Origin of the sequence: Micromonospora ferruginea (assembly GCF_013694245.2) — a bacterium.
GTDB lineage: Bacteria > Actinomycetota > Actinomycetes > Mycobacteriales > Micromonosporaceae > Micromonospora > Micromonospora robiginosa.
Genome location: NZ_CP059322.2, coordinates 4,408,379 through 4,466,049, shown reverse-complemented (window position 1 = coordinate 4,466,049; position 57,671 = coordinate 4,408,379). Strand labels below are relative to the sequence as shown.

Annotated in this window: 47 protein-coding genes, 1 tRNA gene and 1 other RNA gene (2 of these 49 running past the window's edge); 35 read left to right on the top strand and 14 right to left on the bottom strand. The window is 73.3% G+C overall.

The genetic code is table 11. The features are described 5' to 3' along the window. The 3 genes in view from H1D33_RS19360 to H1D33_RS19350 are tightly spaced (each overlapping or abutting the next) and all read right to left on the bottom strand, a layout consistent with a single transcriptional unit that may run on beyond the window. A protein-coding gene (locus H1D33_RS19360; RefSeq protein ID WP_246412003.1) for a DUF4129 domain-containing protein crosses the window boundary here: on the bottom strand, positions 1 to 41 show its 5' end (the start). The gene continues 202 nt to the left of window position 1, outside the view; the window shows 41 of its 243 coding nt (coding positions 1-41); it begins with the start codon at positions 39 to 41; its stop codon lies beyond the left edge, outside the window. Then, positions 38 to 424 carry a hypothetical protein gene (locus H1D33_RS19355; RefSeq protein WP_307755217.1) on the bottom strand — a complete coding sequence of 129 codons (387 nt, stop codon included), beginning with the start codon at positions 422 to 424 and terminating at the stop codon, positions 38 to 40. Before H1D33_RS19355 ends, H1D33_RS19360 begins: the two co-directional genes overlap by 4 nt. After that, a complete protein-coding gene (locus tag H1D33_RS19350) occupies positions 421 to 1,263 on the bottom strand; it encodes a hypothetical protein (RefSeq protein WP_181571808.1) in 843 nt (280 codons plus the stop codon). The genes H1D33_RS19355 and H1D33_RS19350 overlap by 4 nt, the downstream gene beginning before the upstream one ends. Before the next feature lie 210 nt (positions 1,264 to 1,473). Here H1D33_RS19350 and mtrA point away from each other — a divergent pair, with 210 nt between their 5' ends. The 5 genes from mtrA (at position 1,474) to hpf (ending at position 7,338) form a co-directional block, all read left to right on the top strand. Beyond that, positions 1,474 to 2,163 carry an MtrAB system response regulator MtrA gene (gene mtrA, locus H1D33_RS19345; RefSeq protein ID WP_091060316.1) on the top strand — a complete coding sequence of 230 codons (690 nt, stop codon included), beginning with the start codon at positions 1,474 to 1,476 and terminating at the stop codon, positions 2,161 to 2,163. 16 nt (positions 2,164 to 2,179) lie between these two features. Beyond that, on the top strand, positions 2,180 to 3,928 hold the full coding sequence (gene mtrB, locus H1D33_RS19340) for an MtrAB system histidine kinase MtrB (RefSeq protein WP_414685426.1): 1,749 nt from the start codon (positions 2,180 to 2,182) through the stop codon (positions 3,926 to 3,928). Next, entirely contained in the window at positions 3,925 to 5,733 is a 1,809-nt protein-coding gene (locus tag H1D33_RS19335; RefSeq protein WP_246412005.1) for an LpqB family beta-propeller domain-containing protein, read from the top strand. Before mtrB ends, H1D33_RS19335 begins: the two co-directional genes overlap by 4 nt. Before the next feature lie 7 nt (positions 5,734 to 5,740). After that, positions 5,741 to 6,442: a ComF family protein gene (locus tag H1D33_RS19330; RefSeq protein WP_181571810.1), complete on the top strand. Its 702-nt coding sequence runs from the start codon at positions 5,741 to 5,743 to the stop codon at positions 6,440 to 6,442. A 251-nt stretch (positions 6,443 to 6,693) separates the two neighbouring features. Continuing rightward, positions 6,694 to 7,338, top strand: coding sequence for a ribosome hibernation-promoting factor, HPF/YfiA family (hpf, locus tag H1D33_RS19325; protein ID WP_181571811.1), 645 nt, complete (start codon positions 6,694 to 6,696; stop codon positions 7,336 to 7,338). A 48-nt stretch (positions 7,339 to 7,386) separates the two neighbouring features. Here the strand turns inward: hpf and H1D33_RS19320 are convergent, their stop codons facing one another. Next, on the bottom strand, positions 7,387 to 8,493 hold the full coding sequence (locus H1D33_RS19320) for a GNAT family N-acetyltransferase (RefSeq protein WP_181571812.1): 1,107 nt from the start codon (positions 8,491 to 8,493) through the stop codon (positions 7,387 to 7,389). Continuing rightward, positions 8,490 to 9,647 (bottom strand): GNAT family N-acetyltransferase, encoded by a 1,158-nt coding sequence (locus H1D33_RS19315; protein ID WP_181571813.1) that lies wholly within the window; start codon positions 9,645 to 9,647, stop codon positions 8,490 to 8,492. The genes H1D33_RS19320 and H1D33_RS19315 overlap by 4 nt, the downstream gene beginning before the upstream one ends. Positions 9,648 to 9,816: 169 nt before the next feature. Between H1D33_RS19315 and secA the strand changes: the two genes are divergently transcribed. After that, positions 9,817 to 12,717: a preprotein translocase subunit SecA gene (secA, locus tag H1D33_RS19310; RefSeq protein ID WP_181571814.1), complete on the top strand. Its 2,901-nt coding sequence runs from the start codon at positions 9,817 to 9,819 to the stop codon at positions 12,715 to 12,717. Between the two features lie 698 nt (positions 12,718 to 13,415). Here the strand turns inward: secA and H1D33_RS30335 are convergent. After that, positions 13,416 to 14,258 carry an Rv3235 family protein gene (locus H1D33_RS30335; RefSeq protein WP_414685425.1) on the bottom strand — a complete coding sequence of 281 codons (843 nt, stop codon included), beginning with the start codon at positions 14,256 to 14,258 and terminating at the stop codon, positions 13,416 to 13,418. A 102-nt stretch (positions 14,259 to 14,360) separates the two neighbouring features. Then, positions 14,361 to 14,588: a helix-turn-helix domain-containing protein gene (locus H1D33_RS19300; protein ID WP_099162455.1), complete on the bottom strand. Its 228-nt coding sequence runs from the start codon at positions 14,586 to 14,588 to the stop codon at positions 14,361 to 14,363. 197 nt (positions 14,589 to 14,785) lie between these two features. Here H1D33_RS19300 and H1D33_RS19295 point away from each other — a divergent pair, with 197 nt between their 5' ends. After that, positions 14,786 to 15,295 carry a DUF6912 family protein gene (locus H1D33_RS19295; RefSeq protein WP_181571815.1) on the top strand — a complete coding sequence of 170 codons (510 nt, stop codon included), beginning with the start codon at positions 14,786 to 14,788 and terminating at the stop codon, positions 15,293 to 15,295. 11 nt (positions 15,296 to 15,306) lie between these two features. On the opposite strand, the gene H1D33_RS19290 is transcribed toward H1D33_RS19295, so the two are convergent. After that, positions 15,307 to 16,314, bottom strand: coding sequence for a hypothetical protein (locus H1D33_RS19290; RefSeq protein WP_181571816.1), 1,008 nt, complete (start codon positions 16,312 to 16,314; stop codon positions 15,307 to 15,309). A gap of 368 nt (positions 16,315 to 16,682) precedes the next feature. On the opposite strand from H1D33_RS19290, the gene pruA reads away from it, so the two are divergent. The 9 genes from pruA to H1D33_RS19245 all read left to right on the top strand — a co-directional run bounded on the left by pruA (position 16,683) and on the right by H1D33_RS19245 (position 24,745). Next, a complete protein-coding gene (gene pruA / locus H1D33_RS19285) occupies positions 16,683 to 18,311 on the top strand; it encodes an L-glutamate gamma-semialdehyde dehydrogenase (protein ID WP_181571817.1) in 1,629 nt (542 codons plus the stop codon). Between the two features lie 134 nt (positions 18,312 to 18,445). Continuing rightward, positions 18,446 to 18,961 (top strand): PadR family transcriptional regulator, encoded by a 516-nt coding sequence (locus H1D33_RS19280; protein WP_181571818.1) that lies wholly within the window; start codon positions 18,446 to 18,448, stop codon positions 18,959 to 18,961. 45 nt (positions 18,962 to 19,006) lie between these two features. Then, complete coding sequence (gene prfB / locus H1D33_RS19275) at positions 19,007 to 20,128, top strand: peptide chain release factor 2 (RefSeq protein WP_091060274.1); 1,122 nt, start codon at positions 19,007 to 19,009, stop codon at positions 20,126 to 20,128. Positions 20,129 to 20,246: 118 nt separating this feature from the next. Further along, entirely contained in the window at positions 20,247 to 20,927 is a 681-nt protein-coding gene (ftsE, locus tag H1D33_RS19270) for a cell division ATP-binding protein FtsE (protein ID WP_013284225.1), read from the top strand. A 66-nt stretch (positions 20,928 to 20,993) separates the two neighbouring features. Further along, the gene (ftsX, locus tag H1D33_RS19265; RefSeq protein WP_181571819.1) at positions 20,994 to 21,869 is read left to right on the top strand and encodes a permease-like cell division protein FtsX; all 876 of its coding nucleotides are present in this window, start codon (positions 20,994 to 20,996) and stop codon (positions 21,867 to 21,869) included. A 130-nt stretch (positions 21,870 to 21,999) separates the two neighbouring features. Further along, complete coding sequence (gene smpB, locus H1D33_RS19260) at positions 22,000 to 22,479, top strand: SsrA-binding protein SmpB (RefSeq protein ID WP_181571820.1); 480 nt, start codon at positions 22,000 to 22,002, stop codon at positions 22,477 to 22,479. Between the two features lie 105 nt (positions 22,480 to 22,584). After that, positions 22,585 to 22,960: a transfer-messenger RNA gene (ssrA, locus tag H1D33_RS19255) on the top strand. A 201-nt stretch (positions 22,961 to 23,161) separates the two neighbouring features. Then, complete coding sequence (locus H1D33_RS19250) at positions 23,162 to 23,560, top strand: hypothetical protein (RefSeq protein ID WP_181571821.1); 399 nt, start codon at positions 23,162 to 23,164, stop codon at positions 23,558 to 23,560. A gap of 228 nt (positions 23,561 to 23,788) precedes the next feature. Continuing rightward, positions 23,789 to 24,745, top strand: coding sequence for a hypothetical protein (locus tag H1D33_RS19245; RefSeq protein ID WP_181571822.1), 957 nt, complete (start codon positions 23,789 to 23,791; stop codon positions 24,743 to 24,745). A gap of 1 nt (position 24,746) precedes the next feature. On the opposite strand, the gene mdlC is transcribed toward H1D33_RS19245, so the two are convergent. Further along, entirely contained in the window at positions 24,747 to 26,342 is a 1,596-nt protein-coding gene (gene mdlC, locus H1D33_RS19240) for a benzoylformate decarboxylase (RefSeq protein ID WP_181571823.1), read from the bottom strand. 49 nt (positions 26,343 to 26,391) lie between these two features. Next, the gene (locus H1D33_RS19235) at positions 26,392 to 27,192 is read right to left on the bottom strand and encodes an S-methyl-5'-thioadenosine phosphorylase (protein ID WP_181571824.1); all 801 of its coding nucleotides are present in this window, start codon (positions 27,190 to 27,192) and stop codon (positions 26,392 to 26,394) included. A 149-nt stretch (positions 27,193 to 27,341) separates the two neighbouring features. On the opposite strand from H1D33_RS19235, the gene H1D33_RS19230 reads away from it, so the two are divergent. Further along, entirely contained in the window at positions 27,342 to 27,932 is a 591-nt protein-coding gene (locus tag H1D33_RS19230; protein ID WP_181572669.1) for a YqgE/AlgH family protein, read from the top strand. Between the two features lie 89 nt (positions 27,933 to 28,021). Further along, a tRNA-Ala gene (locus tag H1D33_RS19225) sits at positions 28,022 to 28,094 on the top strand. A gap of 145 nt (positions 28,095 to 28,239) precedes the next feature. On the opposite strand, the gene H1D33_RS19220 is transcribed toward H1D33_RS19225, so the two are convergent. Then, complete coding sequence (locus tag H1D33_RS19220; protein ID WP_181571825.1) at positions 28,240 to 29,565, bottom strand: glycoside hydrolase family 18 protein; 1,326 nt, start codon at positions 29,563 to 29,565, stop codon at positions 28,240 to 28,242. A gap of 205 nt (positions 29,566 to 29,770) precedes the next feature. On the opposite strand from H1D33_RS19220, the gene H1D33_RS19215 reads away from it, so the two are divergent. From H1D33_RS19215 to H1D33_RS19205, 3 genes are all read left to right on the top strand, one after another. Beyond that, the gene (locus tag H1D33_RS19215) at positions 29,771 to 32,554 is read left to right on the top strand and encodes an AfsR/SARP family transcriptional regulator (protein WP_246412183.1); all 2,784 of its coding nucleotides are present in this window, start codon (positions 29,771 to 29,773) and stop codon (positions 32,552 to 32,554) included. Between the two features lie 88 nt (positions 32,555 to 32,642). Next, complete coding sequence (locus tag H1D33_RS19210) at positions 32,643 to 33,365, top strand: hypothetical protein (protein ID WP_181571827.1); 723 nt, start codon at positions 32,643 to 32,645, stop codon at positions 33,363 to 33,365. A gap of 49 nt (positions 33,366 to 33,414) precedes the next feature. Then, a complete protein-coding gene (locus H1D33_RS19205; protein WP_181571828.1) occupies positions 33,415 to 34,302 on the top strand; it encodes a hypothetical protein in 888 nt (295 codons plus the stop codon). A gap of 64 nt (positions 34,303 to 34,366) precedes the next feature. Here H1D33_RS19205 and H1D33_RS19200 read toward each other — a convergent pair whose 3' ends face one another. Further along, positions 34,367 to 34,855 carry an anthrone oxygenase family protein gene (locus tag H1D33_RS19200; RefSeq protein WP_181571829.1) on the bottom strand — a complete coding sequence of 163 codons (489 nt, stop codon included), beginning with the start codon at positions 34,853 to 34,855 and terminating at the stop codon, positions 34,367 to 34,369. A 71-nt stretch (positions 34,856 to 34,926) separates the two neighbouring features. On the opposite strand from H1D33_RS19200, the gene H1D33_RS19195 reads away from it, so the two are divergent. From H1D33_RS19195 to H1D33_RS19185, 3 genes are all read left to right on the top strand, one after another. Beyond that, a complete protein-coding gene (locus H1D33_RS19195; RefSeq protein WP_181571830.1) occupies positions 34,927 to 35,871 on the top strand; it encodes an AraC family transcriptional regulator in 945 nt (314 codons plus the stop codon). Next, positions 35,868 to 36,206, top strand: a complete 339-nt coding sequence (locus tag H1D33_RS19190) for a VOC family protein (RefSeq protein ID WP_181571831.1) — start codon at positions 35,868 to 35,870, stop codon at positions 36,204 to 36,206. The genes H1D33_RS19195 and H1D33_RS19190 overlap by 4 nt, the downstream gene beginning before the upstream one ends. A gap of 136 nt (positions 36,207 to 36,342) precedes the next feature. After that, positions 36,343 to 38,862: a SpoIIE family protein phosphatase gene (locus H1D33_RS19185; protein ID WP_181571832.1), complete on the top strand. Its 2,520-nt coding sequence runs from the start codon at positions 36,343 to 36,345 to the stop codon at positions 38,860 to 38,862. A gap of 56 nt (positions 38,863 to 38,918) precedes the next feature. Here H1D33_RS19185 and H1D33_RS19180 read toward each other — a convergent pair whose 3' ends face one another. After that, positions 38,919 to 41,105, bottom strand: coding sequence for a DUF4153 domain-containing protein (locus H1D33_RS19180; RefSeq protein ID WP_181571833.1), 2,187 nt, complete (start codon positions 41,103 to 41,105; stop codon positions 38,919 to 38,921). Between the two features lie 163 nt (positions 41,106 to 41,268). On the opposite strand from H1D33_RS19180, the gene H1D33_RS19175 reads away from it, so the two are divergent. From H1D33_RS19175 to H1D33_RS19145, 7 genes are all read left to right on the top strand, one after another. Then, the gene (locus tag H1D33_RS19175) at positions 41,269 to 42,177 is read left to right on the top strand and encodes a lytic polysaccharide monooxygenase auxiliary activity family 9 protein (RefSeq protein WP_181571834.1); all 909 of its coding nucleotides are present in this window, start codon (positions 41,269 to 41,271) and stop codon (positions 42,175 to 42,177) included. A 99-nt stretch (positions 42,178 to 42,276) separates the two neighbouring features. Beyond that, positions 42,277 to 43,578 carry a glycoside hydrolase family 71/99 protein gene (locus H1D33_RS19170; protein WP_181571835.1) on the top strand — a complete coding sequence of 434 codons (1,302 nt, stop codon included), beginning with the start codon at positions 42,277 to 42,279 and terminating at the stop codon, positions 43,576 to 43,578. Between the two features lie 481 nt (positions 43,579 to 44,059). After that, entirely contained in the window at positions 44,060 to 46,462 is a 2,403-nt protein-coding gene (locus H1D33_RS19165; RefSeq protein WP_181571836.1) for a glycosyltransferase, read from the top strand. Further along, the gene (locus H1D33_RS19160) at positions 46,459 to 48,102 is read left to right on the top strand and encodes a glycosyltransferase family 39 protein (RefSeq protein ID WP_181571837.1); all 1,644 of its coding nucleotides are present in this window, start codon (positions 46,459 to 46,461) and stop codon (positions 48,100 to 48,102) included. The genes H1D33_RS19165 and H1D33_RS19160 overlap by 4 nt, the downstream gene beginning before the upstream one ends. Beyond that, complete coding sequence (locus tag H1D33_RS19155) at positions 48,099 to 49,460, top strand: alkaline phosphatase family protein (RefSeq protein WP_181571838.1); 1,362 nt, start codon at positions 48,099 to 48,101, stop codon at positions 49,458 to 49,460. The genes H1D33_RS19160 and H1D33_RS19155 overlap by 4 nt, the downstream gene beginning before the upstream one ends. Continuing rightward, positions 49,457 to 51,640 (top strand): glycoside hydrolase family 71/99 protein, encoded by a 2,184-nt coding sequence (locus H1D33_RS19150; RefSeq protein ID WP_181571839.1) that lies wholly within the window; start codon positions 49,457 to 49,459, stop codon positions 51,638 to 51,640. Before H1D33_RS19155 ends, H1D33_RS19150 begins: the two co-directional genes overlap by 4 nt. 54 nt (positions 51,641 to 51,694) lie before the next feature. Next, entirely contained in the window at positions 51,695 to 53,284 is a 1,590-nt protein-coding gene (locus H1D33_RS19145; RefSeq protein ID WP_181571840.1) for a CBM96 family carbohydrate-binding protein, read from the top strand. A gap of 12 nt (positions 53,285 to 53,296) precedes the next feature. Here the strand turns inward: H1D33_RS19145 and mgrA are convergent, their stop codons facing one another. Further along, positions 53,297 to 54,295: an L-glyceraldehyde 3-phosphate reductase gene (gene mgrA, locus H1D33_RS19140; protein ID WP_181571841.1), complete on the bottom strand. Its 999-nt coding sequence runs from the start codon at positions 54,293 to 54,295 to the stop codon at positions 53,297 to 53,299. Positions 54,296 to 54,360: 65 nt separating this feature from the next. Here mgrA and H1D33_RS19135 point away from each other — a divergent pair, with 65 nt between their 5' ends. The 4 genes in view from H1D33_RS19135 to H1D33_RS19120 are tightly spaced (at most 60 nt apart) and all read left to right on the top strand, a layout consistent with a single transcriptional unit that may run on beyond the window. Continuing rightward, positions 54,361 to 55,329, top strand: a complete 969-nt coding sequence (locus tag H1D33_RS19135) for an aldo/keto reductase (protein WP_181571842.1) — start codon at positions 54,361 to 54,363, stop codon at positions 55,327 to 55,329. A 7-nt stretch (positions 55,330 to 55,336) separates the two neighbouring features. Beyond that, complete coding sequence (locus H1D33_RS19130; protein ID WP_181571843.1) at positions 55,337 to 55,834, top strand: hemerythrin domain-containing protein; 498 nt, start codon at positions 55,337 to 55,339, stop codon at positions 55,832 to 55,834. A 60-nt stretch (positions 55,835 to 55,894) separates the two neighbouring features. Next, complete coding sequence (locus tag H1D33_RS19125) at positions 55,895 to 57,145, top strand: sensor histidine kinase (RefSeq protein WP_181571844.1); 1,251 nt, start codon at positions 55,895 to 55,897, stop codon at positions 57,143 to 57,145. Further along, positions 57,142 to 57,671: the 5' portion of a response regulator gene (locus H1D33_RS19120; RefSeq protein WP_181571845.1), read on the top strand. Its footprint extends 121 nt past the window's final position; only the first 530 of its 651 coding nucleotides appear in the window; the start codon lies at positions 57,142 to 57,144; the stop codon falls past the right edge of the window. The genes H1D33_RS19125 and H1D33_RS19120 overlap by 4 nt, the downstream gene beginning before the upstream one ends.

The following is a 57,671-nucleotide window of genomic DNA, read 5'->3' as shown; positions in this document are numbered from 1 at the left end:
CGCGGTTCCACCAACTGCCGCGTTACCAGGAGCCGAATCATGTCGCGCAGCCGTTCCCGGACCGCCTCGGCGTACCGGCCCTCGGCGGCCAGCCGGTCGGCCGCGGCGGGGTCGTCGGCCGGCGGGGGCGGCGCCTGCCGGGGGCCGGGACACGCGCCGCCGGCAGGTCCGGCCGACGCCGGCGGGCGGGCCGGCGCAGGCGCGGTCGCCGGAACCGGGGCAGCCGGAACCGGGGCAGCCGGGGGCGGCGGAACCGGGGCAGCCGCAGCCGCGCGAACCGGGGCAGCCGGCGGGGCACCCAGGCCGGGAACGAATACCAGGCCAGTGCGGTGAGCAGCACTGCGGCCAGCAGGAGCAGCACCACCAGCGGCAGGGGCACCACGTCGCCGAGCGCGGCGACCCGCTCGGTCCACCACCGGCTCACCGGCGGGCCGCCAGCAGCACGGGCTCCGGTACGCCGGCCGGCGCGCGGGAGAGCCGGATGTCCAACCCCTCGGTGCGGATCCGGGTCTCCAGGTGCAGCACCGCGTCCAGGCAGGCCAGCGCCGGGTAGGCGAGCGTGTTCACGGCCGCCTGGGCGGCGACGGCCACCGGCAGCGCCCAGGCCGACACGTCGAACAGGCCCAGCAGCCCGAGGCCCCAGGGGACGCCCAACCCGATGCCGAGCCGGACCAGCCACCACCCCAGGTAACCGAGCAGCCGGACGGCGGCGGCGCGTCCGCCGACCCGGCCGGCCAGCCGGACCGCCCGCACCGGGACCCGGTGTGCCGGCACCCCGTCGAGCACCAGCACCGGCACCACCAGGCCGAGCAGCCCGTACGCCACGAACCAGGCGGGCCCGGCCAGCCCGGCGACGCCGACGGCCAGGCCGACCAGGACCGCGACGAGCAGCGTCGCGCCCGGACGGGCCTCGTGCCGCAGCTCCGACGGCGCGAGCCGGCGGCCGAGCAGCGCCGCCGCGCCGCCACGCGCGGCCGGGTTGCCCAGCAGCGCGATGATCATGGCTTCGGTGGCCGCGCCGACCGCGAGCAGCAGCCAGTACCGGTCGAGCCCCGGCTCGCCGGCCGGCCACCAGCCGGGCGGACCGGCTCCGGCGAACACCCGCATCGGATGGAGCAGGATCTGCTCGGCGACGACCAGCGGGACGGCGAGCGGGAGGAGCACCCGGGCCTGGTCACGCAGCAGCAGCACGGCGGAGTCCAGCAGCTCGCCGACGGTCAGCGGGCGGGGCGGGAGCACCGCGATCGGACCGGCGTCGGACACGCGAACTCCTGGTCGGCGGGGCAGCGGTGGCGGGCGGGGCGTCACCCGGGGGATCATGGTTGCACGGCGGGTCCGCATCGGGTGGACCCGTCCGCCGTGGCGCGCCACGCTGGTGGGCACGCCGTCGGCTGTGGTGCGCGGGCGCGCTCGGCGCTACCGTGCCGGGAAGACTCCGACCTCCGACCGAACGGGGATGGAACGATAAACCCCATGAGAGCCCGCGTACTCGTGGTCGACGACGACCCCGCCCTTGCCGAGATGCTCGGCATCGTGCTGCGCAGTGAGGGCTTCGTGCCGTCCTTCGTCGCCGACGGGGAACGGGCCCTGGCCGCGTTCCGCGACAGCCGACCCGACATCGTCCTGCTCGACCTGATGCTGCCCGGCATGAGCGGCATCGACGTGGCCCGGGCGATCCGGGCCGAGTCCGGCGTGCCCATCGTGATGCTGACCGCCAAGAGCGACACCGTCGACGTGGTGCTGGGGCTGGAGTCCGGCGCCGACGACTACGTGGTCAAGCCGTTCAAGCCCAAGGAGCTGGTGGCCCGGATGCGGGCCCGGCTGCGTCGCGGCGAGGACGTCGCGCCGGAGCTGCTCACCATCGGCCCGCCCGGCAACCAGATCACCATCGACGTGCCGGCGCACACCGTCAGCCGGGACGCCGAGGAGGTGAAGCTGACGCCGCTCGAGTTCGACCTGCTGGTCGCGCTCGCCCGCAAGCCGCGCCAGGTGTTCACCCGCGAGGTGCTGCTGGAGCAGGTCTGGGGCTATCGGCACGCCGCCGACACCCGGCTGGTCAACGTGCACGTGCAGCGGTTGCGCGCCAAGATCGAGCCGGATCCGGAACGACCCGAAATCATCCTCACCGTTCGGGGCGTGGGCTACAAGGCGGGCACCGGATAACCTGGGCAGCACTGTGGTGACCGCCTCGCTGCCCGACCCGCCGACTCACGCGTCCCGCCGGCTGCACGCCGCGCGGGCGCTCTGGCGCGACCTCGCCGGCCGGTCGGCCCGGTTCGCCACCGGCGTGCGCCAGGCCTGGCGGCGGTCGCTCCAGGTCCGCGTGGTGACCATCACACTGGTGGCGTCGAGTCTGCTGGTGGGCGGTTTCGCCTACCTGATCGCCGACAAGATCACCAACATCCTGCTGGAGAACGCCGAGACCGACGTCCGGCTGCGGCTGAGCAACGGCAGCGAGTACGCCGCGAAGCAGTTCAACCTCTACAGCCAGCCGCAGGAGGCCCAGCTCCAGGACACCATCGACGGCACGGTCAACTACCTGGCCGGCGGGGACCCGACGCAGACCAGCGGCGTGGTGGTGGCGATCACCGCCGACAACTTCGCCGAGTTCATCGAGCCGCGGGTGTCGCCGGACGTGCCGGTCCGTCCGGTGATCGGCGACGAGCTGCGCCGGACCGTGGCGTCCGGCAAGGTGGCCCACCAGATCCGCACCGGCACGCTCGGCGGTGAACGCACGAAATACCTGGTCTACGGCTCCCCGGTGCCGACCAGGTTCGGGCAGGTCGAGCTCTACTACCTCGTACCCCTGGCCCGGCAGGACACCACGGCCGCCGACGCCCGTGCCACGGTGGTCGCCACCGGCGTCGCGCTGGTGCTCCTGCTCGGCCTGTTGGCCGCCCTGGTCACCCGCCTGGTGGTCACCCCGGTCCGGGTCGCCGCGCGCACCGCCCAGCGGCTCTCCGCCGGGCTGCTCGACCAGCGCATGGTGGTTTCCGGCGAGGACGACCTGGCCCTGCTCGCCGCCTCGTTCAACCAGATGGCGACGAACCTGCAACGGCAGATCCTCCGGCTGGAGGAGATGTCCCGGCTGCAACGCCGGTTCACCTCGGACGTCTCGCACGAGCTGCGCACCCCGCTGACCACGGTACGGATGGCGGCCGACCTGATCTTCACCGAGCGGGACGGCTTCGACCCGGCGGTGGCCCGCAGCGCCGAGCTGCTCCAGGCCGAGCTGGACCGGTTCGAGGAGCTGCTGACCGACCTGCTGGAGATCAGCCGGTTCGACGCCGGCTTCGCGGTGCTGGACAGCGAGCCGACCGATCTCGTGCCGGTGGTGCACCGGGTGACCGAGCGGCTGGCCGGGCTCGCCGAGCGGGTCGGGGTCGCCATCGAGCTGGACCTGCCGGGCACGCCGGTGATCGCCGAGGTCGATCCGCGCCGCGTCGAGCGGGTGCTGCGCAACCTGGTCGGCAACGCGGTCGAGCACGGCGAGGCCAAGCCGGTGCGGATCACCCTGGGGATGGACCAGAGCGCGGTGGCGGTCACCGTGCGGGACCACGGTGTCGGTCTCAAGCCGGGCGAGGAGAAGCTGGTCTTCAACCGGTTCTGGCGCGCCGACCCGTCCCGGGCCCGGCAGACCGGTGGCACCGGCCTGGGCCTGTCGATCAGCCTGGAGGACGCCCGGCTGCACGGCGGCTGGCTGGAGGCGTGGGGCGCGCCGGGGCAGGGCGCCCAGTTCCGGCTGACCCTGCCGGCCCGGGCCGGCGACCGGCTCACCACCTCCCCGCTGCGGCTGGTGCCGGCCGACGCCACCCTGCCGTTCGGCGGCCCGCGCGACGGCGGCCTGCTCGCCATCGGCCCGGGCAGCGGCGCCGGGGCGCTCGCCATCGGCCCGGCCGATCCCGCGCACGCCGAGGTGGTCCCGTGAACGCGCCGGGGTCACGCGTCCGGCGGCTGGTGGTGGGGCTGCTGGCCGGTGTGCTGCTGCTTCCCGCCGGGTGCGGCATCCCGGCCGAGACCGACGTCCAGGTCGACGGCTCGGTGCCGGTCGCCGAGCCCGGCTCGCTCAACGGCCCCCCGGCTTCGCCGCCGGCACCGAGCGACAGCGACGAGCCGGTGCCGTTCATCGAGAACTACCTCCGGGCGGCCGCCGCCGGGGAGCGCGACCAGGCGTACGCCCGGGCCCGCACGTTCCTCGCCACCGAGGCGCGGGACCAGCTCCCGGGCAAGCCGCAGACCAGCGAGATCGAGCTGACCGTGGTCCGGCTGCGGGCGAAGGAGAGCACCCCGCCGAACAACCAGGGCACCAGCACGGTCCGGCTCAAGGTGCAGCAGGTCGGCGTGCTGCGCGCCGACGGCACGCTCGGCCCGCCGGCGGCCACCGAGACCGAGTACGTCTTCGAGCTGCGCCGGGCCGAGCCCCCCGGCAGCGGGTTGTTGATCACACAACTGCCGAACGTGCTGTTGATCAGCGACTCGGCGCTGCGTGAGTACTACCGCCAGCACAACGTCTACTTCTGGAACTCGGACCAAACCCGCCTGGTGCCCGACCTGCGTTACCTGCCGGGGGTGCCGGCCGAGCGTCTCGTCACCGAGGTGGTGAAGTGGCTGGCCGGCGGTCCGTCCGTCTGGCTGGAGTCCGGGGTGACCGGCCTGCCCGACCGCACCCGTCCGATCAACAACGCCACCGGGGGCAACTCCCAGTGGGAGGTCAACCTGGACATGCCCGGTGCCAACGAGGAGCGGTTGGCCCGGCTCGGCACCCAGTTGGCGTGGTCGCTTCCGGAGTTGACCGGCCAGCTCGACCTGAAGATCCAGAACCAGAAGCGGTTGAGCATCGACCTGCAGCGGGAGCGCGCCGACCACGACGCCTACCCGCGTGGCGCGGATCCCACGCGGTTCAGCGTCTACGACGGGGTGATCCATCCCCTCGCGCTCGCCGGTGAACGGCGGGGCGCGGTGCCGCTCCCGGCCGCCGAGAACCGCAACGTGGTCTCCGCGTCGATCGCCCGCGCCGACGACCAGGTGCTCGCCGCGTTGGTGGTGACCGCGCCGGACCGGCGACTCCGGCTCAAGGTGGGCACCGGCCTCGATCCGGTGGCGGTGTTCAACGGCAGCCCGGCGACGTTCCACACGATGAGCCAGCCCACCTGGCTGCGCTCGCTGGACAAGGGCCACCCGGCGGGCCTGGTGGCGGCCGACGGCAGGCTCTACCGGTTCAACGGGACGGCCGGGCTCAGCCCGGTCCCGCTCAACGTGGCCGGGACGGTGGCGGCGGTGGCCGGGTCCCTCGACGGCCACCGGATCGCGCTGGTGGCCGGCGGAGCGCTCTACGTCGCCCCGGTGAACGTCGACGGCGGCGTGGTCAGCCTGGGCCAACCGCGCCGGCTGCCGACGATGCTCACCGGCGTCACCGCCGCCGACTGGATCTCGGAGGACCAACTCGTCTTCGCCGGCCGAGACCCGGAGCGGCGTTCGGTCATCCACCAGGTGAGCGTCGACGGCGGCTTCGACTCTCCGCTGAAGAACGACATCGGTTCGGCGGTGGTGACCCAGCTCGTGGGATATCCGGGCAGCGGGGACCGCGGGCTGCCCGCGCTCTCCTTCATGTACGAGGCGAACGGCGCGGCCTACCAGAACAACCCGTTCGAGTTCATCAAGCGCCAGCAGGTGCTGGACCTGCCGGCGGGCAGCCGGGTGGTCAACCCGACCGCGCCGTTCTTCGTCTACTGAGGTCGCGGTGCCGGACCTGGGCGGGCTCTGGTCGGATCTGACCGATCTGGTGCTGCCGGCCGGGTGCGCCGGCTGCGCGGCCCGCGCCCCGGGCCTGCGGCAGGGCTTCTGCCCGCGCTGCGTGGCCGAGTTGGAGTCGTTGCGTCCCGGGCCGACCCGGCCGGTGCCGGCCCCACCCGGCCTGCCGCCCTGCGTCGCCCTCGGCGCGTACGCCGGGGCGTTGCGCGAGGGCCTGCTCGGTTACAAGGAGCGGGGCCGGCACGGGCTGGCCCGACCGTTGGGCGCGCTGCTGGCCGAGGTGGTGGCCGTGGCGGTGGGGCAGCCCGGGCCGGTGACCCTGGTGGCGGTGCCGGACACCGCCCGGGCGGCGCGGGCACGGTACGGCGACCACCTGGACCGGCTGGTGCGTCCGGCCGCGGCCCGGCTGCGGGCGGCCGGCTGGCCGGTTCGCGTGCTGCGACCGTTGCGGGCGTCGCCCCGGCCGGACTCGGTGGCGTTGGACAGCGCCGGCCGGGCCGCCGCGGCGGAGACCGCGTTCCGGGTACGCCGGCCGGCGCCGGCCGGGCCAGCGGGAACCTTGGTGCTGCTCGACGACATCGTCACCACCGGCGCGACGCTGGCGGCGGTGAGCCGGAAATTGCGCGGCGCGGGAATGACGCCAAAGGTCGCGGCCGTGCTCGCCGCAACGCAAAAGCGGCAGCGGTGGTGACGCTTCGTGCATCCCTTTCACCCCATGGTGTATGAGGTGTTAAATTTCGCGGCCGCTCTTGGCAACCGGGGGTGACTGCGGGCCGAACAGGAGTTAGCGTTTCGGTGTCGGGGGTAGTGAGGATGCCAACCTTCCCCCGGCACTGGAAGGAGGCGTAGCCGAACACCACCGGTCGACGCCGAGCGGAGCTCTCCCAGGCGCGTCGTCCGGAAGATCTGGACCGAAACGACCGTCCGAACAAGGGAGGTCACGTGGACATCGTGGTCAAGGGCCGTAACGTCGAAGTGCCGGACCATTACCGGGTGCACGTAGCCGAAAAGCTCGCAAAGATCGAACGCTACGACCACAAGCTGATTCGCGTGGATGTCGAGTTGTTCCACGAGCGCAATCCGCGCCAGGCCGACCACTGCCAGCGGGTGGAGATCACCTGCGTCACGCGCGGTCCGGTGATCCGCGCCGAGGCCTGCACGAACGACTTCTACAGCGCGCTCGACGCCGCCATCGCCAAGCTGGACACCCGGTTCCGCCGGGCGGCCGACCGCCGCCGGGTGCACCGCGGGCGGCACGCGCCGCTCTCGGTGGCCGCCGCGACCGCCGGCCTGCCGGTGGCCGACCTGGACGGGCCCGGCCTGGCGTCGCTCAACGGGCACGGCACGGCCACCGCGGTGGCCGAACGCCCGAACCAGAGCGGCTACGACGAGCCCGACGACCAGCCGTGGCACATCGCCCGGGAGAAGGTCCACCCCGCCGAACCGATGACCGTCGACGACGCGCTGTTCCAGATGGAACTGGTCGGCCACGACTTCTACCTGTTCCTGGACAAGGAATCCGGCCGCCCGAGCGTGGTCTACCGCCGCCGCGCGTACGACTACGGGATCATCTCGCTCGACACGTGACCCGTTGACCACGGACCGGGGCCTCCGCGCGTTCGCGGGGGCCCCGGCTCAGTCCCGGTCCGACGCCAGCCGGCCGAAGACCACCGAGTCGACGCGGGCGCCCGCCACCCCGGGCATCCGCCCGCGCGACAGCCCCTCCCGCCGGAACCCGGCCCGTTCCAGCACCCGCTGCGAGGCGACGTTCTCCGCCCGGGTGCCGGCCCAGACCCGGGCCACGCCGACGTCGAACGCCCAACCGGCGAGGAGCCGGACCGCACGGGTGGCCAGCCCCCGGCCGCGGGCCTCGGGCAGCAGGCTGTAGCCCAGCGTGGCCTGGCCGGTGGCCGGCTCGTCGTACCCGAGGGCGCAGCCGCCGACCAGCGCGCCGGTGGCCGCGTCCAGGACGGCCAGGTCGGCGGCGTCCCCAGCCAGCCAGTAACCGGCCGCGAGCCGGCAGCGGCGCGCGATCGACTCCCGGTCCGGCGGCACCGCCGGCACCCGGTTCGCCACCACCTCCGGCAGCGTGTGCAGCCGGTACAGCGCGGCGGCGTCCGCCGGCCCCAACCGGCGCAGCGTCGCCACGCCGTCGGTGAGCCGGCCGCCGGGCAGGTCCGGCAGCAGCCGGGTGGTCGGCCCGGGCGGGTCGTCGGCCAGCCGCACCCAGGCCACCAGGTCGTGGCGTACGCCGTCGCGTCCCGCGCTCGCCGCCCGGCGCACCCCCTCGTACCGGTAGCCGCAGGCCAGCGCGGCCCGCTGGCTCGGCTCGTTCTGCCGGTGGGTGAGCAGTTCCAGCCGGGCCGCGCCGGCGGCGAAGGCGCGCTCGCCGAGCGCCCGGGTGGCGGCGGTCGCCACGCCCCGCCCCCGCGCCCACGGCGCCACCCAGTAACCGATCTCGAAGTCCCCGCGCGCCGGGGCGAGCCGGGTCAGCCCGATGCCGCCGAGCAGCCGGTCGGTGTCCGGGTCGGCGATCGCGTACGCGCAGCCGCCGGCGGCCCACACGGCCGGCTCGCCCTCGGCGATCCACCGCCGGGCGCTGTCCGCGTCGTACCCCTCGGGCAGGGCGGGCAGGAACCGCCGGGTCTCCGGGTCGGTGCAGCCGGCCACCAGCTCCGGCACGTCGGCCGGCCGGGTCGGTCGCAGCCGGACCCCGTACCCCTCGATCGTCTCCGGGATCACCGCAGGTCCTGCGGCAGCAGGCCGCCGATCCACACGTCCTGCCGCTCGCCGCGGTGCTGGATGCCGCCGCGCAGCGTGCCCTCGACGGTGAAGCCGGCCTTCTCGGCGGCCCGGCGGGACGCGGTGTTGCCGACGTTGGCGCGCCACTCGACGCGGGCCAGGCCGAGCGTGGTGAAGCCCCAGGCGCAGAGCGCGGTGAGCGCGGCCGGCAGGTAGCCGCGGCCCCGCGCGTGCGGGGCGGTCATGAAGCCGACGTCGGCCACCAGCGGGTCGCCGGGGAGGATCCGCAGGTCGAGCGAGGCGACGTAGCGGTCCTCCTGGTCGGCCACCGCGAACATCGCGGCGGTGCCCCGGGCCCAGGACGGCCGCACCAGGTCCCGCAGGTAGCCCTCGGCGTGTTCCGGCCGGTAGGGGTGCGGCACGGTGGTCCAGCGCACCGTGTCCTCGTCCTGGCAGGTGCGGGTGACCTCGGCCAGGTCCTTCTCCTCCAGCGCGCGCAGCCGCAGCTCGGTGTCGCCGGCGGTGGCGAACAGGACGGGTTGCGGCCGGCCGAAGACCGCCGCCCGGCGGGCCTGGAGCGTGCCCGGGCCGTACGGCGCCGGCTCGCCCGGCGCGGCCAGCTCGGACGGCACGAGGGAACCGATCCACCCCTCCGGCCGGCCGCCGTCGGCGGGGTGGGCCAGCCGCAGCTCGCCGTCGACCCGGAAGCCGGCGCGCAGCGCGACCAGGCGGGAGGCGTGGTTGCCGATCTCGGCCTGCCAGGTCAGCCGGCGCAGCTTCAGCGCGTCGAACGCCCAGCGGGCGACGGCCCGGGTGGCGCGTACCGCGACTCCCCGCCCCCGGGCCCACGGTGCGGTCCAGTAGCCCACCTCGGCCGAGTCGAGCGCGCGGTCGACGGAGACCAGACCGCACGAGGCGAGCAGCTCACCGGTCGTGGCGTCGCAGACCGCGAACGGCGCCCCGGTGTCCCGCGCCCAGGCGGTCGCGCTGATCGTGGTGACGAACGCGAGCGCGTGTTCGGGCAGGTACGGGCGAGGTACGGTGGTCCAGCGCTGAATGTCCGGGTCCTGGCAGGCGCGGTGCACCTCGTCGGCGTCCGCCGCCCGCCAGGGGCGCAGCAACAGCCCGTCCTCGATGATCTCCACAGGCTCCATCCGAGCCATGGTGCCGGATCGTTCGCGGACGGCGTAACCCGATTGGCGACCGAGGGCACCCGGTCGCGGTGTTATGTCGGGTTCGCGGGTCCGGACCGCCGCCACCAGTGACCATCGCCGCGCCGGAACGCCTACGATGGTTCGAGACCGTCTAGGGGAGCGTTGATCCGTGTCGATTCTGGAAAAGGTCCTTCGCGCCGGCGAGGGCCGCATGGTGCGTCGGCTGAAGGCCATCGCGGCCGCCGTCAACTCGATCGAGGACGACTACGTCAACCTCAGCGACGACGAGCTGCGCGGCATGACCGACCAGTTCAGGGAGCGGCTCGCCGACGGCGAGACCCTCGACGACCTGCTGCCGGAGGCGTTCGCGGTGTGCCGCGAGGCCGCCTCCCGGGTGCTCGGCCAGCGGCCCTACGACGTCCAGGTGATGGGCGGCGCGGCGCTGCACTTCGGCAACATCGCCGAGATGAAGACCGGTGAGGGCAAGACGCTCACCTCGGTCATGCCGGTCTACCTGAACGCGCTCGCCGGCAAGGGCGTGCACGTGATCACGGTGAACGACTACCTGGCCGAGCGCGACGCCGCCTGGATGGGCCGGGTGCACGAGTTCCTCGGGCTCGACGTCGGCGTGGTGCTGCCCAACCGGCCCGCGAGCGAGCACCGCGCGGCCTACGAGTGCGACATCACCTACGGCACCAACAACGAGTTCGGCTTCGACTACCTGCGCGACAACATGGCCTGGTCGAAGGAGGAGCTGGTCCAGCGCGGCCACTTCTTCGCGGTGGTCGACGAGGTCGACTCGATCCTCATCGACGAGGCCCGGACCCCGTTGATCATCTCCGGTCCGGCCGAGCACTCCGCCCGGTGGTACCAGGAGTTCGCCGCCGTGGTGGCCCGCCTCCAGCCGGGCACCGACGGCGAGGGCGACTACGAGGTCGACTACGCCAAGCGCACGATCGCGGTGACCGAGCGCGGCGTGGCCCGGGTCGAGGACCGCCTCGGCATCGACAACCTCTACGAGTCGGTCAACACCCCGCTGGTCGGCTACCTCAACAACGCGATCAAGGCCAAGGAGCTCTACAAGCGCGACAAGGACTACATCGTCAGCGACGGCGAGGTCCTGATCGTCGACGAGTTCACCGGCCGCATCCTGCACGGCCGCCGCTACAACGAGGGCATGCACCAGGCGATCGAGGCCAAGGAGGGGGTGGAGATCAAGCAGGAGAACCAGACCCTGGCCACCATCACCCTCCAGAACTACTTCCGCCTCTACGAGAAGCTCTCCGGCATGACCGGCACCGCCCAGACCGAGGCGGGCGAGTTCAACAAGGTCTACAAGGTCGGCGTCGTGACCATCCCGACGCACCGGCCGATGGTCCGGATGGACCGGCCCGACGTGATCTACAAGACCGAGAAGGCCAAGTTCAACGCCGTCGTCGAGGACATCGCCGAGCGGCACGAGCAGGGCCAGCCGGTGCTGGTCGGCACCGTCTCGGTGGAGAACTCCGAGATCCTGTCGCACATGCTGCGCCGCCGCGGCATCCCGCACTCGGTGTTGAACGCCAAGTTCCACGCCAAGGAGGCGGAGATCGTCGCCCAGGCCGGGCGCAAGGGCGCGGTCACGGTCGCCACCAACATGGCCGGCCGGGGCACCGACATCCTGCTCGGCGGCAACGCCGAGTTCCTCGCCGCCAACGAACTCCGCCAGCGCGGTCTCGACCCGGTCGAGCAGCCGGAGGAGTACGCCAAGGCGATGGAGGAGATCCTCCCGACCTGGAAGCAGGCCTGCGACACCGAGGCGGAGGAGGTCGCCGCCGCCGGTGGCCTCTACGTGCTCGGCACCGAGCGGCACGAGTCCCGCCGGATCGACAACCAGCTCCGCGGTCGCGCCGGCCGGCAGGGTGACCCGGGCGAGTCCCGCTTCTACCTGTCCCTGCAGGACGAGCTGATGAAGCGGTTCCGGGCCGGCGCGGTCGAGGCCGTGATGGACCGCTTCAACATCCCGGAGGACGTGCCCATCGAGTCGAAGATGGTCACCCGCCAGATCAAGAGCGCGCAGGCCCAGATCGAGGGCCAGAACGCCGAGATCCGGAAGAACGTCCTGAAGTACGACGAGGTGCTGAACAAGCAGCGCCAGGTGGTCTACGCCGAGCGCCTCCGGGTGCTCAACGGCGAGGACCTGTCCGACCAGGTCCGCAACATGATCGACGACACGGTCGCCGCGTACGTGGTCGGCGCGACCAGCGACGGCTACGCCGAGGACTGGGATCTCGACCAGCTCTGGTCCAGCCTGAAGCAGCTCTACCCGGTCGGCGTCACGGTCGAGGAGTTGGAGGAGGAGGTCGGCTCCCGCGCCGGCCTCGACCAGGACTTCCTGCTCGCCCGCCTCAAGGAGGACGCGAACGCCGCGTACGACCGGCGGGAGGAGCAGCTCGGCGAGGAGGCGGTCCGCCAGCTCGAGCGGATGGTCCTGCTCCAGGTGATCGACCGCAAGTGGCGCGAGCACCTCTACGAGATGGACTACCTCCAGGAGGGCATCAGCCTGCGGGCGTACGCCCAGCGCGACCCGGTCATCGAGTACCAGCGCGAGGGCTTCGACATGTTCGCCACCATGATGGACGGCATCAAGGAGGAGACGGTCGGCTTCCTCTACAACCTGGAGGTGCAGGTCGAGGAGGCCGAGGCGGAGGCCGAGGAGGAGGTGCAGCTGCTGGAGAAGCCGGTGGAGATCCGGGCCAAGGGCCTCAACCGCACTCCGCAGCAGCAGGGCCTGCAATACTCCGCGCCGGCCGTCGACGGTGAGGCCGGTCGCGGCGCGCCGGTGATCGAGCGGGCCGAGCAGCAGGCGCCGGCGCTGGGCATCGGCCAGCCCTCCTCGGAGCGTCCCGCCGGCTCGACGCCGCGCCGTGCCCCGGCCGGGGCGAGCGGTCAGGCGGTCGCCGCCAGCACCGCCCGGCGTGCCGCGGCGCCCCAGGTCGACGGCGGTGAGGGCCCGTCCCGGAACGCGCCCTGCCCGTGCGGCTCCGGCCGGAAGTACAAGCGCTGCCACGGCTCGCCCACCGGCGGCTGACCTCCACGTATCGCCCGACGGGCCCCGGCCACCGGCCGGGGCCCGTCGCCCGTCTCACCCTGCGCCCGTGTGCCGCGTGTGCTCCGTGCCGCGTGTGGCCCTGTGCCTCGTGCCTCGTGCCGTTCGTGCCTCGTGCCGTTCGTGCCTCGTGCCGTTCGTGCCTCGTGCCGTTCGTGCCTCGTGCCGTTCGTGCCCCGTGCCGTTCGTGCCCCGTGCCGTTCGTGCCCCGTGCCGTTCGTGCCCCGTGCCGCTCGTGCCCCGTGCCGCTCGTGCCTCGCGCCGCTCGTGCCCCGTGAGCCCCGTACCGCGCGTGCCCCATGCCCTGTGCCCTGCGACGTGTGCCGTGTGCGCCGTATGCCGTGTGCCCTGTGCCCTGCGACGTGTGCCGTGTGCGCCGTGCGCCGTGTGCCGTGTGCCGTGTGCCCTGCGAAGTGTGCCGCGTGTGCCGGTGCCTCGTGCCGCGCGCGACCGGTGCCGCGCCTGCCGCCGATCATGGAGTTGTGGTCGTTGACAGAAGGGTCATTTCCGACGTTCGAGGCGCCACAAGTCCAAGATCGACGCAGGCGCAGGCGCAGGCGCAGGCGCAGGCGCGGGTGCGGGCGCGGGCGCGGGTGCGGGCGCGGACGCGGGGAGGGCTAGGGCGAGAGGCCAGGGCAAGGGCGGGGTGTGGGTGCGGCGGGGCAGGGGCCGGGGTGGGGCTAGAGGACGTTGAGTACCAGGCAGAGCCAGGTGCCTCGGCGGTGTTCCAGGCGCACGGCGATCGCCCAGCTCGTGCCGCCGGTGCCGGTGAACACTGCGGTGGCCTCGACCGCGCCGGCCCGGGGTTCACAGACCCGCAGGCGGCGCAGGTGCAGGGCCGGCCGGGCGGCGCGGCGGCGGACCGGGGTCACCCGGCGGGCCGCCCGGGTCAGCTCGGCCGACACCTGGGCGGCTGTCTCGGGTAGGCAGAGCGGCCGGAGCTGCCCGGGCGGCCGGAAGCCGTTGACGATCTCCAGGAACGTGCGCACGAACCGGTGGGCTGCCCGGGCAGCCTCGGGCGAGGCGGTGGCGAGGGCGGACACCGGCGGCCCGACGGGCACCCGACCGCCCAGGCCGCCGTCCGGCGCGGCGCCGCCGAACCTGCCGCTGCCGAGCCCACCGCCCTCGGTTGCGCCGACACGTCCGGTCGCACTACTGCCGAGGCCGCCGCGCTCGCCCCCGCCACCTCGGAACCCGCCGCCGTCGACCGTCGTGCCGCCGCCGTCGACCGTCGTGCCGCCGCCGGCCGGGCCACGCCTCGCCGGGTCGCCGTTCGTCGGGCCGAGGTCCGCGATGCGGTCGCCGGACGGGCCGGAAGCCGGCGGGCGCGGCCGGCCGAGAGGGTGGTCGGCGGCCCGGCCCGGTGGCCGTCCGGGGTCGCGGCGGCGCGGGTCGATCAGGTCGAGGGCGAGCTGACCGTGGCTCCAGATCGGGTCCTCGTCCGTGCAGGGTGGGTCGAGTGGTGGGGCGGGCCGGAGTCGGACCGGTGGACGCGGTGACCGGGGACGGCGGGTGTCGACCATGTCAGCCCTCGAATCCTTGCGTTTGCCTTCGTTTGCCTGTGACCAGTCCTCATCTTCCGGTAGCGGAGTGGGGTGCGTCAATGGCCGACGGTCAGCGCGGGCTCACTCCGCGTCGCGCTCGCCCAGGGGGTTGCCGCGCACCCACTCGGCAGTCTCGGCGTACTTGCGCTCGATGTATTCCTCCAGCCGGGCGCGCTCGACCCGCCACTGGCCCCGGCCACCGATCTTGATCGCGGGCAGCTCGCCGCTGCGCACCATGTGGTAGACCTGCGAGTCCGAGACGTTCAGCTCGGCGGCGACGTCGGACAGCAGCAGGAACCTCGACTCCACGGTGACTCCCGGGGTTGACTTCGTTTGCCTCAGTTTGCCATCACCCGGCGACACCACCCAGCCCGCTTCGGTGGACACGCCGCCGGGGAAGCTTCTCCTGGGCGGATGCCGGGTGTATGACGGTCACGGCGTACGGCATGATCGGCGCCCGGAGCCGGCACCCGCCGGCCGGCGGCGGAGAGTGCGGGGAGAGACCGGTGACCGACGAGCTTGTCCGGGTGTACCTGCCGGGGACCGTACCGATGCTCGCCCGGCTGCGCGAGGAGGGCCTGACCGTCGAGGCGGCGCATGCGGTCACCCCGGAGCTGCGCGAGTGGTACGCCGAGGGCGACGAGGAGGAGCTGGAGTACGTGGCCTTCACCCGCGCCGCCCAGGACGCGCTGCTCCTGTTGCGGGCCGATCCGGCCGCCCCGCGACGGCGGGTGGTGGTCTCGGCCGACCTGCCCGCCCGTGCGGTGGGCCGGGGCGACGGCGAGCTGGGCTCCAGCGTGATCCGGCCGGCCGGGCCGGTGCCGGTGAAGTCGATCGCGGCGATCCACGTGGACGGCGCGGAGGCGGTCGAGGAGGTGGGCGCCGCCGTCGACGTGGTGGTGGAGGCGCAGGCCGGCGACCCGGACGCCCAGTTCACCGTGGACGGCGTCGAGGACCACGAGCTGGAGTGGTACGACGTGACCGAGCTGGACCTGCTGCTGCGCGAGGTCGGCTGAGGCGACCGGCCTCAGGCCGCCGGCTCGTCGTCGTCGGCGTCGACGCGCGGGCCGAGCGTGCGCCCGAAGGCGATGAGCGTGGTGAGCGCGCCCACGAAGAGCACCCAGATCCCGTTGTCCACCCGCGAGGTGCCCAACGCCGTCTGCGCCACCTGGTCGGCCTCGCTGAGCGCGGCGGCCAGGTCGAGCAGCCCGCGCCCGCCGATCCGGATGATCACCTCGGTGAGCAGCAGGAGCAGCCCGGCCCCGGCGCCGGCCACCAGGTACGCCGGCCAGCGCAGCGGCGTCGCCGCCCCGTCGCGGCGCTCGGCCCGGCGGCGCGACCAGGCCAGGTAGAGGTAGGCGATCAGGCCGGCGATCAGGCCGGCGAGCAGCGACTCGGTGCGGGACACCCACTTGGCGGCGTCGAGCACCGACTGTTGCGTGTCCCCGGCGCCGAACAGGTCGGAGAGCGGGTCCCGGGCCCGGCTGAACAGCACCACGAAGAGTTGCGCGGCGAGCGTGGCGGCGGCGATCGCGGCCACCACCCGCGCCTGGCGGGCGCCGGCCGTCGCCCCGCCGATGATGGCGGCCGCGGCCGTGGTGCCGGCGATGGTGTTGGTGGTGGCGTTGTCGGCGTACGTCAGGTTGATCGCGACCGCGGCGGCGAGCCCGACCAGCAGCCCGGTGCCGACGGTGGCCAGGAAGCGCAGGGAGACGCGGCCGAGCCGGTTGGTGGCGGCCAGCGCGACCGCCGCGCCGGTGACCAGCGCCGCGGTGATCACGCCGGGGAGCGCGTACGCGGAGAGGCTGATCGCGGTGACCCCGGCCGCGGTCGAGGTGATCGCCTCCCGGGTGGACCAGAGCATGGCCGCCAGCCAGGCGAGCGACAGCACGGCCAGCGGCAGCGCGCCGGGGGCGTACCCCGGTCGTCCGGCTGCCGGCGCGACCTCGTCGACGGCCTGGTCGGTGGCGGGCGGCTCGTCGGCCTCGGGCCGGTCCGGCTCCGCGGCCGTGGAGCTGCCGGGCTGGTTGCTCATCGTCTCCCTTTCGACGCACGCCAGGTCACCGACCCACCAGCGTACGCGTCGCGGCCGGTCCGGCCCGGCGGGCCGGTCCCGGCGGCGCGGGCGGGTGGGGTGCCGACGATTCGTCGTCGCTGCCCGCCTGTCGCCGATGTTTCGTCGGTCCCGAACCATGATCGGCCGAAGGTCCGGAGTGCGGCGCTGTGTCCGGTGTTCGCGGCCCGCGCCGGGGAGCCCGGGTGGCGGGCCGGGTCGCGTGACAGAATCGGCGCAGGTCCCGCCGCCGCGACCGGTCCGCCGCGCGGTGTCCGGCGTCCGGCCGCCCGGCCGGCGCCCGCGGGTCCGGTTTCGCCATCGCCGTCGAGATCGCACAGGAGCCTGTGATGGACGCCGTCTTCTCCGTCCCCGAGCCGCGCAACGAGCCGGTCCACACCTACGAGCCCGGCAGCGCCGACCGGGAGCGGCTCCAGCGGCGGTTGGCCGAGTTGGCCGCCGAGCGGATCGAGCTGCCGATGACCATCGACGGCGAGCAGCGGATGGCCGGCGGCGAGTCGATCGACGTGGTCCAGCCGCACAAGCACGCGCACGTGCTCGGCGTCACCGGGCACGCCACCCACGACGACGCGCGCGCGGCGGTCCGGGCGGCCAAGGAGGCCGCGCCGATGTGGCGGGCGCTGCCGTTCGAGGAGCGCGCCGCGATCTTCCTGCGCGCCGCCGACCTGCTCGCCGGCCCCTGGCGGGACACGCTCAACGCGGCCACCATGCTCGGCCAGTCGAAGACCGCGGTGCAGGCCGAGATCGACGCCGCCTGCGAGCTGATCGACTTCCTCCGGTTCAACGTGCACTTCGCCCGCCGGCTCCTGGCCGAGCAGCCGATGTCCTCGGCCGGCGTGTGGAACCGCTTCGACCACCGGCCGCTGGAGGGCTTCGTCTACGCGGTCACCCCGTTCAACTTCACCGCCATCGCCGGCAACCTGCCGTCCGCGCCGGCCATGCTCGGCAACACGGTGGTCTGGAAGCCGGGCCCGACCCAGCAGTTCGCCGCGCACTTCACCATGCGGCTGTTCGAGGCGGCCGGCCTGCCGCCCGGCGTGATCAACATGGTCACCGGGCGCGGCGAGGAGGTTTCCGACGTGGTGCTCGCCGACCCGGACCTGGCGGGTATCCACTTCACCGGCTCCACCAAGGTCTTCCAGCAGCTCTGGCGGACCGTCGGCGACAACATCGCCCGCTACCGGGGCTACCCGCGCCTGGTCGGCGAGACCGGCGGCAAGGACTTCGTGGTGGCGCACATGAGCGCCGACGTGGACGCGTTGCACACCGCGCTGCTGCGCGGCGCCTACGAGTACCAGGGGCAGAAGTGCTCGGCCGCCTCGCGGGCGTACGTGCCGCGGTCGATCTGGGAGGGTGGCCTGCGCGACCGGCTCGCCGCGTCGGCGGACGCGTTGACCTACGGCGACGTGACCGACTTCAGCAACTTCGGCGGCGCGGTGATCGACGACCGGGCGTTCGGCCGGCACACCGCCGCGCTGGAGCTGGTCAAGGGTGACGACAGTTGCCGCGTGCTGGCCGGCGGCACCGCCGACGACTCGGTCGGATACTTCGTCCGGCCGACGCTCTTCGAGTGCTCGGACGCCGCGCACGAGACGTTCACCACCGAATACTTCGGCCCGATCCTCGGCGTGCACGTCTTCGACGACGCCCGCTTCGACGAGGTGGTCGCCCAGGCCGAGTCGATCGCGCCGTACGCGCTGACCGGGTCGATCTTCGCGAACGACCGCCGGGTGGTCGACCGGGTGGCGGAGACGATGCGGTACGCGGCCGGCAACTTCTACGTCAACGACAAGCCGACCGGTGCGGTGGTCGGGCAGCAGCCGTTCGGCGGCGCCCGGGCCAGCGGCACCAACGACAAGGCCGGCTCCTGGCACAACCTGGTCCGCTGGACGTCGCCCCGGACGATCAAGGAGACGTTCGTCCCGCCGACCGACCACACCTACCCGCACATGGGCTGACCCGCCCGAGAGGGGCCCGTCTCGACCGCGAGGCGGGCCTCTTCCTCACCCGACAGTGCACTTCGGACCGCCTAGGAGTGGCGAAAACGGCAAATCCTGGACGCCAGAGCCGACAAAGTGGCAGCTTAGAGGGCATGGCGGAATCCGGAGTCAACCCGACGGCGGCGGCCCTGCTGGGCCTGCTGCACGACGGCCCGATGACTGGCGGTCAGTTGATGGCCGCCGCCGAGCGCCGGCTGGCGCCGTACTGGTCGATGACCCGCAGTCAGGTCTACCGGGAACTCCCGGTCCTGGCCGAGAAGGGTCTGGTGCGGCTCGGCCGGCCCGGGCCGCGGATGAGCCAGCCGTACGCGCTGACGGCGGCCGGGAAACGGACATTCTCCCGCTGGTTGGCGGAGAATCCCGGCAAGGACACCATCCGTAACCCGATAGCGCTACGGATGGCGTTCGGCGGCCTGCACTCGTCGAGCCAGCTCAAGAACCTGTACGCCTCGGCGAACGAGTACCACACCGAGGCGCTGGCCGCGGTGCGGGAGCAGGTCAAGAACGCGAAGAAGGAAGGCGACAGCTACGACGCCAGCGCGCTGGAGTTCGCGGTCGCCTACCACAAGGCGGCGCTGTCCTGGCTGAAGACCGCGCCGGTCGGCTGACCACCTGCGACGAACGCGCCGGCCCAGGCGGTACTGTTGTCTGTCGTGACCGCTGCCGATTACGCCGAACAGCTCAAGGAACTCGACGCCACGCTGCGCAACATCGAGGCCGTGCTCGACCTCGACAAGCTGCGCGAGCAGAAGGCCCGCCTGGAGCAGGAGGCGTCCGCGCCCGACCTGTGGGACGACCAGGCCAAGGCCCAGGCGGTGACGTCGCAGCTGTCATACGTCAACGGCGAGATCGGCCGGCTGGGCGACCTGCGCTCCCGGCTCGACGACGCCGGGGTGCTGCTGGAGCTGGCGCAGGCGGAGTCCGACCCGGGCGCGCTGACCGAGGTCGAGTCGGAGATCACCGGGTTGACCAAGGCCATCCAGGAGATGGAGGTCCGCACGCTGCTCTCCGGCGAGTACGACTCCCGGGAGGCGCTGGTGGCCATCCGGGCCGGCGCCGGCGGCGTGGACGCGGCGGACTTCGCCGAGATGTTGCTGCGGATGTACCTGCGCTGGGCGGAGCGGCACGGCTACCCGACCGAGGTCTACGAGACGTCCTACGCCGAGGAGGCGGGCCTGAAGTCGGCCACCTTCACGGTGAAGGTGCCCTACGCGTTCGGCACGCTCAGTGTGGAGTCCGGCACGCACCGGCTGGTGCGGATCAGCCCGTTCGACAACCAGGGGCGCCGGCAGACCAGCTTCGCCGGCGTCGAGGTGCTGCCGGTGGTGGAGCAGACCGATCACATCGACATCCCCGAGAACGAGATGCGGATCGACGTCTACCGCTCCTCCGGTCCGGGCGGGCAGAGCGTCAACACCACCGACTCGGCGGTCCGGATCACCCACATCCCGACCGGCATCGTGGTCACCTGCCAGAACGAGAAGTCCCAGTTGCAGAACAAGGCCTCCGCGTTGCGGGTGCTCCAGGCCCGGCTGCTGGAGCGCAAGCGGCAGGAGGAGCAGGCCAAGATGGCCGGCCTGAAGACCGACGCCGCCGGCTCGTGGGGCGACCAGATGCGCTCGTACGTCCTGCACCCTTATCAGATGGTGAAGGATCTGCGTACCGAGCAGGAGACGGGCAATCCGTCCGCGGTCTTCGACGGCGAGCTGGACAGCTTCATCGAGGCGGGAATCCGCTGGCGGAAGCAGCAGCAGCTTACCGCTGACGGTGCGTGATCGCGGTTGGACGGAGCGCGTCATCGATCTCGTGCTGACCCGGTGAATCGATGACGCGCACCGCAGTTGTGGGGCGTGGGGCTTGGCTCTGCGGTTACACCGCGTAGACTCTCGACCCGTGATTCAGCTTGAGCAAGTGACGAAGACGTACCCGAAGGCGTCCCGGCCTTCGCTCGACAACGTGTCCGTCTCGATCGAGAAGGGCGAGTTCGTCTTCTTCATCGGTCCATCCGGCTCCGGCAAGTCCACGATCATCAAGTTGCTGCTGCACGAGGTGACCCCCAACAAGGGCCGCGTCGTGGTCAACGGCAAGGACGTCACGTCGATGCGTTCCTGGAAGCGACCCCACTTCCGGCGTTCCATCGGCTGCGTCTTCCAGGACTTCCGGCTGCTGCCGAACCGCACCGCGTACGAGAACGTGGCGTTCGCGCTGGAGGTGATCGGCAAGACGAAGGCGGTCGCCCGCCGGGTCGTGCCGGAGGTGCTGGAGCTGGTGGGTCTCGGTGGCAAGGAGCACCGCTACCCGCACGAGCTCTCCGGTGGTGAGCAGCAGCGTGTCGCGGTGGCCCGGGCGTTCGTGAACCGGCCGCTGATCCTGCTGGCCGACGAGCCGACCGGAAACCTGGACCCGGACACCTCGATCGAGATCATGCGTCTGCTGGACCGGATCAACCGCACCGGCACGACCGTCGTGATGGTCACGCACGACTCCAACATCGTGAACCAGATGCGCCGCCGGGTCATCGAGATCGAGAGCGGCCGCATCGTGCGCGACCAGGCACGCGGCGTCTACGGCTGAGCCTGACGACGGCGCGTAGACCTTGACGACGAACACCTCACGCCGGAGAGCCGGAGGAATATCCCGATGCGGATGAAGTACGTCCTGTCCGAGGTACTGGTCGGACTGTGGCGCAACGTCACCATGACGATCGCCATGATCATCACCATGGCGGTGTCGCTGTTCATGCTGGGCGGCAGCGGCCTTCTGTACCAGAAGGTCGGCGACATGAAGGATCTCTACTACGAGAACGTCCAGGTCTCGATCTTCCTGAAGACCGACGCGCCGCAGGACCAGCGCGACGCGCTCGACGCCAAGCTCAAGGCCGACCCGTTGGTCAAGGACGTCGAGTTCGTCGACAAGGACCAGGCGTACAAGCGCTTCCAGCAGATGTACGCCGACGCGCCCGACCTGGTCAACGCGGTCAAGGCTGACCAGTTGCCGGAGTCGTTCCGGATCACGCTGAACGACCCGCAGCGGTACAAGCAGATCTACGACCAGTACAAGACCGCCGAGGGCATCGACACGATCGTCGACCAGTCCAAGTTGCTGGACAAGGTCTTCGGCGTGCTCACCGGCATCCAGAACGGCGCGCTGGCGCTGGCGATCGTGATGGCCGCCGCCGCCCTGCTGCTGGTGGCGAACACCATCCAGGTGGCCGCGTACAGCAAGCGGCGTGAGGTCGCGGTCATGAAGCTGGTCGGCGCCTCCAACTGGTTCATCCAGGCGCCGTTCGTGCTGGAGGCGGTGGTGGCCGGTCTGATCGGCTCGATCCTCGGCCTGGTCGCGCTGATCGGTGTGAAGACGCTCGCCGCCGGCAGCTCGATGGCGGCCCTGGAGGGGCTGATCACCCCGATCTCCTGGTCCGAGATCTTCCTGACCTTCCCGTTGATGGCCGCCGTCGGTGGTCTGGTCAGCGCGATCACCGCCTGGGTGACGCTCCGCTTCTACCTGCGGGTCTAGTTTCCGTACGGCTCTCCGCAGAGCCCTCCCGCCCCGGAATAAACGGCGCGGGAGGGCTCTTGTGGTTCCGGTAGCATGATCTTCGCTCGCGGCCCCGGCCGGGAGCCGGACGAGAAGGGGGGTGGCGCCGGTGCCACGGGAGAAGGGGCGCAAGGTGGTCGCCTCCAACAAGAAGGCACGCCACGACTACGCGGTCCTCGACACCTACGAGGCGGGGATGGCGTTGACCGGCACCGAGGTCAAGTCGCTGCGCGCGGGGCGGGCCTCGCTGGTCGACGCGTTCGCCCAGGAGCGGGACGGCGAGCTCTACCTGCACGGGATGCACATCCCGGAGTACGCCCAGGGCACCTGGACCAACCACGAGCCCCGGCGGACCCGCAAGCTGCTGCTCAACCGGCTGGAGATCAACCGGCTGCTGGGCAAGCTGAAGGAGAGCGGCCTGACGTTGGTGCCGTTGCAGGTCTACTTCTCCGACGGCTGGGCGAAGGTGGAGATCGGCCTGGCCCGGGGTAAGAAGTCCTACGACAAGCGGCAGGACCTGGCCAAGCGGGACGCCGACCGGGAGATCCAGCGGGCGGCGGGCCGACGCGGCAAGGGAATGAACGAATGATATGTCCGGTTCGTCCGGTGGTCGGCTCGCCGGCCGGCCTCGGGATGAATCCGGTTGCGGCAGGCGTTACGCTTGTCGGTGCCACCACAACCGGTGGCCTGTCGAGGGGGTGACTGGTTTCGACTTCGTACGCAGCGACAGGGGAAGCGAGCCGAGGAAGCCGACGTCGTCTCGAGAATCGGTCGTCGGAAACCAATAAGCGCCAAGAACAATCGCGCTGACTTCGCTCTCGCCGCCTGAGGCGAGTAGCAAGTCTGTCGGCCTGGGAGTGCCTTCGACCCAGTTAGCCGGCATCAGCTAGGAGGCTGGCCAATCGGACCCGGTCGCGGGGTCCGTGCGGCGAGATCAATCAGCGACTGGGCCCGTCACACCAACTTGCTCGCGTGAGCGGTGGGGCCGAGTAGAGGCACAGCGAGCTGCGCTCGGAGAAGCCCTGACAAACCGGCGAAGGACCCGGGTTCGATTCCCGGCACCTCCACCACCTTGACCTGTGCGCCCCGGTCCACCGGACCGGGGCGCACAGTCGTTTCTGCCGGCCGGCGACAGGTGCCGGTGGGGCCGGCGGGGCCGGTGGTGCCGCCGGGACGGATGAGCCAGATGAGGTGGCCCCGGTGGCTGGACACGACGCCCGGGCAGGCTCACCATTCCGGTACGCGATTCCGCGCAGCGCGGGAGGTGTCCGATGGTCACCCATCCGATCCAGCAGCCGACCACCGTGCTCCGCCGGGCCCTGGCCGCACCCGGGCCGGGATGGCGGGAGCAGCTCATCGTCCAGCTCGGGCCGGTCCGGCGCGGCTTCACCGAGCACGTCCGGGTCACCGAGGGCCCGTCCGGCCGGTACGCCGCCGTGCTGCGCACCGCACCCCGGCTGCACCGGGGCGTCCACCTGCTGGTGGGTGAGCACACCGCGATCGTCGGGGCGCTGGCCGCGCTCCAGCACGCGGCGGGGCTCGCGTCGGTCTCCGCCGAGGAGCTTCGGGAGCAGACCGGCAACCTGCTGCGTGCGCTCGACCGGCACCGGCGGCGCGGTGCCGACCTGCTCTGGGAGGCGTACCAGGCCGACCTGGGCGGCGAGGACTGAGGCGCCTTCGCCGGGTGGCGGGCGTGACGTCGGGCGTGTCGCGGCGGACGGGATGCACCGGTTGCGAGCGGTATACCTGGGAGTCATATTTATGGGTCTTGAGGTATGCCGCTGAGAAGTGGGTTGTTCCGCCAGGGCATCGCGTTGCGTGACGGCCGCCGGGCGTTCCCGGCCCGGCCGTGACGGGACCGCGGGGAACCGATCGGGCCCGCGCGCCGTCCGATCCGTATGCGCCGATCTCTCGCCCTGCTCGGGCTGCCGCTGCTGGTCCTCTCCGGTTGCGCCGCGCCCGGCGCCGGATCCGGCTCGGCGTCGCCCGCCGGCCCCGACCAGCGGCCCGTGTTCACCCAGCGGGCCGAGGAGGTGGCCGGGCGCTGGCGGCCCGGACCGCAGTGGCGCGACGGATACGTCCCGCTCCAGGACGCCACCGTGCTCACCGGCGACGCGGGCTTCACCGACGAGACGAAGGCGGCCTTCGTCGCCGGCTGGTACCGGGATCAGATCCGCATGCCGGCCGCGGTGCCGCCGGACGGCACAATCCGCTTCCCCGACGGCGTGCTGCGGGTGCCGCTGGTAAGCGCCGCCGACGCCTACGCCCAACTGGACCAGGGGGACCCGCCGCCCTGCGACGGCCGTCCGGGTGCGCCGGGACGGCCGCGGTCTGCCGGTCCCACCGTCGAGCCCGGCCCGGACGCCCCGGTGTCGACGACCGCGCCGACGCCGTGCGTCCCGCTCACCGTGACCGCGGCGCGGCTGGGCAGCGCGCCGGTGTGGACCAGCCGGGGCCGGGTCGACGTGCCGGCCTGGCTGTTCACCGTGGACGAGCTGACCGCGCCGGTGGCCCGGCTCGCGGTCGCGCCGCGCGCGGTCGGTGAGGCGCCCGGTGGCGCGGCGGACGGCGGGCCGTTGCCGGACGGTCTGGTCGCCGCGCAGGAGTTGCGGGCGGTGGCGGGCGACCGGCTCGACTACGTGGTCGGCGTGGGGGCCTGCGACGGCGCGCCCACCCCGCTGCTGCTGGAACGGCCGGATGTGGTGGTCGTCGGCGCGTCGGTGGTCCGGTCCACCGGGATCTGCACCGCGCAGCTCGCCTTGAAACCGGTGAGCGTCACGCTCGCCGCCCCGCTCGGCGCCCGGACCGTGCTGGACGTCGGCACCGGGGCGCCGCTCGTCGTCCGGGCCGGCTGAGTCACAGCAGCCGGGGCACCTCGGTGCTGATCGGCGCCGGCAGCACGGTGGGCCGGTCCGCGGCGAGCGCCTCGGCCAGCGCCGGGCCCAACCCGTCCGGCGACACCACGGGCACGGCGGCGCAGCCGTAGCCGCGGGCCACCGCGGCCACGTCCAACCCGGGCAGGTCCAGCCCCGGCACGCCCGGCGTGTGCTTCAGCTCGGCGAACGCCTTGAGGATCGCGTACTGGTGATTCACCGGGACCACGACGGCGAGCGGCAGGCGCAGCCGCGCCGCGGTCCACAACGCCTGCACCGAGTAGTGGAACGAGCCGTCGCCGATCACCACGACCACCGGTCGGCCGCGTCCGGTGTCTCGCTCGGCGAGCGCCAGGCCCACCGCCGCCGGCAGCCCGAAGCCCAGGCCGCCGCTGGCCATGGTGAAGTAGGAGCGCGGCCGGTCGATCCAGAGCCGGCGGCGCAGCGCCGCCAGGTTGGACGGTGACTCCTGCACCAGCACGCCGTCCGCCGGCCAGGCGTCCGCCAGCGCGGCGAAGAGCGCGTCCGCACTGGGCGGGTCGGCCTCGTCCGGTGGCGCCGGCGGCTCGCGCGGGGGCGGCGGCGGCCGGCCGGCCGGCGGCAGCAGCTCCCGCAGCGCGTCCATGGTCAGCCCGGGGTCGCCGAGCAGGCTCTCGCCGACCGGGGCCCGGCCCGCCTCGTCCGGGTCGTCGGTGACGTGCAGCAGCCGGGCGTCGCCGGGCAGGTAGTCGCCCGGCACGTGCGGGTAGTAGCGGAACACCGGGGCGCCGACCACCAGCACGAGATCGTGCCCGCGCAGCGCGTCCGACAGCGGCCCGATCGCGTACGGCAGCACGCCCCGGAACTGTGGGTGGCGTTCCGGGAAGACACCGCGCTCCGGGGCCGGGGCCGCCCAGACCGGGGCGGCCAGCCGCTCGGCCAGCGCGACGGCGGCCGGCCAGGCGCCGGCCCGGTCCACCGCCGCGCCGAGCACCAGCACCGGCGCGCGGGCGGCGGCCAGCGCGGTGGCGAAGCCGCGCAGCCGGTCCGGGTCCGGCCCGATCCGGGTGGCGACGGTACGCACCTGGGGCGGCGGGTCGGCGGCCCGGCCCCAGTCGTCCATCGGCAGGGAGAGGAAGACCGGTCCGGTGGGTGGCTGCACCGCCGACGCGTACGCCCGCATGAAGGCCGCCGGGATGTCCTGCGCGCGGGCCGGCTCGTGGGCCCACTTGACGTACGGCTGGGCCAGCTCGACCGCCCGGGGGCTGGCCAGCCGGGGTTCGATGAGCAGCATCTCGCGGGTCTGCTGGCCGGCGCTGACGATCAGCGGGGTCCGGTTGTGCCAGGCGGTGACCAGGTTGCCCATGCCGTTGCCGGTGCCCGGCGCGGTGTGCAGGTTGACGTGCGCGGGTCGGCCGGTGCCCTGCGCGTAGCCGTCGGCCATGGCGACCGCGGACGCCTCCTGGAGGGCGTGCACGTAGTGGAAGTCGGCCGGGAAGTCGGCGAGGAACGGCTCCTCGGTGGAACCGGGGTTGCCGAAGACGGTGGTGAGCCCGAGCGCGCGGAGCAGGTCGTAGGTCGCCTCACGTACCGTCGCCATCGCCTGAATCTAACCGGCGGAAGCCGACTTTTCGGGCCTTCGGGTGGTCTCAGGGCAGCGGGAACGGGAGCGTGATGCCGTCCAGCGCGTCCCCGCACGGGCAGTCCCGCTCGGTGGGAAGCGCGGCGACCGCGTCCAGCAGCAGCCCGCGCAGCCGGTCGGTGTTCTCCGCGAACACCCGGAACACCTCCTCCTGGGTGACCGACTCGCCCGCCTCGACGCCCGCGTCCAGGTCGGTGACCAGCGCGATCGACGTGTAGCAGAGGGCCAACTCGCGGGCGAGCACCGCCTCCGGGTGCCCGGTCATGTTGACCACCGAGCCGCCGATCGAGGTGAACCAGCGCGACTCCGCCCGGGTGGAGAAGCGCGGGCCCTCCACGACCACCACCGTCCCGCCGTCCACCGCCGGCACGCCCCGGCCTCCCGCCGCGTCCAGCAGCGTCCGTCGCCCCGCCGGGCAGTACGGATCGGCGAACGAGACGTGCACCGCGCCCCGGTCGTAGTAGGTCTGCGCCCGCCCGCTGGTGCGGTCGATCAACTGGTCCGGCACCACGAACGTGCCCGGACCCAGCTCCGGTCGCAGGCCGCCGACCGCGCAGGGCGCCAGCACCTGGCGTACGCCCAGCGAGCGCAACGCCCACAGGTTGGCCCGGTAGGGGATCCGGTGCGGCGGGTGCCGGTGGTCGCGTCCGTGCCGGGGCAGGAAGGCCACCCGCCGCCCGCCCACCTCGGCGATCGTGACCGGATCCGACGGTGCGCCGTACGGGGTGTCCACCACGTGCTCCACCCCGTCGAGCAGGGCGTACAGACCCGACCCGCCGATCACCGCCAGTTCGGCCTCCGCCGCCATCCGACCCTCCCTCGATCCGTTGCGATCACCCGCCGGTCAGACCTTAGCCAGCGGGCGGGACGCAGGCTATGGTGCGTGACATGGCGTTGACAGGGTGGACGGTCGACGACGTCGGGCCCGCGCGGGCACACGACTGACGGGTGTCGGACATGCAGGGTGAGGGGCAGGCGATCGGTGGCCGAGCCATGGAGTCGATGACCGGACGACTGCTGGTCGCGACGCCTGTGCTCAAGGACCCGAACTTCGACCGTACGGTCGTGCTGCTGGTCGCCCACGAGCCCGGCGGCGCCCTCGGCGTGGTGCTGAACCGGGCCACCGAGGTCCCGGTGGCCGACGTCCTCGGCGACTGGAGCGACCTGGCGCGCGAGCCCGCGGTGCTCTTCGAGGGCGGCCCGGTCCAGCCCGACTCGGCCATCTGCCTGGCCCGGATGCGTCACCCGGTCACGCCGGTGAAGGGCTTCCACCGGGTCTCCGGCGCGGTCGGCACCATCGACCTCTCGGTCGACCCGGAGAAGCTGCGTGACGCGGTCGGCGGGATCCGCGTGTTCGCCGGCTACTCAGGTTGGGGCGCCGGCCAGTTGGAGCGGGAGATCGAGGAGGGGTCCTGGTTCGTGCTGGACGCGCTGCCCGGTGACGCCTTCGTCGACCGGCCCGACGATCTCTGGCCGATGGTGCTGCGCCGCCAGGGCGGCATGATGGCGGCGGTGGCCCACTTCCCGCCGGACGTGGCGCTGAACTGACCCTGTTCGGGGGGACCCCCCGCGAGATGACCATGCCTGGCGGCGTGTGTATAGTTCTTCCCGTGCCCGGGCGACCGGGACGACCGCAAGGGGCCGTGGCGCAGCTGGTAGCGCACCACACTGGCAGTGTGGGGGTCAGGGGTTCGAGTCCCCTCGGCTCCACCTTGTGTTTGTGCAGGTCAAACGGCATCTCTCGTCGAGAGGTGCCGTTTTTGCTTGACCTGACTGCGGCCTGCCCGCGCCCCCGGACGGCCGCGCCGCCGCGTCCCGGATCGGGGAAGCGCGGCGGCGCGTCGGTGCGGGTGGGTCAGCGGGTCCGGAGGCCGGCGGCGATCGTCCGGGTCAGGGTGGCCCGGTCGTCGTCACCGTCGAGCGACCAGACCATCGCCCCGCCGAGGCGCTCCTTGCGGATGTAGAGCGTCTTCTGCAGCACGGTGACCGGGTCGTCGTAGGTCCAGAAGGTGGTGCCGTCGAAGAGCCAGGCGTGCCCGGAACGCAGGTCGCGGTGCACCCGGTAGCCCTGCGCGGGCAGGTTCTTGAGCACCTTGTAGTCCTCGTTGCCGGGCGCCCAGGTGCCCGTCGCCGGGCCGGTGGCCGGCTGGAACAGGCCGTTGCCGCCGCCGGTCACGCCGGTCCAGCCCTGGCCGTAGTACGGGATGCCGAGCACCAGCTTGCCGCGCGGCGCGCCCCGGTCGAGCCAGCCGCCGATGGCCCGATCGACGGTGAAGTCCGGGTTGTCCGGAGCGGCGGCCGGCCGGCGCAGCGCCGACTGCTGGTTGGTCACCGGCTCCCAGGTGCCGTGGAAGTCGTAGCCCTGGACGGTGGCGAAGTCGAGGTCCTTGAAGATCTTCCTGGTTTCGAAGCCGGCGTCCATCGCGGCCGGGTTGGCCGGGAGGAACGCGGTCAGCTCGTAGTGCTTGCGGGTGACCCGGCCGTAGCCGTCGAGCTGGCGGCGGAACTCGGCGACCAGCGCGGTGAAGTTCTGCTTGTCCTCCGGGCGGACGACGTTGCCGGGCTCACCCGCCGAGCCGGGCCACTCCCAGTCCAGATCGATGCCGTCGAAGACACCGGCGGCCGAGCCGGCCCCGCCGACCTCACCGACCACCGGCAGGTCGCCCTTGACGAACCGGTCCACACAGGAGGTGACGAAGGCCCGCCGGGACTCCGGCGTGCGGGCCGCGTCGGAGAAGTACGTCGACCAGCTCCAGCCGCCGAGCGAGAGGAGCACCCGCAGGCCGGGGTGCTTCGCCTTGAGCTTGCGCAGTTGGTCGAAGTTGCCGTTCAGCGATTCGCCGGCCGCGTCGGCGACCCCGTCGACGCTCTCCTCGGCCGACACCGGGCGCTGGTAGTCCGCCCAGACGTCGCCCGAGGCGCAGAGCCCGTCGGCGGTGACGTCGCCGAACGCGTAGTTGATGTGGGTCAGCCTCGCGGCGGCCCCGGAGGTGTCGAGCTTCTTCACCGGAAAGGCCCGGCCGTAGATGCCCCACTGGGTGAAGTAGCCGACCCGGTGGAAGCCGTCCCGCTGGGCCGCCCCGGACGGCGCGGCCTGGGCGGCGGCGACCGGGGTGCCGGCGGCGAGGACGGTCAGAGCGGTGACGACGGTGGCGAGCCGGCGGGGGAACGTTCCGCGCATGTGCCCTCCCGGGCGGTTGGCGATGCGAAACAGTGAACAAACTTTCCTGATGTTCAGGAAGTTAGGGTGCCGCTCGCGCCGGGGTCAAGGCCCTGCCGTGAACGAACCCGGCGTGGACCACACCTTCCCGCGCGGGTGGTGTCCAGTGCGCGACGAACGGATCGGGCCCGCCCGGTCCGGGAATTAGCGTGATTCGGTGGGATCGATGGATGGCGCGGGCGTCCGCATCCGGCTGCTCGGGCCGGTGGAGGTGGTCGTCGCCGACCGCCCGCAGGCGGTCAACGGCGTACGCCGCAGGGCGGTGCTGGCCACCCTGGCGTTGCGCGCGGGCCGGGTGGTGAGCGTGGACCGGCTCGTCGAGGTGGCGTGGGGCGGGCAGCCACCGGCCACCGCCGCGACCACGCTGCAACGCCACGTGTCCTACCTGCGCGCGGTGCTCGGCGATCCCGGGTCGATCGTGGCGCGCCGGCCGGGCTACCTGCTCGACACCGGGCCGGGGTCGACGGACGTCCAGGTCGCCGAGCACCTGCTCGACCTGGCCCGGCGGTCGGCGGACCGGACCGAGCGGGTGGCCCACCTGACCGCCGCGGTGACCCTGTGGCGTGGGCCGCCGCTGGCCGACGTCTCCGGCGTCGGGTGGCTCGAGGAGCAGGCGGAATACCTGGGCCGCCTGCGGTTGGAGGCCGAGCGGGCGCTCGTCGAGGCCCGGCTGTCCGTCGGCGAGCACGCCCGGCTCGTCCCTGGGCTGGAACGGCTGGTCCGGCAGCATCCCTTCGACGAGCACCTGCACGCGCAGCTCATGCTCGCCCTGTACCGGGACGGCCGGCAGGGCGAGGCGGTCGCCACCTACCGCCGGCTGCGCGACACCCTCCGCGAGAACCTCGGCATGGACCCGAGCCCGCGGCTGCGGGACCTGGAGTGCGCCGTCCTGCGGCAGGACCCGGCGATCGCCGCACCCGCGCCGGCACCCACCCCGGCGGTGGCGCCGGCGGCGCCGGTGGCGGCGCAGCTCCCGCCCGCGCTGCCGACGTTCACCGGGCGCGACGCGGAGATCGCCGCCCTCGACGCGCTCGCCGGGCGCGGCGGCGCCGTGGTGGTGTCCGGCACCGCGGGCGTCGGCAAGACCGCGCTCGTCGTGCACTGGGCGCACCGCGCGGCCGGGCGTTTCCCCGACGGGCAGCTCTACGCCAACCTGCGCGGCTTCGACCCGGCGGCCACCCCGACCGCACCGGCGAGAGTGCTGCACGGGTTCCTGGAGGCGCTCGGGGTCCCGCCGGCCCGGATGCCCGGCGAACCGGATCTCATGGTGAGCCTGTACCGCACGGCGGTGGCGGGCAAGCGACTGCTGGTGGTGCTGGACAACGCGCGCGACGCCGAACAGGTCCGCCCGCTGCTGCCCGGCTCGCCCGGTTGCCTCGCGGTCGTCACCAGTCGCGACCAGCTCGTCCCGCTGGTCGTCACCGAGAGCGCCCAGCCGGTGAACCTCGATCTCCTGAGCCCCGGCGAAGCCCGCGAGATGCTGGTCCGTCGGCTCGGGGCCAGCCAGGTCGCCGCCGAACCCGCCGCGGCCGACGACATCGCCGTCCGCTGCGCGCGGCTGCCGCTCGCCCTGGCCGTCGTCGCGTCCCGAGCCGTGACCAACAGGCACTTCTCGTTGGCCGCGATCGCCGGCGAGCTGGGCGACCTGGACGCCTTCCACGGCGGCGACGAGCTCACCGACGTCCGGGCCGTCCTCTCCTGGTCCTGCCGGACGCTCAGCCAACCCGCGGCCCGGCTGTTCCGCCTGCTGAGCCTGCATCCCGGCCCGGACGTCTCCGCCCCGGCCGTGGCCAGCCTGGCCGGCGTGGGCCGGAGGACGAGTGGCCTCCTGCTCGCCGAGTTGACCCGGGCGAACCTCTTCACCGAGCACACCCACGGGCGCTTCGCGTTCCACGACCTGCTGCGCGCGTACGCCACCGATCTCGCCGACACCACCGAGCCGGCGGCCGACCGCCGGGACGCCGTCCGCCGGCTGCTGGACCACTACCTGCACGCCACGCACGCCGCCGACCTGGCGCTGCATCCGCACTTCAGCGAGATCGGCCTCGCCCCGCCGGGGGCGGGCGTGACGCCGGAACGCCCCACCGGCAAGGCGGCCGCCACGGCGTGGCTCACCGCCGAACTCCCCGCGCTGCTCGCCGCCGTGCCGCTCGCGGCGCGGTCCGGTTTCGAGGGGCACGCCTGGCGGCTCGCCTGGGCCATGGCCGGCTTCCTGCACCGGCAGGGGCACTGGCAGGACTGGCTGGGCACGCAGCAGATCGCGCTCGCCGCCGCGTCCCGGATCGGGGACCGGGCCGGGCAGGGCCACGCCCACCGCAGTCTCGGTCTCGCCTGCTCCCGGCTCCGCCGGTACGACGAGGCCGACGACCACCTGGGACGTGCGCTGGACCTGTTCACCGACATCGGCGACGACGCCGGGCGGGCGCACACCTGCCTGAACCTCGGTCAGCTCGCCGAGCGACAGGAGCGGTACCCGCAGGCGCTCGACCACTCCCGGCGGGCGCTGACCCTGTTCGGGGCGGCGGGGAACCGCGCGGGGCGGGGCTACACCCTGAACGCGATCGGTTGGCAGGAGACGTTGCTCGGCGACCACCACCGGGCCCTCGAATCGTGCGGCGAGGCGCTGCGGATCCTGCGGGAGGTGGACGACGTGCAGGGCGAGGCCGACACCTGGGACAGCCTCGGCCACGCCCACCAGCAGCTCGGGGACGACCGGCGGGCGATCGCCTGCTACGAGCACGCCCTGGAACTCTTCGCGCAGGTCCACGACCGGTACGCCGAGGCCGGCACGTACGTCAAACTCGGCGGCAGCCACCGGGCGCTCGCCGACCTCGGCGCCGCCCGGACCGCGTGGCGCCGCGCCCTGCGCATCCTCGACGAACTCGGCGACGCCGGCGCCGACGCGATCCGCGCCGACCTCGAACAGCTCGACGCCGCGCCGCGTCGCTGACGCCCGCTTTCCGGGTCCTTTCCGGGCCGTTTCCGGACGGCCCGGCACTCTGCGGACACCAGTTTCCCAGCCAGGAATGAGGTGTTCGATGAGTCGCTCGACACGCCGCCTCGCGGTGATCGGGGTGGTCGGCGCGACGGTGCTGGCCATGTCCTCCGCGGCGGTCGCCCAGACCGACAAGACGCCGGACGGGGGCACCGGCTGCGTGGCGCGGTACACCGACGACCGGGACGCGGTCGTCCGTACCGTGACCGAGCCCGAGGGCCGGGTGTACGGCCAGTTCCGCTGTCTCGACGGGCAGTGGACGTTCGCCTGGGACCCGTTCGGCCCCGACGACATGATCGCCGCGGACGAGATCCGGGTCGGCCCGTCCGGTGGCGTCTCGGTCCGGCGGTTCACCGGCCCGGCGCTCGGCGGTGACCTCACGCTGGGTGAGATCGCCGCCATCGAACAGGCGGTCACCGGCAGTGGCCGGGTGACGGTCGACCGCGCGATCGTCGCGGTCGACGACGGCAAGCAGCGCACCCCCGAGCAGATCGAGGCGTTGCTGGCCGGCAAGGACGACAGCGGGGTGCGGGTGCTGGGCACGGTCGACAAGCCCGATGCCGCCATGTCGGTGAAGGACGTCGTCGACGGGGCCGGCGGCACGCCCGAGACGACCGTCGTCTACTTCAGCCTCTGGGGTGCGATCAAGGCGGTCTTCGCGTGGATCGTGGACACGATCTCCGACGTCGGTGACTGGATCGACAGGCACTGCCGCTGGTGGCCGTCGTCCAACGGCGTGGGCGCGGTGTTCGAGTGCCGCTGGTAGCCCGTTCGCGGTCGGTGGCGACCGCATCGAGACAAGAAGCGAGGACAGGATGACAGCTCCAGGCACCATCATCAGGCGCGCCGGCGTCGTCGCCGCGGCCCTGGTCGTCGCGCTGACGGCCGCGTACACCCCGTCGCACGCGGCCGACGGTGAGGCGCGGACGACGATCACCGACCACCCCGGCGGCCCTGGGACGATGCTCCGGCAGTTCGAGGATCTGACCGGCCGGCCCGTCGGCGACCTGGACAAGGTGCTGGCCGTGGACGCCGGCGGCCGTACCCTGACCGGCGAGCAGCTCGCCGCGCTCGTCGCCGGCGAGAAGGTCGAGGGCGTCGAGGTCGTGGGCACGATGCCGGGCGGCCGGGACATCCTCGGCACCACCATGGCCGACCTCGCCGACGGCACCTACGACGGCCGGGGCGACGGGGGGACGGGGACCACGTCGTTGATCTTCGCCTCGTCGGTGCCGGGCGGCCGGGACTGGTGCCTGACCATGTGCGTCGCCAACGGCAAGTCCATCTGGGAGTGCCTCCTGTCGCGCCGGGGAACCGACCAGATCCTCACCCTCGACCTCCCCGGCGACACCACCGTGGGCGGGACGAAGGGCGCCTTCGAGAAGGCCAACGGCGTCGCCGTCACCGGCCCGTCCACCGTGGCGACCCTGGTCGGTGACCGGGAGCCCTCGGCGGCGGAGATCAGGACGCTCCTCGACGGCGGCGACGTCGAATCGCTGCGCCGGGTGGCGACGCTGGACGGACCGGATCCGGGATGGGCGCTGGTCGACGTCGCCGGCAAGTCCGGTGTCCCGTACGCGAAGACGAGAGCGCACATCTTCACGTTCAGCCTTCCCGTCATCGGGAAGGTCCTCGCGGTCTGCGTCTCGCACGACGACGGGAAGACCTGGAAGTGCTCGGCCCGTCCGTGGAGCGGGTTCTAGCCGGCGGGCTCCGTCGCCCACCGCCCTCCGGAACCCCGGGCGGCGGTGGGTCGGCGCGACCACGTCACCCGATCGGGCGGCCGGTGACCAGCAGCGCCCCGCACAGCGCGCCGAAGCCGGCCGTGCTCGCCAGCGCCCGGACCACGTTCCAGGCCACCCAGGTGGCCTCGAAGCGTTGTCGCGCGGCGTCCAGGTCGGCCGTGCCGGCCGCGGCGAGCGCGTCGTTCAGCGGCACGTTGACCGCGGCGGTGACGACGACCGCCACCAGGTAGAGGACGAGCCCGGCGACGATCCACGGCAGCGCCGGGCGGCCCGCGCCGCGCCAGGCCAGGATCGCCGCCAGCGCGGCGAGCACCGGCGTGCCCAGGAAGATCAGCAGGAAGAGGCCGTTGACAATGGTCACGTTGATGCGCTGCATGGCGTCCACGAAGGTGCGGTCGTCGGCGCCCCGCAACGCCGGCATGACGGCGTAGGCGAAGGCGGCGAAGAGCCCGGCCATCAGCCCGGCTCCGACCGTGGCCGCGAGCAACGACAGGTGCTGCACGAGTCGCATGCGTTCATCCCACCGCCGTCCGGTGAGACGGACCATGGCCAGAACGCGCGATCCTGTGTGTAATCGTCTCCGTGGACGTCGTCGCCGGCCTGCTCGACGGGCCCCGCGCCCGGGGCGCCTTCCTGCTCCGCTCGATCCTCACCCCACCCTGGTCGATGCTGATCCGGGACGAGGCGCCGCTCACCCTGGTCGCGGTGGTACGCGGGGACGCCTGGCTGGTGCCCGCGCACGGCACCCCGGTGCCGCTCGGCGCCGGGGACGTGGCGATCGTGCGGGGCCCCGACCCGTACACGGTCGCGGACGATCCGGCCACGTCACCGCAGGTGGTGATCCACCCGGGCCAGCGTTGCACCACGCCGGACGGGCGCGAGCTGTTCGAGATGACCGGGCTGGGCGTACGCACCTGGGGCAACGGCCCGGACGGTCGGACCGTGCTGCTCACCGGCACGTACCCGGTCCGGGGCGCGGTCGGCGGTCGGCTGCTGGACGCGTTGCCCGCGCTGGCGGTCGTGCCGCGTGCGTCCTGGGACTCCCCGCTGGTCCCGCTGCTGGCCGCCGAGATCGGCAAGGACGACCTCGGCCAGGAGGCGGTGCTGGACCGGCTGCTGGACCTGCTGCTCATCGCCGCGCTGCGGGAGTGGTTCGCCCGACCGGGCGCGGCGGCGCCGGCCTGGTACCGGGCACACGCCGACCCGGTGGTCGGCCGGGCGCTGCGGATGCTGCACCACGAACCCGCCCGGTCGTGGACCGTGGCGTCGCTGGCGGGCGAGGTCGGGCTCTCCCGGGCGGCGCTGGCGCGGCGCTTCACCGGACTGGTCGGCGAGCCGCCGATGTCGTATCTCACCGGGTGGCGGCTGGCGCTCGCGGCGGACCTGCTGCGCGAGCCCGGCGCCACGGTCGGCGCGGTGGCCCGCCGGGTGGGCTACGGCAGTTCGTTCGCCCTGAGCGCCGCGTTCAAACGCCGCTACGGCGTGAGCCCCCGTCGGCACGTGGACGGGCCTAGCATGACCGGATGACGGTGGACCTCTTCGCCGGCGTGCCGGTCCGCGACCGCGCGACGGCCCTCGCCTGGTACGAGCGGCTCCTCGGCGACCCGGCCTTCCTGCCGAACGACGTCGAGGTGGTGTGGCAGCTCGCCGAGCACCGCTACCTCTACATCGAGGTGCGGCCGGAGCACGCCGGCCACGCCATGCACACCCTCTTCGTCGACGACCTCGACGCCCGCCTCGCCGGGCTGGCCGCGCGCGGCCTGGAGCCGGCCGAGCGGGAGACCTACGACAACGGCGTCCGCAAGGTGATCTTCCGGGACCCGGACGGCAACGAGATCGGCTTCGGCGGCGGCCCGGCCTGACCGGCTCCCGGCGGATGTGAGCTGACCGACAGCTCCGGAGCGGTCCGGCGGACGATGGATGGCCCGGACGGGCCGGCGGCGGTAGCGTCAGCCCGGGTCCGACCGTTCGGCCCGCGGTCGGGTGGGGGAGAGCAGCATGACGGATCGGGCCGCGCTCACGGTCGGTGACGACGATCTGCTCCCGGCCGACGTCCTGTCGCGCACCGGGGCGGAGGTGGCGGTCCTCGTCCTGCTCGACCCGCACGGCACGCGGCTCGACCTGGCACACCACGTCGGCATGGTGCCCGAGCTGGCCGAGACGTGGGCTCACTTCCCGCTGGCCGCGCCGGTCGGGATCTCCCGGGCCGCCCGCACCGGCGAGGTGATCGAGGCGGATTCCTTCCGGGAGCGGCTGATCCGCTTCCCGGCGACCGCCAGCCTGCCCACCGCCGACGTCGAGGGCCTGGTGGCCGCGCCGCTCTGGCATCCCGGCGGCGACGGGACGGTCATCGGCGCGATCAGCCTCGGCTTCCGTGGCGCGGTGCCGCCCGGCGCCGTGGCGGCGGCGATCGGGCTCGCCTCGACCGCGGCCCGACGGGTCCGCGCCGCCGGGCTGCCGCACGGCGCGCGCCGGCCGGTCGCCGACGAGCCCGGGCCGCCCGGCCCGTCACCGGTGGCCGCCCTGGGTCGGACGCCCACGGTCGCCGCCATCGACCAGGCGCTGCTGGAGACGATCCTGCTCCACCTGCCGGTCGGGGTGAGCGTGCTGGACCGGGACCTGCGCTTCGTCACGGCCAACCAGCGGGCCGCCGAGATCAACGGGCGGCCCGCCGCCGACCACGTCGGACGGCACCTGCGCGAGGTGCTGCCGGACCTGCCCGAGTCGTTCGCCGACCAGCTCCGGCAGGTGCTCGACACCGGGCGGGCGCTGGTCAACCTGGACGTCGTCGGCGCCACCCCGGGCCGGCCCGGCCGACGACGGTGGCGGGGCAGCTACTACCCGGTGCACGGGGCGACCCCGGTCGGGCCGGTCGGCGTCGCGGCCGTCTTCGACGAGGTGCCCGACGAGGCGACGCTCGGTGTCGAGCAGGTCACCGCCGACCGGGCCACCATGCTCACCGCGCTCGACACGCTCGTCGAGAACGCGCCGGTCGGGGTCGCCCTGCTCGACACCGACCTGCGCTACCTCCGGATCAACGCCGTCCTGGCGGAGTGGAACGGGCACCCGGTGGCGGACCACCTCGGCCGGAGGGTGCCCGACCTCTTCCCCGATCTCGGGCCGATCCTCGAACCGCTGATGCGGGAGGTCGCCGACGCCGGTGAGGTCCGCGACGTGGAGTTCGTCCGGGCCGGCCGGACGTACCTCTGCAGTTTCCTCGCCGTGCCCGGCTCCGGTGGCCGGGCCGGCGCGGTGGCCGTCCTGGTCACCGACGTGACCCGCCGCCGGCGTGAGGAACTGCGGGCCCGCCGGGTGCAGGAGTTCACCGCCGCGCTCTCCCAGGCGGTCTCCGTGGCCGACGTGGTCGACGCGGTCCGGGACGGCGCCGGTCCGGCCGCCGAGGCGGCCCTCGCGGCCGTCGCGCTGCTGGACGACAGCGGCCGGCGGATCCGGTTCGCGCCCACCGGCCAGGAGCCACCGACCCGGTGGAAGTCCGTCGGCCGGGCCGCCGCCCATCCGATCGCGGCGACCTTCCGGGACGGGGAACCCCACTTCTTCCCGGACATCCGGCCGCTGGTCGACCTGTATCCCGAGGTTGCCGAGGCGGTGCGGCGCAGCACCAACCGGTCGTGGGCGATGGTGCCGTTGCAGGGCCGGGGGACCGCCGCCGGGGTGCTCATCTTCGGGTACGCCGACGTGCAGGAGTTCGAGCCCGCGCACCGCACCTTCCTGGTCACCCTGGCCGGGCTGGCCGGTCAGGCGCTCGCCCGGGCGCAGCTCTACGAGCGGGAGCACACCACCGCGGTACGCCTGCAACGCAGCCTGCTGCCCTCGCGGCTGCCGCGGGTGCCCGGCGCGGAGCTGGCCGCCGTCTACCTGGCCGGTGACTCGGTCGGCGTCGGCGGCGACTTCTACGACGTGTTCCCGGTCGGCGGGGCCACCGACCGGGAGTGGGTCCTCGTGGTCGGCGACGTCGCCGGCCGGGGCGTGGACGCCGCCTCGGTGACCGGGCTGGCCCGGCACACGCTGCGGATCACCGCGGCGCTCGCCGAACCCGCCACCGCCCTGCGCCAGTTGCACACCCGGCTGCGGGACGACCCCGACGTCGACCGGTTCCTCAGCGTGGTGTGCGCCCGGCTGCGGGTGCGCGACGGCGGGGCCGACCTGGACGTGGCCTCCGCCGGACACCCGCCCGCGCTGGTACGCCGGGCCGACGGCCGGGTCGAGGTGATCGTGGTGCCGGGCGTGCTGCTGGGCGCCTTTCCCGAGGTCCGGCTCGGGCGCCGGTCGGTCGCCCTGGGACGCGGCGACACCGTGCTGTTCTACACCGACGGGGTGATCGAGGCGCGCGGCCCGGGCGGCCTCTTCGGCGAGGAGCGACTGGTGGAGCTGCTGCGTGGCGCGCCCGACGGCGACGCGCGGCGGCTGGTCGAGCTGGTCCGCGACGGGGTGGCCGCCTACCAGCTCGGCCCGGTCGCCGACGACATCGCGATCCTCGCCCTGCGCGTCGGCGACTGAGGTCGGGCCACCGCGGCGCCCCGGGCCGCGGTGTGCGCGGCCCGGGGGCGGTGACGTCAGCGGGGGCGCCGGGTCTTCGGCAGGTCGAACTGGTCCGCGCGACGGCAGTCCTTCGGGCCGCCGACCGCGCCCGGACCGACCCGGTCGAGGGCCTGGCGGGCGCGGTGCCGGCCCAGGTTCCAGGCGTACCAGGGGTCGGGCTGGGCGAGGTCGTCGGCGATCCAGCTCAACGTGCAGCGGCGCACCGGGTCGGGGAGCTTGGTGAGGGCGGGCGTGGCGTCGGCGGAGAGCGCCCGCAGGTACCAGGCGTCGATCTTGCCGGTCTGCTCGTACCGCAGGGTGTTGCGCCGGGCCGCGTAGTCCTCCGGGTTGAGCACCGCCAGGCCGAGCAGCATCGCCACGGTCAGCGCCACCGTGGTGCCCGGGATCCACCGGCCCTGCCACTTCACGCCCGCGGCCAGGATCATCAGGAAGACCGCGCCGAGCAGCATCTCGAACGCCATCACGAAGATCCGCTCACCGGTGAAGCTGTAGACCTTCTGGTAGGTCCACATCCGCGACAGCGCCGACACCACGATCACCACGCTCAACGCGCTGAGCAGCCCGAGCAGTACGCGCAGCACCGTGCGCTCGACCGGCCGCTCCCGGCGGGCCCACCGGGTCACGCCGCCGAGCACCGCCACGGTCAGCAGCGTGACGAAGAGCAGTTGCCAGAAGCCGCTGCGCGCGTACTCGGCGTAGCTGAGCCCGGCGACCCGCTGCACGTGCCGCTGCCCGCCGAAGAGGGTGGTGAACTGCACCACCACGAAGCCGGCGAAGAGCACGGTCAACGCCCCGATGGCGGGCGCCCACTCCACCAGGCCGAGCCGACGCGCGCTCGGCCGGTCCACGGTGGACAGGTCGGGCGGGGCGGCGAGGGTGTAGAGCGCGGCGACCACGATCAGCCCACCCACCGCGGCCAGGAACAGGCCCCGGAACACCACACCGAGGTCGACGTCGGGCACGAGGGCACTCAGCGCCTCGGAGAACGCCGCGTCGGCCGAGGCGAGCAGGCTGCCGAAGACGACGAGCAGCACCAGCGTGGCCACCACCGACACGGTGATCTTCCGGACCGTGGTGGCCTCCGGCGAGGCGGCGACGTGCCGGCGCACCCAGGGCAGGCCGCGCAGCGCGGCGAACGGCGTGGCGACCAGGCCGAACAGGATGGACCGGACCAGCCGGCCGCCGATGATCGCCAGGGTGGCGCAGCCCAGCGCGCCGAGCACGCAGAACGTCACCAGCCACCAGGCGTTGCGGAACGCCGGCACGGCGAGCAGGGCCAGCGCCGCCGCGGCCCAACCGGCGCGGATCAGCCGGTCGGCGCGGGGCAGCTCGGTGGTCCGGGTCCGGACCGCCAGCAGCACCCCGAGGGTGAGCGTGAGCCAGCCGAGGAACCAGCCGATGCCGACCCGGCTCAGTGGCACGAAGACCGCGCTGCCGAGCGCGCCGGCCAGCACCGCGAGCGGCGCCGCCCGTCCGGTGGCCGGCTTCGGCCCGGGCCACCGGGCGCCCAGGAACGAGGTGCGGGGCTTCGGCGGCCGGGGGGCCCAGCCGGGCGGCGGCGGGTAGGCGGCCCAGGGCCGCATGTCCTGGTAGGGCGGTGGCGCCGTGCCACCAGGACCGGCCGGGGCCGCGTGCGGACCGGGCGGGCCGGCAGCGGCCTGCGGTCCCGGTCCGGCCGGAGCCGACGCCGCGACCGTGCCCGTGGACGTGGCACCCGGGGCGGGCGGCGCGACCGGGCCCGTGGACGTGGCACCCGGGGCGGGCGGCGTGGTCGCGGCCGGTGTCGCACCGGCGGCCGGGGCGGCGTCGGGCGGGCCCGGCACGAGGTCCGGGACGGCCGGGGGCGTCGGTGAGGTGTCCGCCGGTCCGGTCGGCGTGCCGGCGGCGGGCGCCGGCTGCGGAGGACCGGCGGGCGCGGTCTCGACGGCGGGCGCCGCCGCCTGGGCGGGCACGCCGGCCGGGGGCGCCGACGGGACCAGCGGCACGAACAGCGCGTAGCCCTGGGTGCCGGGCGGCACGGTGACCGGGATGGCCCAGGCGGGCGCGCCCTCCGCGCCGGGCCACGGCATCGGCGACGGCGCGCCCTCCACGGTGGGCAGCACCAGCAGGTACGGCTGTGCGCCGGGCGGGACGGCACCCGCCGGGGGGCCCGTCGCCGGGGCGGCGGTGGGCGGCTCGGAAGGCTGTGCCGGCTCAGGCAAGACGCGCTCCTTGGTCACGGGGTGCCGACACTGTATGGCCCCTCCCGGCCGCCTCGCCGCCCCGGATGTCCGTTCGGCCAGCCGAGCCTGACCGGTCGTGGCACCGACGGGCATCGAACCTTTGTCGTCTCCCGCACGTACCAGTGCCCGGGAGGTCGATCACATGGGCACACGTCGCGCGCTTGTCGCGTTCGCCGCCGTCGCCGCGACGCTGTTGCTTCCCGCCGTGCCGGCGAGCGCCCACGGGGCGCCGACCAGCCCAATGAGCCGGGGCGCGGCGTGCGGGCCGGAGGGCGGTCGGGCCGGGACGCCCGCCTGCCGGGCCGCGATCGCCGCCGGGGCCGCGGTCCGCGAGTGGGACAACATCCGGGTGGCGCGGATCGACGGGCGGGACCGGGAACGCATCCCGGACGGGGAGTTGTGCAGCGGCGGACTCTCCGCCTACCGGGGGCTGGACCTGCCCCGGGCGGACTGGCCGGCCACCACGCTCACCGCCGGCGCCCGGCACACCTTCCGCTACCGCACCACCATCCCGCACCGGGGCACGTTCCGGTTCTACGTGACCACCGACTCGTACACCCCGCAGCGGCGGTTGACCTGGGCGGACGTGGAGGCCAAGCCGTTCCTGGCGGTCACCGACCCGCCGATCCGCGACGGCGCCTACGAGATGCCGGGGCGGCTGCCGACCGGGCGCACCGGCCGGCACATCATCTACGTCATCTGGCAGAACTCGAACACCCAGGACACCTACTACTCCTGCTCCGACGTCGACTTCCGGGCGGCCTCGGGTGGCGCCGGGGCGCGTACCACCCGGGCGGCGACACCGGCGGCGAGCGCGGCGCCGCGTACCCGCTCGGCGGCGACGACCGGCGACGCACCCGGGGTGCCGGTGGCGGCGGTGACCGAGACCGGCCCGTTCTCCCGGCCGATGGTCGTCGGCGCGGCGGCGGTGGCGGTCACCGCGCTGCTCGCGACCGTGGTCGGGCTGCGCCTGCGGCGGGCCGGGGGCCCGCCGCCCGGGCGGCCGTGCGGGGTCCGCAACCACCGTGCCGGACGGCGCCGCATCTGGTGAGGCGCGGCCCGCATCCGAGCGGCGCTCGCCGAGTCACCTGATCCGCCGCTCCCGCGTTGCCCTGATGTCGAATCCGCAGGGCGATGCCGAGGAGTGTCCATGTTCAGACGTCTTGCCGTGGTGGCCACCGTGCTGGTGTCCGCCCTGTCGACCGCCTCGGCGGCGTCGGCGGTGCCGCGCGCCGTCGTCGACGACTTCTCGCTCGCCGTCGCGCCGGCCACGGTCACCGCGGTGGCCGGGTATCCGGCCCGACTGACGGTCGGGACGACGACCGTCAGCGGCGCGCCGCAGCCGGTGGCGCTGCGGGTGACCGGCCTGCCCGCCGGGGTCTTCGCGAGCGTCACGCCGGCCACGGTGACCAGCGGCGCCTCCGCCGTGGTGACCGTGCAGACCTCCGTCTCCGCCCGGGCCGGCACGTTCACGCTGGTGGTCGAGGGCGTCGGCGCGGCGCTGCGGCGCCAGGCGTCGGCACGGCTGTCGGTGCGGACGCCGACCTCGGTCCGGGCCGCGTTCTACTACCCCTGGTTCCCGGAGGCGTGGAACCAGCGCGGCCTGAACCCCTACACCAACTACCTGCCGAGCCGGGGCAGCTACACCGTGGACGAGACGGTGGTCCGGGCCCAGGTGGCGGACATGCGGTACGGCGGGATCACTGTCGGCATCGCGTCCTGGTTCGGTCAGGGCACCACCACCGACCGGCACTGGCCGGCGATCGTGCGCGGCGCGCGGGACACCGGCTTCGCCTGGGCGCCCTACTACGAGCCGGAGGGCAACGGTCGGCCGACCCCCGACCAGATCGCCGCCGACCTGCACTACCTGCGGCGCACCTACGGTGGGGACCGCTCGTCCCTGGCTGTGCTGCCCGGCCGGGGGATGGTGGTCTTCGTCTACAACGCCCACGACCTGACCATGGCCGACGGGTGCGAGACCATCAACCGCTGGATCCGGGCCCGGACGTTGCTCCAGCAGCTCTGGGGCGAGTCCATCTACCTCGACCTGAAGGTGTTCTCCGGGTACCGCGACTGCGCCGGCAGCGTCACCGTGGACGGTTGGCACCAGTACGCCCCGGCGCGCGCCGAGTCCGACTTCAGCCAGGCGCCCGGTGGCGCGTACACCGTCTCGCCGGGCTTCTGGAAGGCCGGGGTGACGTACGGTCGGGCGCCGTTCCTCTCCCGCAACCTGGACCGCTGGCGGTCCGGGGTGACCCGGATGAACGCCTCCGGGGCGTTCTGGCAGCTCGTCACGACCTACAACGAGTGGGGCGAGGGCACCTCGGTGGAGAGTTCCGTGGGATGCCGGGGCGCGGCGCCGGCCGGGACGCTCTGCGACTGGAGCGACGCCGGCAGGTCCGACTTCCTCACCGCCCTGCACGCCGCCCCGCCGCCGGGTTCGTCCGGCTGACGCCCCCCGGGTAATCGCGCCTCCGGGTGTGCAATTAACGCAATGCCGCCGGGCGGCGGGGAATCGTTCTTCACAAGTACGCCACGGTCGTGACGAGATTTGTCGCGGCGGTGGCGTACTTGCTTTTCCGATTTCGCGCGGCAACCCGAGCGATCTTCGCCATACCGGCTCTGACCTGCATCGTCAACTCATCTATGTGTGAAGCGTGGCGATCAACTGCGCTTATTGGCTATGTCGGCGTCCTGACTTTTCAGGCTCTGGAAGCCCACTGTTAACCCTGCGTACCCTCTGCGTATCCGAGTCGCCACCCCATGCTGGGGCTCTCTGCTCCTGCCTGCGCTCCGGGCCGTGGGTCCATTTCCGGCGGACGGTTTCCAATCAGTGAACGTCGATGAGGTGGCGTACGCCGCCGATGCCGGCCGTGGGGGTTGTCATGGACAGAGTCGGACCAGCAGTTCGCGACCGGTGGGACGAGCCGGACGTGCGACTGAAGGAACTGCGCACGGCGGGCGAGGACCGCCCGCCCCGACTGACCGTCATCGTGCCGACCCGCAACGAGGCAGCGAACATTCCGCTTCTGCTGGCCCGACTCGGCCCGCTGCTCGCGCCGCTCGACGCCGAACTCCTCGTGGTGGACGACAGCGACGACGGCACCACGGGCGTGCTCACCCGGATGGCCGCGGAGGCGCCGATCACCGTACGGCTGCTGCACCGGCCGCCGCACGCCCGCTCCGGTGGCCTCGGCGGCGCGGTCCTGCTCGGCGCGGCCCACGCCCGGGGCGAATGGGTGCTGGTGATGGACGCCGACCTCCAGCACCCGCCGGAGGCGGCGGCGACGCTCGCCCGGATCGCCATGCGGCACGACGTCGACGTGGTCATCGGCACCCGGTACGCCGGCAGCGGCTCCTCGGGCGGGCTCGACGGCGCGTTCCGGGTGGTCACCTCGTCCTGGACGACCCGACTGGTGAAGGGCATGTTCCCGCGTCGGCTGGCGACGGTGAGCGACCCGATGAGCGGGCTGTTCGCCTTCCGCCGGTCGGCGGTGCGCCTGGACCGGATGAACCCGCTCGGCTTCAAGGTGCTGCTGGAGTTGCTGGTGCGGCACCCCGGCGCCCGGGTCGCCGAGGTGGCGTACGACATGGCGCCCCGGCACGGCGGCCGGTCGAAGGCCTCGCTGCGGGAGGGGGTGACCTTCCTGCGGCACCTGGCCCGGCTGCGGGGCCGCCGCCTCGTCGGACAGATCCGCCGGAGCCCGCGCACCCGGGTGGAGCGCCTGCGGGAGTTCGGCCGGATGATCGCGTTCGGCATGATCGGCCTCTCCGGCATGGTGGTGAACACCGCCGCGCTCTGGCTCTGCTACGAACCGGCGCGGATGCACCACCTGGTCGGCGCGGCGCTGGCCACCCAGGTGTCCACCTCATGGAACTTCCTGCTGGTCGACAGCCTGATCTACCGGCGGAACCGGCACGGCTCGTTCGCCGCCCGCGCGGCCCGGTTCTTCCTGCTCAACAACGCCCTGCTGCTGCTGCGGCTGCCCGTGCTCCAGGCGTTGGTGTGGGCCGGCGTCGGGGTGCTGGTCGCCAACGCGGTCACCCTGTCGGCGCTCTTCCTGGTGCGGTTCCTGGTCAACGACCGGGTCATCTACACCGCCGTCGACAAGGCCCGGCGCGACCCGGTGCGACTGCTGGTCGCCGGCGCCTCGGAGGCGCCCAGCACCCCGTCGCGCCGGCGCTACCAGTACCTGAAGTACCGCTACGACGTCGCCGGCGTGGTGACCATCGGCTCCCAGATCATGCTGCCGGAGCTGGAGTTCTTCCGGGCGCAGTGGGTGGCCGACTCGGACGTGGACATCGCGGTGCGGGTCAGCGACGTCGGCGGCCGCGGACCGCAGCGCCGGGCGGCCATGACCCAGTACGCCGACCAGTCGGTGCTGCGCTACGAGGAGCAGCTCGGCCGGCTGGGCGCCAACTTCCGCATCCAGCTCGGGCCACCGATCGAGATCCAGGTCGGTCCGCTGCTGGCCCGCTCCCCGCACGTGGTCTACACGAACATCGTCGAGGCGCTGCTCCGGTTCGTCATGGTGGCCCGGGGCCACATGCTGCTGCACTCCGCGTGCGTCACGCTCGACGGCGTCGGCGTGATGCTCTCCGCGCTGACCGACACCGGCAAGACCGCCACCGTGCTGCGCCTGCTGCGCGACCACGGCGGCCTCTTCCTCTCCGACGACATGACGATCGTCCGGCCGGACGGGGTGGCCACCTGCTTCCCCAAGCCGCTCACCATCAGCGCGCACACGCTGCGGGCGGTGCAGGCCCAGGACCTCACCCCCGCCGAGTGGCGGCGGCTGCAACTGCAGAGCCGCCTGCACTCCAAGGGCGGTCGATCGCTGGCGCTGACGCTCAGCCGGTTCAACGTGCCGATCATGGGGATCAACGCCATCACCCAACTGCTGATCCCGCCGCCCAAGTACAGCGTGGACCGCCTGGTGCCCTGCCGGATCGGCACCACCACCCGGGTGGAGGAGTTGTTCGTCATCGAGCGCGGCAAACCCGACATCACCGAGCTGGACGCGGCCGAGACGCTCGACCGCATGATCGAGAACACCGACGACGCGTACGGCTTCCCGCCGTTCCGGTACCTCGCGCCGTCCATCACCATCGACGGCCAGGGGTACGCCCAGCTCCGGGCGCGGGAACGGGAGATCCTCGCCGGTTTCCTGTCCCACGTGCGCAGCCGGGTCGTCGTCTCGGACACGTTCGGCTGGGCCGACGACATTCCCCGGATGCTGCGGGAGGAACGGACCGGCCGGCGCGCCCCGGTGGTGCCCGCGCAGCCCTGGCCGCGCTGGAGCGGTGACCTGACGACGGCGGGAGGGCCGGCGTGAGCGTGCTCCAACCGGTCACCGACACGCTGCCGGAGCAGCGCCGCGGCGACGCGCCACGAGACTGGCGCAGGCGGTGGCCCGGGGTCGCGCCGCCGTCCTGGCTGCCGGTGTTGCGGCGACCACGGTGGCGGGTGGCCGGCGTGCTGACCGGCGTGGCGGTGCTGGCGCTGTTCGTCCGCACCTGGGAGATCGACGCGTTCGGCTTCAACAGCGACGAGGCGGTGTACGCCGGGCAGGCCGCCTCGCTCGCCGGCAACCCCCTGTACACCGACTACTTCCCGGTGTTCCGGGCCCATCCGATGCTCGTCCAGACGCTGCTCTCGCCGTTCTTCCGGGTCGGTGAGGTGGACGTGGCCGGGCGGCTGGTCATCGTCGTCCTCGGCGTGCTGACCGTGCTCGCGGTGTATCCGCTCGGCGCGCGGCTCTACAACCGGCGGGTCGGGCTCATCGCGGCGCTGCTGACGGCCGTGATGCCGTACCACGTGGTGGTGACCCGCCAGGTGCTGCTCGACGGGCCGATGGTGCTGCTGGCCACCCTGACGCTCTACTGCATGGTCCGGTTCGTCCAGCAGCGGGACACGCTCTGGTACGTGGCCACCGCCGCGATGCTCGGGGTGACCATGCTGGCCAAGGAGACGAGCGTCGTGCTGGCCGGCAGCATCTACGCGTTCCTGGCGCTCACCCCGGACGTCCGCCGGCCGGTGCGGGCCACGCTCGTCGCGCTGCCGATGCTGGCGCTGGTCTTCGCCACCCATCCGGTCTCGCAGGCGCTCGCCGGCCGCACCGAGACCGGGCGCAACTACCTCGTCTGGCAGCTCTTCCGGCGGCCCAACCACCCGATGTCGTTCTACCTGGAGACCGTGCCCTCGGCGGTCGGGCTGCTGGTGCTGCTCGCCGCGTTCGGCGGCCTGTGGTGGGCCCGGCGGCGGCGGAGCTGGCGCGAGACGCTGCTGCTGTCCTGGATCGCGGTCCCGGTGGTCTTCTTCCAGCTCTGGCCGGTGAAGGGGTTCCAGTACCTGCTGCCGGTGGTGGTGCCGCTGGCGTTGCTCGCCGCCCGGGCGCTGGTCCTGCTGCCGGTGCCGGCTCGGCTGGCCCGGCTCCGCCGGCTCCGGTCCGCGCCGCGCCGGCGCGTCATCCGGACGGTCCGGCTGGCGGCCGTCGCCACCGTCGCGCTGAGCCTGCTGGTGCCGTGCTGGCGGGCGGTCAGTCAGCAGGGCGGAGCGCACTTCCTGGCCGGCTCCGGCGGCGTGCCCGGCGGGCGGGAGGCGGGCCGGTGGCTGACCGACCACACCCCCGACGGGTCGGTGATCCTGACGCTCGGCCCGTCCATGTCGAACATCATCCGCTACTACGGGCAGCGGCAGAGCTACGGACTGTCGGTCAGCCCGAACCCGCTGCACCGCAATCCGTCCTACGTGGCGTTGAGCAACCCGGACGGCTGGCTGCGCAACAACAACCTGCACTACATCGTCTGGGACTCGTTCTCCGCACGGCGCTCCACGTTCTTCGCCGACCGGTTGAACACCCTCGTCCGGCGCTACCACGGCCGCGTCGTGCACACCGAGTACGTCGGCGGGGCCGACGCCTCGGGCCGTACCGTCCCCGTTCCCGTCATCATCATCTACGAGGTGCGCCCATGACCCGCCGGACCCGGATGGGGTGGTCGTCGGCCGCCGTCGTACTGCTGGCCCTGGTGGTGGGGGCGGCAGTGCCGGACGCCGCCTCGGCCGCGCCCCCGGGAAAGGCCCCGGCCGCGCCCACCACGCCGATCGAGAACCTGGTCTTCCTCATGCAGGAGAACCACACGTTCGACAACTACTTCGGCACCCGGCCCGGCGTGGACGGGTTCCCGAAGGACGTCTGCATGCCGATCCGCTCGGACCTGCCCGAGCCCTGCGTCAAGCCGTTCCACATCGGCAAGCTGGGCGCGATCGACCTCGACCACTCCGCCGACGCGTTCGCCCAGCAGTACAACGGCGGCCGGATGAACGGCTTCGTGGAGGGGGTGAGCAAGGCGGGCAAGGACGGCCGGATGGCGATGGCCTACTACGACGACCGGGACCTGCCCTACTACTGGAACCTGGCCGACGAGTACGTGCTCTTCGACCGTTTCTTCAGCTCGTCGCACTCCGGCAGCATCCGCAACCACATGTACCGGGTCACCGGTGGTCCGGGCGCGGCCGGCAAGTCGGAGACCATCCCGCCGACCGGCTGGGGGGACATCCCGACCATCTTCGACCGGCTGGAGGCGGCCGGCATCAGTTGGAAGTTCTACGTGCAGAACTACGACCCGACCATCACGTTCCGCTCCCGGGTCGAGGAGGAGGACATCGACCGGGGCGCCCAGGTCATCTGGGTCCCGCTGCTCGGATACGCCCGCTACGTCGACGACCCGCGCCTGTTCTCCAAGATCGTCGACCTGGACGAGTACTACGCGGACGCGGCCAAGGGCGACCTGCCGGCGGTCTCGTTCATCGCGCCGGCCGGCAACAGCGAGCACCCGCCCGGCAACATCGGCGCCGGGCAGAACCTGGTCCGGGCGCTGCTGACCCAGCTCATGCGGTCGCCGGAGTGGTCCACGTCGGCCTTCATCTGGTCGTACGACGACTGGGGCGGCTGGTACGACCACGTGAAGCCGCCACAGGTCGACCGGTACGGCTACGGCTTCCGGGTGCCGGCGCTGCTGGTCAGCCCGTACGCCCGCCGGGGCCGGGTCGACTCCACCACGCTCGACTTCACCTCGGTGCTCAAGTTCATCGAGGTCAACTGGCGGCTGAAACCCCTGGCCAGCCGGGACGCCAAGGCGAACACGTTCCTGGACGCGTTCGACTTCGCCGCGCCGCCGCGCCCCGGCGTCCTGCTCAGCGCCGAACGGACCCCGGTCTCGATGAAGCGCACCGACCCGCGCCCGGTCTACGGCTCGTACGCCACCGTGCTGATCCTCGTCGTCGCGCTGGTCGGCGCGGCGGCCGTACGCGGACGGCGGCGGACCCGGTGAGGGCCGCCCGCCGGCTGCTGCTGCCGCTGCTCCTGGTGCTCGTGGGCGTGCTGCTCGCCCCGGCCGCCGGCACTGCCGCACCCCGCTCCGCGCTGCCCGGCACGCTGCACCTGCAGATGGTGCCGCCGATCCGCGGTGTCCCGGTAGCCGTCGACGGAAACACCGCCCGCTCGGACGCCCACGGCCGGGTGAACATCAAGGTCCGCAACTTCCTGGGCCTCGACCAGCGGCTCAAGGTCGGCTCGGCCATGGTGACCCCCGACCGCAGGGTGGTGCTCGACCGGTTCCGGGGCAGCGTCGACCACGGCGTCCGGGACCGGATAGTCGAGGTGGGCCTGCGCACCGTCCGCCGGGTGAGCTGGCGCTACATCGACCGTTTCGAGTCGCCGGTGCCGGTGCGGCGGGTGACCTCGATGCGGTTGCGCAGCAACACCGGGGAGATCGTCGAGGTGGCCGGCGACCAGTTGGCGAAGCCGCTCTGGCTCGCCGAGAGCCGCACCCAGCAGGGTCCGCGCGGTCTCACCTCGAAGCACCTCTACTACGTGGTGGACGCGGTGATGGTGGACGGCACCTCGGTGGTCAACCGGGCCGGCCAGAAGTTCGTGCCCTGGGACCGCCAGAGCTGGGTGGTGCAACTGCTCTTCTTCAAGGTGTCGTTCACCGCGTCGGACATGTTCTTCCCCCGGAGGGCGGGCGACGGGATCCAACTCACCCGGGCCGACGGGCGGGTGCAGCGGCTGCCGTTCGGCCCGGACGGCACCGTCCTGGTCCCCGACCTGCCCCGGGGCACCTACACGTTGACCGTGCGGGGCGGCGGGCTGTCCTTCGGCCGGCCGGTGAGCATCAGCCGGGACCAGGAGGTGATGCTCACCGTGATCAGCGTCGTCGACCTGACCCTGGTCGCGGTGGGGGTGCTCGGGGTGGCCGTCGGGCTGGTCCTGCTGGGCCGCCCGCACCTGCGCCGCCCGTTCCGGATGCTCCGCCTCCGCGCCCGGCGGCCCGGCCGGCGCCGGTGGCGACCCCGCGCCGCCGCCGGGCTGGTGCTGGTGCTGGCCACCGCCGCCGTGGCGAGCCTGCCGGCGATTCCGGCGCGGGCCGCACCCGACGCCGCCGCCTCGCCGACCGCGGCGGCCCCGGCGTCGGTGCCCGTGCTGGCCTACTACTACATCTGGTTCAACCCCACCTCCTGGAACAGGGCGAAGAGCGACTACCCGGTGCTCGGCCGCTATTCGAGCGACGACCAGGAGATCATGCGGCGGCACGTGCGGATGGCGAAGGCGGCCGGGATCACCGGCTTCCTGGTCTCCTGGAAACACACCGAGCAGCTCGACGAACGACTCGCCGCCCTGGTCGAGGTCGCCCGCGCCGAGAGTTTCCGGCTCGGCATCGTCTACCAGGGCATCGACTTCAGCCGTAAGCCGCTGCCGCTGGCCACCGTCCGGGCCGACCTGGCCCTGTTCGCCGACCGCTGGGCCGCCGATCCCGTCTTCGGCATCTTCGACCAGCCGGTGGTGATCTGGAACGGCAGCGACCGCTACTCCGCCACCGAGGTCGCGGACACCGTCCGCCAGGCGCAGCAGAAACTGCAGGTCCTCGGCACCGCCAAGAGCGTCTCGGTGGTGAACAGCCAGTCGACCCTCGACGGGCAGGCCTACTACTGGTCGTCGGCCGACCCGCTCGTCGACCGCAGCCGGGACAAGCTCGCCGCCATGTCCCGGGCGGTCCGGCTCCGAGGCGGACTGTGGATCGCCCCGGTCTCGCCCGGCTTCGACGCCCGCCAGATCGGCGGGAGAAGGGAGGTGCCCCGCCGGGACGGCGAGACGCTGCGGGCGTCGTTCGCGGCCGCCCGGCTCTCCCAGCCCAATGCCCTCGGCATCATCAGCTGGAACGAGTTCACCGAGAACACCTACGTGGAACCGAGCGAGGAGTGGGGCAGCAGGTACCTGGAGGTGCTGGCCGACCTCCTCGGCGTCGCTCCGCACCCCGACGCGCAACTGGACAGCAGCGCCGAGGGCGACGACTGGGGCCTGCCGGCCTGGGCCGCGCTCATCCTCGGGATCGGCGCGGTGGTCCTGGTGCCGCTCTGGACGTACCGCCGTCGACGGCGTCGGCGAGCCGCCGCCACGCCGCCGGCCCAACGTGGCGCCGCGCGGTCCGAGGAGGCGCCACTCCACCACTGACCGGGCGACCTCGCGGCCGACCCGGGCCACCCTCCACACCGTTCTGGAGGAGCCATGACCACTCGATCCCGATCCCTGCTCCGTCTCGTGGCGCCGATGCTCGTCCTGGCCGGCGCCGCCGTCACCCCACCGGGCACCCCGGCGCACGCCGCCCGGCCGAAGCCGCACGCCACCACCGCGGCGGCGGTCGCCAGGGCGACCGACGCCGTGACGCTCACCCCGGTCGCCGACGCGTGGGTGGACGCCTCCCGCCCGGCGGTCAACTCGGGGCGGACCGCCTCGCTCCGGGTCGACGCCGTGCCCCGGCAGGTCGCCTACCTGCGCTTCGACGTCACCGGCGTCGACTCCGACCCCACCGCGGTGCTGCGGCTCTACGTCGAGACGGCCAGCAGCACCGGCGTGGACATCCACCCCGTGGCCGACAACACCTGGGACGAGAACACCATCACCTACGACAACGCCCCGGTGATCGGCGCCACCACCGTCCGCAGCGAACCGGTCGGCGCGGACACCTGGGTGTCGGTGAGCATCTCGTCGCTGGTCACCGGCAACGGGCCGGTGACCGTGGCGCTCACCACCACCAACGACACCGGCCTGCGGGTGACCAGCCGGGAGGGTGCCAACAAGCCGCAACTGATCACGCCGTCCCCGCCCAACCCGTCGCCGTACGTGGTCAGCCGGCTCGGGGCGGTGACCTACCAGGCGGCCTCGAACGTCACCGGTGAGACCTACACCGGCAGCCTCAAGACGGTGCTGGAGAGCGCCGTGGTCGAGTTGAACCGGCTCGGCGGCGGCACGGTCCGCTTCGGCGCCGGCACCTTCGACTTCGGCGCCGAATACATGAAGCTGGAGGGCGTCCGCAAGGTGACCTTCGTCGGCGCCGGCATGTACGACACGCTCATCCGCAACGACAACTCCAGCGCCGGGGACACCGAGCCGTTCAACACCAAGGGTTGGGACAGTGTGATCGTCCGCGACCTGGCGGTCTCGGCCGGCGGGGCGTTCCGGTCCACCAGCGACGCGCTCGACTTCGACGACGGCAACAACATGGTCGTGGAGCGGGTGCGGGTGACCGCCTCGCGGGGCCGGGGCATCGTGTTCGACGGCAAGAACCAGAGCTGGACGTCGATGGGCAACACCGTGCGGGACTGCGTCATCAGCGGGGCACAGAGCGACGGCGTCGAACTGCTGGCGACGAGCGGGGACACGGTCACCGGCTGCACGATCACCAACGTGGGCGGGCACGGCATCCAGGTCAACCGCGCCTCGTCCACCGCCGACCAGCCGAACAAGACGGCCGACCACAACGTCGTCAGCGACAACATGATCGACAATGCCGGGCAGGACGGCATCAACGTCAACAGCGGCACCGGCAACCAGGTCGTCGACAACCACATCACCAACAGCGCGAACGTCACGCCGAACCGGGACGGCATCCGGGTCACCACGGCGACCGGCATCACCTGTACCGACACCGTGGTCAGCGGTGACGTGGCCATCGACGACCAGACCGTCAAGACCCAACGCTACGGCCTCTACATCACCGAGGGCTGCAACGCGACCGTCGTCGGGCCCGGCGACACGTTCACCCCGAACCGGGTGAGCGCGATCCGGGACGCCGGCACCGGGACCATCTTCCGCTGATCCCCGGGGACGTCACCGCGCCCCGGCGAGGATCTGGTCGATCTCGGCCAGGTCCTCGCCGGCCAGGTCCAGGCCGTCCAGCGCGGCGACGTTGCCGTCCAACTGGCCGACGCTGCTCGCACCGATGATCAGACTGGTCATCCGCGGGTCGCGCAGCGCCCACACCAGGGCGAGCTGGGCCAGGGTCTGCCCCCGCCGCCGGGCCACCTCGGCGAGCGCGCGGACGGTCGCCATCTTCGCCTCGTCCAGGTCGCTCTCGTTGAGGAAGACGCTTGTCCGCACCCGCGAGTCGGCCGGGATGCCGCCCAGGTAGCGGTCGGTCAGCAGGCCCTGGGCCAGCGGGCTGAAGGCGATGCAGCCGGCGCCGACCTGCTCGAGCGTGTCCAGCAGGCCGTCGGACTCGGTCCAGCGGTTGAGCATCGAGTACGACGGCTGGTTGATCAGCAGCGGCGTGCCCAGGTCGCGGAGGATCTCGGCGGCCCGCAGCGTCTGCTCCGAGTCGTAGTTGGAGATGCCGACGTAGAGCGCCCGGCCCGAGCGGACGATCGCGTCCAGCGCGCCCATCGTCTCCTCCAGCGGGGTGTCCGGGTCGAAGCGGTGCGAGTAGAAGACGTCGACGTGGTCGAGGCCCATCCGACGCAGCGACTGATCCAGCGACGAGATCAGGTACTTCCGGGAGCCCCACTCGCCGTACGGGCCGGGCCACATCAGGTAGCCGGCCTTGGTGGACACCACCAGCTCGTCCCGGTAGGGCTTCAGGTCGGTGGCGAGCAGCCGACCGAACGCCTCCTCCGCCGCGCCCGGCGGCGGCCCGTAGTTGTTGGCCAGGTCGAAGTGGGTGATGCCGAGGTCGAACGCGCGGCGGACGATGTCGCGCTGCCGTTCGAAGGGCCGGTCCGGCCCGAAGTTGTGCCACAGGCCGAGGGAGATCACCGGCAGCTTGAGCCCGCTGCGGCCACTGCGCCGGTAGAGCATCGTGTCGTAACGGTCGTCGCTGGCGAGGTAGGTCACCGGATCATTGTGCCGCCCGCCGCGAACAGGCGTGCGTCGCCACCGGCGCGGGTAGCGTCGGCGGCATGCGTTTCGTGCGGCTCGACACCCCCAAGCCCATCTCGAAGATCGGCCTCGGCACGTGGCAGTTCGGCTCCCGGGAGTGGGGCTACGGCCCCGACTACGAGCGCCGGGCCGCCGAGATCGTGCGGCGGGCGCTCGACCTCGGGGTCACCCTCTTCGACACCGCCGAGCTGTACGGCTTCGGCCGCAGCGAACGGATCCTCGGCGCGGCGCTCGGAGACGAGCGGGCGAAGGTGGTGGTGGCCAGCAAGATCTTCCCGCTGCTCCCGGTCGCCCCGGTGGTGCAGCAGCGGGCGGTCGCCTCCGCGAGCCGGCTCGGCGTCGACGGCATCGACCTCTACCAGGTGCACCAGCCCAACCCGGTGGTCGCCGACACCACCACCATGCGCGGCATGCGCTCGTTGCAGGACGTCGGGCTGGTCGGCGAGGTCGGGGTCAGCAACTACGACCTGCGCCGGTGGCGGTTCGCCGAGGCCGCGCTGGGCCGCCGGGTGCTGAGCAACCAGGTCCGCTACAGCATGATCGACCGCGGCCCGGAGGAAGACCTGATCCCGTACGCGGAACAGGCCGGCCGGATCGTCATCGCGTACAGCCCGCTGGCGCAGGGGTTCCTCTCCGGCCGCTACGACGCCACGAACCCGCCGGCCGGCGCGGTGCGCCGGGCCAACCCGTACTTCCTGCCGGAGAACCTGGCCCGCGGCGCCGGGCTGATCGCCACGCTGCGCGAGGTGGCCGACGCGCACGACGCCACGCCGAGTCAGATCGCGCTCGCCTACGTGCTGCGGCACCCGAACGTGGTGGCCATCCCCGGCGCGTCCGGGGTGGAGCAGATGGAACGCAACGCGGCCGCCGCCGAGATCGACCTGACCGACGACGAGTACGCCGCGCTGGTCGCCGCCGCACACGCGTTCCGGCCGGTCACCGGCCTGGCCGCGGTGCCCCGGATGATCCGCGCCCGACTGGGGAAGTGACGACCGCATGGACGACATCACCGCACTGATCCTGGACGACCACGCCGCCTTCCGACGCGGCTTCGCCCGGCTCGACGACGCCCGCGACCCGGCCGAGATGCTGGCGATCTGGGAGGCGCTCGCCCTGCACCTGGACGTGCACGCCGAGGCGGAGGAGGCCATCCTCTACCCGCACCTGGTCAAGCACGGCGACGACGGCGAGGACGAGACCGCCGACGCCATCGGCGACCACAACAAGATCCGCGACGCGATCGCCGAGTCGAAGCTGCACGAGGTCGGCTCGGACGCCTGGTGGGCGGCGGTGGGCACGGCCCGCCGGGAGAACAGCGAGCACCTGGCCGAGGAGGAGGACGAGGCGCTGCCCGACTTCCGCCGGCACGCGGGCGTGGAGCTGCGCGCCGAGCTGGGCGCCCGCTGGCTCACCTTCTACGGCGAGCACAAGAACGGCCGGAACCTGCCGTTCCGCGACAAGGACCCGCAGGGCTACGTGCGCGACCACCGCTGACGGCCCGATCTCCCCGGCGCGGGGGAGTCGCGCGGCGGGGAACGGCGGGACAATGACCGGATGACGGTCCGGGCGGTGTTCGCGCCGCTGGTGCGCGGCAGCACCTGGCGACGTGCCGTGTTCCTGCTCCTCGGCGGCGTGCTCGCGCTGCCGTACGTGCTACTGGCGGTGGCGTTCACGCAACTGGTGACCAGCTCGGAGGTGCCGCGTCCGCTCGGGTTCGGGCTGCTGCTGGTCGGCGCCGGGCTGGCCGTGGTGCCGGTGTTCCTGGCCGGCAGCCGGGCGTTGGAGATCGCCGCCGCCCGGGCGCTGCTCGCGGTCGACCTGCCCGAGCCGCTGCCGGGCCACCGCGTCGACCGGGAGACCCGGCTGCGGTCCGCGCTGTGGATCGCCATGCACCTGGGCACCGGCGCGGCCGTGCTGTTCGCCGCGATCAGCGCGTTCCCGATGGCGCTGGTCTTCGTCGCCGGCCTCGCCGGGTTGGACGTCGGCGCGGTGTCCGACGAGCGGTTCGGCCCGTTCGATCCGGCCCGCCCGGTGCCGGCCGGCCTGGCCGGGGTGGCCGTGCTGGTCGCGCTCGGCTACGCGATGGCCGGGCTGGGCGCGCTCGCCGCCTCGATGGCGCCGGTGCTGCTCGGCCCGGCCCAGGCCGAGCGGATCGCCGCGCTGGAGGCCCGCGCCGTGCGGCTGGCCGAACGCAACCGGCTGGCCCGGGAGCTGCACGACTCGGTCGGGCACGCGCTGACCGTGGCGACGCTCCAGGCCGGCGCCGCGCGGGAACTGCTCGACACCGACCCCGAGTTCAGCCGGCGGGCGCTGCGTGCCATCGAGGAGACCAGCCGGCGGGCCATGGACGACCTCGACCAGGTGCTCGGGCTGCTCCGCGAGACCGACTCCGGGCAGCGGCCGGCGCCCACCGCGCCGCAACCCACCCTCGCCGGGCTGGACGGGCTGGTCACCGCCGCCCGGGCCGCCGGGCTGGTGGTCGAGTCCCGGGTCGGCGGGCCGCTGGACGCGCTGCCCGCGGTGGTGTCCCGGGAGGGCTACCGGATCGTGCAGGAAGGGCTGACCAACGCGGCCCGACACGGCCGGGGACCGGTGACGCTGCGGGTCGCCGTACCCCCGGAAGGGCTGGAGATCGAGCTGGTCAACGCCGTGCGTGGCGCCGCGCGGGCGACCGGCGGCGGGCGTGGGCTGGACGGCATGCGGGAACGGGTGCTGCTGCTCGGCGGGCGGCTCGACGCCGGCCCGCAGGGGGAGCGGTGGCGGGTCCGGGCCACCCTGCCGGCGCCGAGGGAGGAGAGCGGGTGACCATCGACGTGCTGGTCGTCGACGACGACGAGCTGATCCGGGTCGGCCTGCGCGCCATCGTCGACGCCCAGCCGGACCTGCGCGTCGTCGGCGAGGGGGCGGACGGCGCCGAGGTGCCGCCGCTGGTGGCCAAGCTGCGACCGCGGGTGGTGCTGATGGACGTGCGGATGCCGGCCATCGACGGCATCCAGGCCACCCGCCGGCTGCTCGCCGCCTCCGCCGACCCGCCGCGCGTGCTGGTGGTCACCACGTTCGCCAACGACGAGTACGTCTACGAGGCGCTGCGCGCCGGCGCGAGCGGGTTCCTGCTCAAACGGGCCCGCCCGGCCGAGGTGGTGGAGGCGATCCGGGTGGTGGCGGCCGGCGAGTCGCTGCTCTTCCCGGCCGCCATCCGGCAGCTCGTCGGCGCCTACGGGCGGCGCGGCGGCGACCGGCTGGACGCCGCCCGGCTCACCGAGCGGGAGGGGGAGGTGCTGCGGTTGATGGCGGCCGGACTGTCCAACCCGGAGATCGCCGCCCGGCTGGT

Excerpts from the sequence above, each read along its gene's own strand:
- H1D33_RS19250 (WP_181571821.1), top strand. The coding sequence starts at position 23,162 with ATGGTCACCCATCCGATCCAGCAGCCGACCACCGTGCTCCGCCGGGCC.
- H1D33_RS19280 (WP_181571818.1), top strand. The coding sequence starts at position 18,446 with ATGGCGGAATCCGGAGTCAACCCGACGGCGGCGGCCCTGCTGGGCCTG.
- H1D33_RS19290 (WP_181571816.1), bottom strand. The coding sequence starts at position 16,314 with ATGAGCAACCAGCCCGGCAGCTCCACGGCCGCGGAGCCGGACCGGCCC.
- H1D33_RS19245 (WP_181571822.1), top strand. The coding sequence starts at position 23,789 with ATGCGCCGATCTCTCGCCCTGCTCGGGCTGCCGCTGCTGGTCCTCTCC.
- mtrA (WP_091060316.1), top strand. The coding sequence starts at position 1,474 with ATGAGAGCCCGCGTACTCGTGGTCGACGACGACCCCGCCCTTGCCGAG.
- H1D33_RS19185 (WP_181571832.1), top strand. The coding sequence starts at position 36,343 with ATGACGGATCGGGCCGCGCTCACGGTCGGTGACGACGATCTGCTCCCG.
- mdlC (WP_181571823.1), bottom strand. The coding sequence starts at position 26,342 with ATGGCGACGGTACGTGAGGCGACCTACGACCTGCTCCGCGCGCTCGGG.
- H1D33_RS19230 (WP_181572669.1), top strand. The coding sequence starts at position 27,342 with ATGCAGGGTGAGGGGCAGGCGATCGGTGGCCGAGCCATGGAGTCGATG.
- pruA (WP_181571817.1), top strand. The coding sequence starts at position 16,683 with ATGGACGCCGTCTTCTCCGTCCCCGAGCCGCGCAACGAGCCGGTCCAC.
- H1D33_RS19315 (WP_181571813.1), bottom strand. The coding sequence starts at position 9,647 with ATGGAGCCTGTGGAGATCATCGAGGACGGGCTGTTGCTGCGCCCCTGG.
- ftsX (WP_181571819.1), top strand. The coding sequence starts at position 20,994 with ATGCGGATGAAGTACGTCCTGTCCGAGGTACTGGTCGGACTGTGGCGC.
- H1D33_RS30335 (WP_414685425.1), bottom strand. The coding sequence starts at position 14,258 with ATGGTCGACACCCGCCGTCCCCGGTCACCGCGTCCACCGGTCCGACTC.
- H1D33_RS19155 (WP_181571838.1), top strand. The coding sequence starts at position 48,099 with ATGACCCGCCGGACCCGGATGGGGTGGTCGTCGGCCGCCGTCGTACTG.
- H1D33_RS19220 (WP_181571825.1), bottom strand. The coding sequence starts at position 29,565 with ATGCGCGGAACGTTCCCCCGCCGGCTCGCCACCGTCGTCACCGCTCTG.
- H1D33_RS19190 (WP_181571831.1), top strand. The coding sequence starts at position 35,868 with ATGACGGTGGACCTCTTCGCCGGCGTGCCGGTCCGCGACCGCGCGACG.
- H1D33_RS19130 (WP_181571843.1), top strand. The coding sequence starts at position 55,337 with ATGGACGACATCACCGCACTGATCCTGGACGACCACGCCGCCTTCCGA.
- H1D33_RS19215 (WP_246412183.1), top strand. The coding sequence starts at position 29,771 with ATGGATGGCGCGGGCGTCCGCATCCGGCTGCTCGGGCCGGTGGAGGTG.
- H1D33_RS19170 (WP_181571835.1), top strand. The coding sequence starts at position 42,277 with ATGTTCAGACGTCTTGCCGTGGTGGCCACCGTGCTGGTGTCCGCCCTG.
- H1D33_RS19235 (WP_181571824.1), bottom strand. The coding sequence starts at position 27,192 with ATGGCGGCGGAGGCCGAACTGGCGGTGATCGGCGGGTCGGGTCTGTAC.
- H1D33_RS19145 (WP_181571840.1), top strand. The coding sequence starts at position 51,695 with ATGACCACTCGATCCCGATCCCTGCTCCGTCTCGTGGCGCCGATGCTC.
- H1D33_RS19210 (WP_181571827.1), top strand. The coding sequence starts at position 32,643 with ATGAGTCGCTCGACACGCCGCCTCGCGGTGATCGGGGTGGTCGGCGCG.
- H1D33_RS19175 (WP_181571834.1), top strand. The coding sequence starts at position 41,269 with ATGGGCACACGTCGCGCGCTTGTCGCGTTCGCCGCCGTCGCCGCGACG.
- H1D33_RS19125 (WP_181571844.1), top strand. The coding sequence starts at position 55,895 with ATGACGGTCCGGGCGGTGTTCGCGCCGCTGGTGCGCGGCAGCACCTGG.
- H1D33_RS19135 (WP_181571842.1), top strand. The coding sequence starts at position 54,361 with ATGCGTTTCGTGCGGCTCGACACCCCCAAGCCCATCTCGAAGATCGGC.
- H1D33_RS19205 (WP_181571828.1), top strand. The coding sequence starts at position 33,415 with ATGACAGCTCCAGGCACCATCATCAGGCGCGCCGGCGTCGTCGCCGCG.
- H1D33_RS19200 (WP_181571829.1), bottom strand. The coding sequence starts at position 34,855 with ATGCGACTCGTGCAGCACCTGTCGTTGCTCGCGGCCACGGTCGGAGCC.